The sequence below is a fragment of the Herbiconiux dendrobii genome (genome assembly GCF_052048175.1).
Classification (GTDB): Bacteria; Actinomycetota; Actinomycetes; order Actinomycetales; family Microbacteriaceae; genus Herbiconiux.
Genome location: NZ_JBLZQV010000010.1, coordinates 53,484 through 97,628, shown reverse-complemented (window position 1 = coordinate 97,628; position 44,145 = coordinate 53,484). Strand labels below are relative to the sequence as shown.

The 44,145-nt window shown below is 63.8% G+C and carries 45 protein-coding genes and 1 pseudogene (1 of these 46 cut by a window edge); 17 read left to right on the top strand and 29 right to left on the bottom strand.

The window, feature by feature from the left end:
* The 9 genes and pseudogenes from ACN4JJ_RS20405 to ACN4JJ_RS20365 all read left to right on the top strand — a co-directional run.
* The coding region (locus ACN4JJ_RS20405) for a cell wall-binding repeat-containing protein (protein ID WP_440711718.1) at nt 1-199 on the top strand (199 nt) is incomplete at its 5' end.
* 604 nt (nt 200-803) lie between these two features.
* Nucleotides 804-2,024, top strand: a complete 1,221-nt coding sequence (locus ACN4JJ_RS20400; protein ID WP_440711717.1) for an SURF1 family cytochrome oxidase biogenesis protein — start codon at nt 804-806, stop codon at nt 2,022-2,024.
* A gap of 299 nt (nt 2,025-2,323) precedes the next feature.
* Complete coding sequence (locus ACN4JJ_RS20395) at nt 2,324-2,749, top strand: hypothetical protein (protein WP_440711716.1); 426 nt, start codon at nt 2,324-2,326, stop codon at nt 2,747-2,749.
* 197 nt (nt 2,750-2,946) lie between these two features.
* The gene (locus ACN4JJ_RS20390) at nt 2,947-4,176 is read left to right on the top strand and encodes a DUF1727 domain-containing protein (protein ID WP_440711715.1); all 1,230 of its coding nucleotides are present in this window, start codon (nt 2,947-2,949) and stop codon (nt 4,174-4,176) included.
* Nucleotides 4,158-4,889, top strand: coding sequence for a type 1 glutamine amidotransferase (locus tag ACN4JJ_RS20385; RefSeq protein WP_440711714.1), 732 nt, complete (start codon nt 4,158-4,160; stop codon nt 4,887-4,889). The genes ACN4JJ_RS20390 and ACN4JJ_RS20385 overlap by 19 nt, the downstream gene beginning before the upstream one ends.
* Nucleotides 4,855-7,293, top strand: coding sequence for a penicillin-binding protein (locus ACN4JJ_RS20380; RefSeq protein ID WP_440711713.1), 2,439 nt, complete (start codon nt 4,855-4,857; stop codon nt 7,291-7,293). Before ACN4JJ_RS20385 ends, ACN4JJ_RS20380 begins: the two co-directional genes overlap by 35 nt.
* 83 nt (nt 7,294-7,376) lie before the next feature.
* Nucleotides 7,377-8,933 carry a murein biosynthesis integral membrane protein MurJ gene (gene murJ, locus ACN4JJ_RS20375; RefSeq protein ID WP_440711712.1) on the top strand — a complete coding sequence of 519 codons (1,557 nt, stop codon included), beginning with the start codon at nt 7,377-7,379 and terminating at the stop codon, nt 8,931-8,933.
* A complete protein-coding gene (locus ACN4JJ_RS20370; RefSeq protein WP_440711711.1) occupies nt 8,930-9,400 on the top strand; it encodes a hypothetical protein in 471 nt (156 codons plus the stop codon). Before murJ ends, ACN4JJ_RS20370 begins: the two co-directional genes overlap by 4 nt.
* A 12-nt stretch (nt 9,401-9,412) precedes the next feature.
* Nucleotides 9,413-9,796: pseudogene (locus ACN4JJ_RS20365) on the top strand (M15 family metallopeptidase); the annotation flags it as partial.
* A gap of 243 nt (nt 9,797-10,039) precedes the next feature.
* On the opposite strand, the gene lgt reads toward ACN4JJ_RS20365, so the two are convergent.
* A complete protein-coding gene (gene lgt, locus ACN4JJ_RS20360; protein ID WP_440711710.1) occupies nt 10,040-10,996 on the bottom strand; it encodes a prolipoprotein diacylglyceryl transferase in 957 nt (318 codons plus the stop codon).
* Nucleotides 10,997-11,477: 481 nt separating this feature from the next.
* Here lgt and ACN4JJ_RS20355 point away from each other — a divergent pair, with 481 nt between their 5' ends.
* From ACN4JJ_RS20355 to ACN4JJ_RS20340, 4 genes are all read left to right on the top strand, one after another.
* Complete coding sequence (locus ACN4JJ_RS20355) at nt 11,478-11,882, top strand: hypothetical protein (protein ID WP_440711709.1); 405 nt, start codon at nt 11,478-11,480, stop codon at nt 11,880-11,882.
* A 114-nt stretch (nt 11,883-11,996) separates the two neighbouring features.
* Entirely contained in the window at nt 11,997-13,184 is a 1,188-nt protein-coding gene (locus ACN4JJ_RS20350; protein WP_440711708.1) for an acyltransferase family protein, read from the top strand.
* A gap of 77 nt (nt 13,185-13,261) precedes the next feature.
* Entirely contained in the window at nt 13,262-15,412 is a 2,151-nt protein-coding gene (locus ACN4JJ_RS20345; protein WP_440711707.1) for a heavy metal translocating P-type ATPase, read from the top strand.
* 25 nt (nt 15,413-15,437) lie between these two features.
* Nucleotides 15,438-15,740, top strand: a complete 303-nt coding sequence (locus ACN4JJ_RS20340; protein WP_440711706.1) for a metal-sensitive transcriptional regulator — start codon at nt 15,438-15,440, stop codon at nt 15,738-15,740.
* Between the two features lie 207 nt (nt 15,741-15,947).
* On the opposite strand, the gene ACN4JJ_RS20335 is transcribed toward ACN4JJ_RS20340, so the two are convergent.
* The 14 genes from ACN4JJ_RS20335 to ACN4JJ_RS20270 all read right to left on the bottom strand — a co-directional run bounded on the left by ACN4JJ_RS20335 (nt 15,948) and on the right by ACN4JJ_RS20270 (nt 30,177).
* A complete protein-coding gene (locus ACN4JJ_RS20335) occupies nt 15,948-16,352 on the bottom strand; it encodes a four-helix bundle copper-binding protein (protein WP_440711705.1) in 405 nt (134 codons plus the stop codon).
* Nucleotides 16,353-16,532: 180 nt separating this feature from the next.
* Nucleotides 16,533-17,138, bottom strand: a complete 606-nt coding sequence (locus ACN4JJ_RS20330; RefSeq protein WP_502263999.1) for an SGNH hydrolase domain-containing protein — start codon at nt 17,136-17,138, stop codon at nt 16,533-16,535.
* A gap of 17 nt (nt 17,139-17,155) precedes the next feature.
* Nucleotides 17,156-18,700 (bottom strand): acyltransferase family protein, encoded by a 1,545-nt coding sequence (locus ACN4JJ_RS20325; RefSeq protein WP_440711722.1) that lies wholly within the window; start codon nt 18,698-18,700, stop codon nt 17,156-17,158.
* A gap of 115 nt (nt 18,701-18,815) precedes the next feature.
* Complete coding sequence (locus ACN4JJ_RS20320) at nt 18,816-19,073, bottom strand: hypothetical protein (protein WP_440711704.1); 258 nt, start codon at nt 19,071-19,073, stop codon at nt 18,816-18,818.
* Between the two features lie 27 nt (nt 19,074-19,100).
* Nucleotides 19,101-20,063 (bottom strand): c-type cytochrome biogenesis protein CcsB, encoded by a 963-nt coding sequence (ccsB, locus tag ACN4JJ_RS20315; protein WP_440711703.1) that lies wholly within the window; start codon nt 20,061-20,063, stop codon nt 19,101-19,103.
* Nucleotides 20,064-20,939: 876 nt separating this feature from the next.
* On the bottom strand, nt 20,940-21,722 hold the full coding sequence (locus ACN4JJ_RS20310; protein ID WP_440711702.1) for a cytochrome c biogenesis CcdA family protein: 783 nt from the start codon (nt 21,720-21,722) through the stop codon (nt 20,940-20,942).
* Entirely contained in the window at nt 21,676-22,314 is a 639-nt protein-coding gene (locus ACN4JJ_RS20305) for a TlpA family protein disulfide reductase (RefSeq protein ID WP_440711701.1), read from the bottom strand. Before ACN4JJ_RS20305 ends, ACN4JJ_RS20310 begins: the two co-directional genes overlap by 47 nt.
* Nucleotides 22,311-23,240, bottom strand: coding sequence for a WD40/YVTN/BNR-like repeat-containing protein (locus tag ACN4JJ_RS20300; protein WP_440711700.1), 930 nt, complete (start codon nt 23,238-23,240; stop codon nt 22,311-22,313). Before ACN4JJ_RS20300 ends, ACN4JJ_RS20305 begins: the two co-directional genes overlap by 4 nt.
* A gap of 310 nt (nt 23,241-23,550) precedes the next feature.
* Entirely contained in the window at nt 23,551-24,813 is a 1,263-nt protein-coding gene (locus ACN4JJ_RS20295; protein ID WP_440711699.1) for a M23 family metallopeptidase, read from the bottom strand.
* Nucleotides 24,810-25,484 carry a M23 family metallopeptidase gene (locus ACN4JJ_RS20290; protein ID WP_440711698.1) on the bottom strand — a complete coding sequence of 225 codons (675 nt, stop codon included), beginning with the start codon at nt 25,482-25,484 and terminating at the stop codon, nt 24,810-24,812. Before ACN4JJ_RS20290 ends, ACN4JJ_RS20295 begins: the two co-directional genes overlap by 4 nt.
* Before the next feature lie 1,109 nt (nt 25,485-26,593).
* A complete protein-coding gene (locus ACN4JJ_RS20285; RefSeq protein WP_440711697.1) occupies nt 26,594-27,190 on the bottom strand; it encodes a DUF305 domain-containing protein in 597 nt (198 codons plus the stop codon).
* Between the two features lie 92 nt (nt 27,191-27,282).
* Nucleotides 27,283-27,711 carry a DUF6153 family protein gene (locus ACN4JJ_RS20280; RefSeq protein WP_440711696.1) on the bottom strand — a complete coding sequence of 143 codons (429 nt, stop codon included), beginning with the start codon at nt 27,709-27,711 and terminating at the stop codon, nt 27,283-27,285.
* Between the two features lie 46 nt (nt 27,712-27,757).
* Nucleotides 27,758-29,986: a heavy metal translocating P-type ATPase gene (locus tag ACN4JJ_RS20275; RefSeq protein WP_440711695.1), complete on the bottom strand. Its 2,229-nt coding sequence runs from the start codon at nt 29,984-29,986 to the stop codon at nt 27,758-27,760.
* Nucleotides 29,986-30,177: a heavy-metal-associated domain-containing protein gene (locus ACN4JJ_RS20270; RefSeq protein WP_440711721.1), complete on the bottom strand. Its 192-nt coding sequence runs from the start codon at nt 30,175-30,177 to the stop codon at nt 29,986-29,988. Before ACN4JJ_RS20270 ends, ACN4JJ_RS20275 begins: the two co-directional genes overlap by 1 nt.
* A 313-nt stretch (nt 30,178-30,490) precedes the next feature.
* Between ACN4JJ_RS20270 and cmtR the strand changes: the two genes are divergently transcribed.
* Nucleotides 30,491-30,844 (top strand): Cd(II)/Pb(II)-sensing metalloregulatory transcriptional regulator CmtR, encoded by a 354-nt coding sequence (cmtR, locus tag ACN4JJ_RS20265; protein WP_440711694.1) that lies wholly within the window; start codon nt 30,491-30,493, stop codon nt 30,842-30,844.
* The gene (locus ACN4JJ_RS20260; RefSeq protein ID WP_440711693.1) at nt 30,823-31,533 is read left to right on the top strand and encodes a cation efflux transmembrane domain-containing protein; all 711 of its coding nucleotides are present in this window, start codon (nt 30,823-30,825) and stop codon (nt 31,531-31,533) included. The genes cmtR and ACN4JJ_RS20260 overlap by 22 nt, the downstream gene beginning before the upstream one ends.
* 252 nt (nt 31,534-31,785) lie before the next feature.
* On the opposite strand, the gene ACN4JJ_RS20255 is transcribed toward ACN4JJ_RS20260, so the two are convergent.
* From ACN4JJ_RS20255 to ACN4JJ_RS20230, 6 genes are all read right to left on the bottom strand, one after another.
* Nucleotides 31,786-32,448 carry a C40 family peptidase gene (locus ACN4JJ_RS20255; RefSeq protein WP_440711692.1) on the bottom strand — a complete coding sequence of 221 codons (663 nt, stop codon included), beginning with the start codon at nt 32,446-32,448 and terminating at the stop codon, nt 31,786-31,788.
* Nucleotides 32,449-32,829: 381 nt separating this feature from the next.
* A complete protein-coding gene (locus ACN4JJ_RS20250; protein WP_440711720.1) occupies nt 32,830-32,988 on the bottom strand; it encodes a PLDc N-terminal domain-containing protein in 159 nt (52 codons plus the stop codon).
* 110 nt (nt 32,989-33,098) lie between these two features.
* Nucleotides 33,099-33,524, bottom strand: a complete 426-nt coding sequence (locus ACN4JJ_RS20245) for a hypothetical protein (protein WP_440711691.1) — start codon at nt 33,522-33,524, stop codon at nt 33,099-33,101.
* Nucleotides 33,521-33,811, bottom strand: coding sequence for a TFIIB-type zinc ribbon-containing protein (locus ACN4JJ_RS20240; protein ID WP_440711690.1), 291 nt, complete (start codon nt 33,809-33,811; stop codon nt 33,521-33,523). Before ACN4JJ_RS20240 ends, ACN4JJ_RS20245 begins: the two co-directional genes overlap by 4 nt.
* A complete protein-coding gene (locus ACN4JJ_RS20235; RefSeq protein ID WP_440711689.1) occupies nt 33,808-34,311 on the bottom strand; it encodes a DUF3093 domain-containing protein in 504 nt (167 codons plus the stop codon). The genes ACN4JJ_RS20240 and ACN4JJ_RS20235 overlap by 4 nt, the downstream gene beginning before the upstream one ends.
* Nucleotides 34,308-34,523, bottom strand: coding sequence for a hypothetical protein (locus tag ACN4JJ_RS20230; RefSeq protein WP_440711688.1), 216 nt, complete (start codon nt 34,521-34,523; stop codon nt 34,308-34,310). Before ACN4JJ_RS20230 ends, ACN4JJ_RS20235 begins: the two co-directional genes overlap by 4 nt.
* Before the next feature lie 48 nt (nt 34,524-34,571).
* Here ACN4JJ_RS20230 and lspA point away from each other — a divergent pair, with 48 nt between their 5' ends.
* The gene (gene lspA / locus ACN4JJ_RS20225) at nt 34,572-35,096 is read left to right on the top strand and encodes a signal peptidase II (RefSeq protein ID WP_440711687.1); all 525 of its coding nucleotides are present in this window, start codon (nt 34,572-34,574) and stop codon (nt 35,094-35,096) included.
* Here the strand turns inward: lspA and resB are convergent.
* The 8 genes from resB to ACN4JJ_RS20185 all read right to left on the bottom strand — a co-directional run bounded on the left by resB (nt 35,059) and on the right by ACN4JJ_RS20185 (nt 43,419).
* Nucleotides 35,059-36,573, bottom strand: a complete 1,515-nt coding sequence (gene resB / locus ACN4JJ_RS20220) for a cytochrome c biogenesis protein ResB (RefSeq protein WP_440711686.1) — start codon at nt 36,571-36,573, stop codon at nt 35,059-35,061. The two genes, lspA and resB, sit on opposite strands and share 38 nt — an antisense overlap.
* 128 nt (nt 36,574-36,701) lie before the next feature.
* The gene (locus ACN4JJ_RS20215; RefSeq protein ID WP_440711685.1) at nt 36,702-37,976 is read right to left on the bottom strand and encodes a peptidoglycan DD-metalloendopeptidase family protein; all 1,275 of its coding nucleotides are present in this window, start codon (nt 37,974-37,976) and stop codon (nt 36,702-36,704) included.
* 790 nt (nt 37,977-38,766) lie between these two features.
* Nucleotides 38,767-39,087 carry a DUF6804 family protein gene (locus ACN4JJ_RS20210; protein ID WP_440711684.1) on the bottom strand — a complete coding sequence of 107 codons (321 nt, stop codon included), beginning with the start codon at nt 39,085-39,087 and terminating at the stop codon, nt 38,767-38,769.
* Between the two features lie 35 nt (nt 39,088-39,122).
* Complete coding sequence (locus ACN4JJ_RS20205; RefSeq protein WP_440711683.1) at nt 39,123-39,773, bottom strand: copper resistance CopC family protein; 651 nt, start codon at nt 39,771-39,773, stop codon at nt 39,123-39,125.
* Entirely contained in the window at nt 39,770-40,738 is a 969-nt protein-coding gene (locus tag ACN4JJ_RS20200; RefSeq protein WP_440711682.1) for a cytochrome c oxidase assembly protein, read from the bottom strand. Before ACN4JJ_RS20200 ends, ACN4JJ_RS20205 begins: the two co-directional genes overlap by 4 nt.
* Nucleotides 40,735-42,711 carry a bifunctional copper resistance protein CopD/cytochrome c oxidase assembly protein gene (locus ACN4JJ_RS20195; RefSeq protein WP_440711681.1) on the bottom strand — a complete coding sequence of 659 codons (1,977 nt, stop codon included), beginning with the start codon at nt 42,709-42,711 and terminating at the stop codon, nt 40,735-40,737. Before ACN4JJ_RS20195 ends, ACN4JJ_RS20200 begins: the two co-directional genes overlap by 4 nt.
* Nucleotides 42,708-42,911 (bottom strand): hypothetical protein, encoded by a 204-nt coding sequence (locus tag ACN4JJ_RS20190; protein WP_440711680.1) that lies wholly within the window; start codon nt 42,909-42,911, stop codon nt 42,708-42,710. The genes ACN4JJ_RS20195 and ACN4JJ_RS20190 overlap by 4 nt, the downstream gene beginning before the upstream one ends.
* Before the next feature lie 97 nt (nt 42,912-43,008).
* Nucleotides 43,009-43,419, bottom strand: a complete 411-nt coding sequence (locus ACN4JJ_RS20185; RefSeq protein ID WP_440711679.1) for a hypothetical protein — start codon at nt 43,417-43,419, stop codon at nt 43,009-43,011.
* A gap of 107 nt (nt 43,420-43,526) precedes the next feature.
* Here ACN4JJ_RS20185 and lnt point away from each other — a divergent pair, with 107 nt between their 5' ends.
* Nucleotides 43,527-44,145: the beginning of an apolipoprotein N-acyltransferase gene (lnt, locus tag ACN4JJ_RS20180; RefSeq protein WP_440711678.1), read on the top strand. The gene runs 926 nt beyond the window's last position; only the first 619 of its 1,545 coding nucleotides appear in the window; it begins with the start codon at nt 43,527-43,529; its stop codon lies beyond the right edge, outside the window.

The window sequence follows — 44,145 nt, the reverse complement described above, 5'->3', positions numbered from 1 at the left end:
GAACTTCCCCGACGCTCTCTCCGGATCGGCCGCGGCGGTTAGAGGCGGGGGACCCGTCCTTCTCGTCACTCGTGACAGCATCCCAGCAGCCGTCGCGACGGAACTAGACCGAATGAACCCGAAGAAGATTGTCGTTCTGGGCGGCTCCGCGACAGTTTCCGACAGCGTACTTAGCGCGCTGCAGGCCTACATCGGTTAACCCACGGACACTCACCGGAGGAGATGGTGTCTCTGACGCTCAGCGGAGATTGATCACTTGGTCCGGATCGAACGGGTGGCGGCGTCTTCCATTCACCTCCTCTCATTCGACGTCTATTCATCTCGCAGTGACGGGCTGCACTCGGTGGGCGTTCCCAATACATTCACGACGAGCTCCACAAACGGCAATGACGCGCGCGGATGGAACCTAACGACTGAGCCGCCGCGTTCGCGCTGTATGGTCGGCGTCCGGGTCGCGGTGCGCGTTGTGGTTTGCCACCGAGCCGGGTGGCCACGGCCGTCGTGGCTAAGGTCGGGGCGGTGTGTCAAATAGACCGCTTAATTCAGGAAATCGTGACCCGAGGCCCTTAGGGTACACACACCAGCCGCCGCGTCAGCTGGCCACCCTTAACCGAGAGGAGAAGAGACTTCAAGGTGGAACTCTCGTTCGCTTTCGCACCGGATCTTTACGTTCCTGACCATGTTCTTCCTGTCTTCATCTCAATTCTCGCTGGCAAACTGCCCCCGAACAGCAGGGCAAGGCTCGAATACTCAGCCAAAAAGAGCGCAACGGCGCGAGCCGCGAGCCTGAGGCTTTACGAACAGTGACGGACGAACGCATCTGTCGTCAGCAAGCCGATGAAAAACTAGGGGGCGGAGAAACAATCGGAGGTTCGGCGACGGGTACCCATCGTCGCGCCGACCTCAAGTCTCGGCAAGCCGGTGAGCTCACTACCCAGGTCGCGCGACCAGGAAGCTTCGTCGCCGTGTATGACACAGTCACCCAGGGGATGACTGGGTGGCAATTCCTGCGCACATGGCGGTGGTTCGGATATATCGCCACAGTCATCACCTTCGCTATCGTCTGCGTCCTTCTTTCAAATTGGCAATTTGATCGCGGCCAGCAGACGTCAGTCGACAACGCCATTGTTGCCGCCAACTTCTCGGCTACGCCGATCCCGATCGCAGAGGCGCTCCCCACCCTCGACTCTTACGATGCCAGGCAGAACTGGCAACGGGTCACCATCACGGGCATATATCGTCCTGAAGGCGAGCTTGTCGTCCGTAACCGCCCCAACAGCGGCACCAACGGCTTCGAAGTTCTCACTCCCCTGCAACTGGGTGATGGCTCCACTTTGATGGTCGATCGCGGCTGGGTAGCACCTTCCCCCACCGATGTGCTGGCTCCCGATTCGATACCCCCAGCCGCGGCGGGCACAGTGAAAGTTGTCGTACAGCTGAGGCCAAGCGAAGAGCTGCGCGGAACGGGAACTCGGACGGGAAACCAGATCGGGTCGATTACTCTGCCCGCCATCGAGCAGATGGTCGTCGGAGATTTATATACCGAGGTGTACGGGATTCTCGATAGTCAGTCCCCCTCCGCAGGACAAGAGCTCGCCCCTACCCAAACAACCATGCCCACCAACAATGTCGGTACCCACTACTCGTACGCGCTCCAATGGCTGCTCTTCGCTCTGATCGGTTTCATCGGACTCGGTCTCGGAATGCGCAAGGAGTACCGTCGACTCAACATCGACGAGCCGGAAGAGCAGGCACGAGCCTCCAAGCGGCTGCGCAAGCGCATAAGCAAGCCATTTACCGACGAAGAGTTCGAAGACGAGCTAATCGACGGATACATTCCACTCACTCGTTGGGGCATCACGGGCGGCTCAGTGTTGCGGTCTGCGCCAATGCTGCGTGCCGTCTCACCTGGAACACCGGCCATCACCGCCGACGAGAAGGCGAGTAGTGCCGGAGAGGCATCCGAGCGGCCGACCGTTTATATCATAAACACACCACGCGAAGCGGGCGATGACGACTCCTGATAGGCATTCGGGGCACTGACGTCAATCCCTCTAGACCCGGACGCCTCGAGAGGGATTGACCCTTCCCGGTGCGCGAGGTTCACTGGTCAATTCCTAAACCTGTTTGGATCGGTACAGATGCCGCGTTCGCCACCCCCTTGACGACCTGCAGCACCGAATCGATGGCCTCGCACAGCGCCGGCCGCTCCCAAGTCGGAGCAGCCCTTCTTGATAACCGCTCCGGTACCCCCGGCTCCGGCGGCGGCGAGCTTCTCAGGTTCAAGAGGCATGATGGATGAGACTATGCACCAGGAGGAACGATGCGCGCGATGAATGGGATAGCCGCCCAGCGGTATCGCCTGCCCGTGCACCTCGCTCTCGTCCTCATCAGCGCTGTCGCCATGACCGTCGGCGCGATCATCGCGATGCACGCCATCGCGGCCGCGTCACCTCACACGCCTCAGCCAGCCAACGGCGCTGTTTCGGTGGTGTCGGAGCAGACCACCGCTGAGCTGGTCAGCGATGTCGGACACGACCACCACCACCACCACGCTGACTGCAGCGACCATGACTCCCTTCGCGAGCGGGCCCTCACCACGGTAGTGTTCGCTGATCGGGCGCCCGCCATGCTGGCAACGCACATTTTTTTGACCCCACCCGATTCTCCCCCAGTCCTTCCCAAGCGCGACCAACCACCGTCCTCTGAGGTGGCACTCGTCGCCGAACTCTCTGTGAGTCGCATCTAAAACCGACCGTCGACGGTCTGCGCAGCCCTGCGCTCAGCTGCCCTCGGGCGGCACATACCTCCAGGTGTGACCTGCTTCCCGCCCTCCGCAGCGGGCGAGCATTGGTGTTTTTCGTGTACCCCGTCCCGGGGTACACCGTCGATCGGAGTTTCCTCGTGCCAAGAACACCCGACCCCTTCCTAGTCGCGCTAGGACGCGTGATCAAGAAGGCACTCAAGATGACCGGCAGGAACGGATCTGCACTGCCAGGCCTAGTCGTCGAGCGGCTCGACCCTGGCTTCATGACCCGTATCCTGTCTTCCCTGCCGATGGGCGTTGTGATGGTGACCGGAACGAACGGAAAGACCACCACAACGAAGATGACCACCGAATTGCTGTCCGCTCACGGTCTGAAAGTGTTCTCCAATCCGACCGGGAGCAATTACGGCCGGGGCATCACCTCCGCGATAATCTCCGCCACAGATTGGCGGGGGCGCCTAAACGCGGACATTGCCGTGCTTGAAGTCGATGAGGGTCACGCCGTGCGCATCGTCTCCGAGCTTGCGCCGGAGCATGTCGCAATCCTGAACGTCTCCCGCGACCAGATGGATCGGTACGGCGAGATCGATCGTACCGTTGCCATGCTCCGTCAAGCCGCTGCGGCGGCACGCACGAGCGTGCTGATCAATATCAACGATCCGCGCTTGACGGCAGCTGAATTTACACCGGGCAGCCCGGCCTCGCTTCGCGGATTCGGCGTTGCTCCGAGTATTCTGCATCGTTTCCCCATCGACGATGAGCTCCTCGCAGTCCGCTCCGAAGCTCCTCGGATCGATGACGTCACTGTGCTCGAGCGGGTCGATCCGGCGCCGGTGGTGTCGTTCCAGGGCCGGGAATATCAGTTCAAGCTCTCCTTCGACGGGCTCCACAATCAACTCAACGCGGCGGCGGCGATCGCCTTGTGCCGTGCAGTGCTGGGCTCTCGGGCCCGTACCGAGGTCATGTTCACAGCATTGCCGACCATTCCGCCCGCTTTCGGGCGCGGCGAGGTCGTCGACGCCGATGGCGAGGCAATCGAAATCGTGCTGGTGAAGAATCCAGCGGGGTTTCGCGTCGCCCTCGATTCGTTTGCGGGCGATCGCGCCCACACGATGATGGTGCTCAACGATAACGACGCCGATGGCCGTGACGTCTCCTGGATCTGGGACGTCGACTTCTCAGTCGTTCCGTCGGTGGACACAGTGTCGGGATCCCGCGCCTACGACCTCGCACTGCGTTTGGCTTACGACGACGTTCCCACCGACAACGTCGAACCCGACATCGGAACCGCGGGGCGCCGTTTCGCACGCCGGCATCCCGGAGCTCGGAAGCGAGTGTTCTGCACCTACACTGCGATGCTCGAACTCCGCAGAACACTCGGCGCCGAGACATGGGGGGAAGCCGCATGACCCGGCCGCTTCGCCTACTCACCCTGTACCCGGGGCACATGAACGTCTACGGCGACCGGGGAAATATGGTCGTACTCACGAAACGGCTCGAATGGCGTGGCTACCGCTCCGAAGTGATAGAACACCATCCGGGTGACGCCGTCCCGACCGATGTGGATCTCATCGTGGGCGGGGGTGGCCAGGACAGCGGGCAGCTTCACATCCAGCCCGACCTTCACCACAACGCGGCCACGCTGCGCGGCCTGGCCGGCGATGGGGTGCCGATGCTGATGATCTGCGGCTTGTACCAACTTTTCGGGCATACCCTCACGGCCCATAGCGGGTCAGCTATGGACGGGATCGGTATCCTCGATGTCCACACTGTCTTCGGGCCGGATCGCATTATGGGGAACATCACCGCTGATACCGACGAATGGGGCCCGCTCGTAGGATACGAGAACCACGCCGGCCGCACCTATCTCGGGATCGACGCGGAACTACTGGGGAACACCGCCAAAGGCTCCGGAAACAATGGCGCCGACGGCACCGAAGGCGCTCGGTTCCGAAATGTCATCGGAACATATCTGCATGGCCCGGTGCTTCCGAAGAACCCGGCACTCGCTGACGCTCTGCTCGCGATGGCGCTGTCCCGCCACCAGCCGAGCGTTCTGCTCGATCTACCGCCACTCGGCGAAGCAGATGCCCGCGCTGCCGCGACCGCACGCCGTCGCTGACCAGAAAGACGAAATGCCCTCCTCACATCACGACCAGCGCCGTACGCCCATCAGTATCGCCGCGGCCTGCCTCGGTCTTATCAGTCTCTCGGCCGTGGCCGGCGTGCTCGTCGCCGCGATGATCACCCCGACCTTGGCGGTGGCCGGTGTGGCCGCGAACTCAAGCATCGACATGTTCGAAGGCCTCCCCGAGTACATTCGGCCCGACAAGCTCGCGCAGAAGACCGATATCTACGCTACCGACGCGGCGGGAAATCCTGTACTACTCGCATCTGTGTTCGACCAGAACCGTGAGGAGGTTGGCTGGGACCAGATCTCCCAGTTCGCAAAAGACGCCGTTATCGCAACCGAGGACCCACGATTCTACAACCACGGCGGAGTGGACATAGCATCGTCGCTGCGAGCTGCGATCGGCAACACAGCATCCGGCGAGGTCGAGTCAGGGGCGTCGACAATTTCGATGCAGTACGTGAAGAACATCTTCGTTCAACGCGCTGAAGCCCTCCCCGACGAGGCTGAGCGCAAGCGCGCCTACGAGGAGGCCACCCAGGGCAGCATCGACCGAAAGCTCAAGGAAATGAAGCTCGCTATCGGACTCGAGAAGGAGTTCAGCAAGAGTGACATCCTTCTCGGCTACCTCAACATCGCCTCGTTCGGCGGCACGGTGTACGGCATCCAGGCCGCCGCCCGCTACTACTACGGCGTGAACGCCACCGACCTCACTCTCGCGCAGGCCGCGAGCCTAATCGCGATCGTCAACGAACCTAACGGACTGCGGATCGATTACTCGGAGAATATCCCTGCTAACCAGGCGCGCCGCGACATGGACGTGCTCCCGGCAATGCTGAAAGAGAAACGCATCACCCAGGCTCAGTACGATGAGGCAATCGCGACGCCCGTCACCCCCACCATCACGCAACCCTCAACAGGCTGTCAGACCGCCAACACCATCGGTGCTGGATTCTTCTGCGACTATGTCGGCCGTATCATCGGCATTCAGAACGTGCTCGGCCAAGACGCCAATGGTGAGGCCAACAGCCTCGCTCGTGGCGGCTACGACATCTACACGACGCTCGATGTCGAGCTGCAGGGCGCGGCCGTGAACGCGATGGACGGGAACGTTCCCAAGAGCTCTGAACTCCTCGACCTGGGCGCATCGCTCGTAACCGTCGAACCAGGTACCGGGCGGGTGCTTGCGATGGTGCAGAACAAGTTCTACAACGCCGATCCAGCCGCAGCAGCACCCGACAACACCGCCCTAAACTATGCCACCGACTACGAGTACGGCGGATCGACAGGCTTCCAAGTCGGCTCCACCTATAAGGTGTTCACCCTCGCCGAATGGCTCGAGCAGGGAAGGTCGCTAAACGACCGTGTCAACGGAAACCAGCGACCTTTCAATCTCGCCTCCTTCCAAGACAGCTGCCTGGGTGCCGGGACAGGCACGTATGCGCCACGTAACGACGGAGGATCGAATCCCGGCACCATGACGGTGCTCGCCGCCACCTCGTCGTCGACGAACAACGCGTTCATGCAGATGGCTCAGGCGCTTGACCAGTGCGAGATCCGAAAGACCGCTGAAGCATTTGGCGTACACCGTGCCGACGGCGAAACCCTGACCTCCTACCCATCAGATGTACTCGGTACCAATGAAATCGCCCCACTGTCAATGGCGGCCGCGTTCGCGGCGATCGCCAATCAGGGAGTGTTCTGCAGCCCCATCGCGATCGACCGGATCATTGACTCCGAGGGGACAGAGATCCCGGTGCCGCCATCGTCGTGCACACCTGCGGTATCTCCCCAGGTCGCCAACACGATGGCGTATGCGCTGACCAGCGTCGTCACGAGTGGCACCGCTACCGCATCCAACCCGCAAAACGGGATCCCCCACTTCGGCAAAACGGGCACCACAGATTCCGAGAAGGACACCTGGTTCGTCGGCGCTACCACAGAACTCGCTACCGCGGTCTGGGTCGGCAACATCAATGGAACCGTCTCCCTTCGCAACTCCACCATCGCTGGCCAGAACGGAGGTAGCATCCGGCACAGCATCTGGCGAACATTCATGTCCGACGCCGATGGCAAGTACGGGGGTGGTGCCTTCGCCGCGCCCGAACAGACCCTCGTGCAAGGCGTCCCCGTGAGTGTCCCGAACGTGGTCGGACTCAGTGTCGGGGCGGCGCAAACAGCCATCGAGGCTGCCGGGTTTGAATTTGAGCAAGGAGCGAGCACTGACTCAGCAGAGCCCGCTGGCACAGTCTTGACAACCTCACCGAGTGGGTCGGCAACACGAGGTGCGACCATCACGGTCACGACTAGCAACGGCACACCCCCACCCACGCCCACGCGCACGCCACCACCACAGCCAACCTCCACCGCTATACCGGCCGCTCCGCGCACATGACGAACACAGGAGCGTTTACCCGAGGGAGTGAGATTCCCGTGCCGCCTGCGAGGCGCCGAGAGCACCTATTCCATGCAAGCCGAATGGCCGGCGGAACGTTGGCATCACGGGTCAGCGGCTTCGCTAAGGCGACGTTGCTGATCTACGCCATCGGCGCCACTAGCTCTGCGGTTGGCGGGCAAGCCTTCGATGTCGCGAACTCCGCACCGACATTCCTCTACGGACTGATCGCCGGCGGGATACTCGGAGCAATCCTGGTCCCTCAGATCACCCACTCCATCGCCGACGGCCGTGACGGGCGCAACCGACTCGATCGCCTCCTCACCCTCACCCTCCTAGGAGCTGTCGTCGTCACCGCGGCGCTCACCACGGCTGCACCGCTGATCGTCATGCTTTATGCGGCGGGCTGGACGCCGGCGTGGCTGGCGTTGGCGACATCGATGGCGTACTGGTGCCTGCCTCAGGTCTTCTTCTTCATCCTTTACACCGTGCTTGCTCAAGTCCTCAACGCCCACGATCGGTTCGCTGCCGCCGCGTGGGCACCGGTCGTTTCGAACCTCACAGCCTGCGGCGGAATTGTCGTGTTCCTGATCGTCGTACCGACAGGGCTCGGTAGCGTCGACTCCTGGACCCCGGGCATGGTAGCGCTGATCGCGGGGTCAGCAACCCTCGGAGTAGTCATGCAGTCCCTGGTACTGCTGCCGTCGCTACGTGCCATCGGCTTCCGATTCCGGCCTCGACTTGGCTTCACCGGCCTGGGAGCGGCGACCCGGATCGCCGCGTGGACGTTCCTAGCCGTTCTCGCCGGACAGCTTGCCTACGTCGTTGTATCAAATGTTGCCGCCACAGCAGGTCAAGAACTCAACAAGGCGGGCATTGACGGCGCGAGCCTCAACACCCTCTCCCTCGCCTACATGCTGGTGTTGCTACCGCATGGGATCGCGACGGTGTCGCTTGCGACGGCGATGTTCACCTCGCTCAGCCGCGCCGCGAACGCCCGCGACTACGTCACATTCCAAAGCAACCTGCAGCGCACCGGATCGCTCGTCACACTCACGACCCTTCCGGTGGCCATCGCGCTGGCAGCCCTTGGCCCCTGGATCACCCAAATCGTCTGGGGTTCCCCGATCATCGGCACAGTCCTCCAACCGCTTGCAATCGGACTTATCGGATTCAGTCAGACCTTCGTACTCAACCGAGCCCTTTTCGCCCTCCACCGCGGCTTCCAGCCATTCATCAATCAAGCCATCGCCGCCTTTATCACCGCCACCGGCGCTACCGTCATCGGCGTTTCCGCGCCACCCGAAATGCGCGTGATCGACATTGCGATCGTCGTGATCTTATCGAATACCATGAGTTGGCTGATCGCCCATCTCACCTTCCGCGCTTCACTGCGCCGCTTGGGCGTCGAAGTGCTCCCCCACACGCATGCCCGACTGCAGCTATCCATATGGACCGCCGCGGCCACAGCCGCGCTCGTCGCCTGGGCACTGGTAATCGCGTCCAGTTCGTGGGCGCAACAATCTGTCACCGAGATGATTATCAGCTGCGTCGGGATCGCGATAAGCATCGTCCTGACTTTCGCGGCCGTCACAGTTTCGATTGCGAACCCGTCGCGGCTTCGCGAACTGCTGTCATGAGCGACGAGGCGATGCTCCACGCGCGCCGCCGCAGACCTCGGCGACTGCGTAGAAGTCTCCTCTTCATAACGGCGGTGCTCATTGTCGGTATCGGTCTCGCCATGTTCCTCATGTCACTCACTGACAATCAGCGCACTGCGCCAGCAGCGCTTCCGGAGTCCTCAACGGCCAGCGCCGACCCAGGCATAGAAGCCGTCCCGTCGCCCGTGAGTACCCGCCAGACGATGCCGGACGAGAAATTCGACAGAGGGGCGAATTCGCTGACAGATCCGATCAGTCCGTGGCTCATCGTCAACAAAACCCGCCCCATCGCGGACGCCACCCAATTCGTGCCGCCCGACCTGACAGCGATTTCCGGCGATATCCCTAACCCGAAGGGTCATACGCTCCGAAGCGAAGCGGCCACCGCACTGGTGGGCCTTGTCGCGGCCGCACGCGCCGAAACTGGTGTACGACTGGTCGCGTAGAGCGGATACCGCTCCTACGACACCCAGGTCGCCGCGTACAGCTACTACGTCAACGTATACGGGCAAGCTGGCGCCGATCTCACCAGCGCCCGGCCCGGGTACAGCGAGCACCAGACTGGCATGGCCGTCGACATCCTCGACACCGCCAGCGGATGTGGTCTCGAGAGCGCCTGCTTTGGCAGCACCACAGCAGGGCAGTGGCTAGCTGACAACGCCTATCGCTTTGGCTGGGTTCTGCGCTACCCAGAAGATATGACGAGTATCACCGGCTACGAGTATGAACCATGGCACTACCGCTGGGTCGGCACCGGCCTCGCGACCGACTACAAGCGAACCGGACTAGGCACGCTCGAAGAGTATTTCAGCCTTGATCCCGCAACGGACTACCCCGCTTAAGGCAACTTTCTATTTACAATCCAGCTTCTTTGACAGTTGCGAAATCGTGCTAGCCATCAAGATCTTTTCGATGCTTGCCACCAGCGGTCGGGATGGGCTTTCTGAGAAGCGGCTTGCCAGCACTCATGATTCCGGGCTCGTCCCCTTTTGGCTTGGACGGTGGGCTGCCCGACACTGATCGGCTGGCAGCCGATCAGCCGCGGCACCGCGCAGTAAGATAACCCCGCGTATGGGTCATCGCGCTTATGTTCCTGGCGGAGGCACCGCCGACCTCGAGGAGACCGTGTCCTGCAGCTCCCCCGCTGGCGTCTGCTCGGCATTCTCTGCTTCGGTGTCGATGGCTGGAGGGCGTGGGCCTTTTCCTTCCCGATAGACGGAGGGTTCGGGGGTGGCGCCATGACGTCGAGTTTGGACGACGAACAGCACGATCCCGGCCGCAATGGCACCGAAGGATGCCCACACGTTGGCGGGGATGTCGAGGAATCCGTCGCTGGTGGGGTCGATGCGGATTGCTTCGAGCCAGCTGCGGCCGAGGCCGTACCAGATGAGGTAGAGGGCGAACAGTCGTCCCCATTGCAGGCGGAGTCGGCGCTCGAGGAGCAGCAGGATCGCGGCGCCGGCCAGGTTCCAGATGATCTCGTAGAGAAACAGCGGGTGGAACAACGTGCCGTCGGGCAGATCGGTGGGGAACTTCAGGTTGGTCGCTTCGATTTCCAAACCCCACGGGAGGGTGGTCGGGAGGCCGAAGAGTTCGTGGTTGAAGTAGTTCCCGAGCCGCCCGATGGCCTGCGCGACCAGCATGGCGGGGGCGAGGGCGTCGGCGAAGGACCAGAACAGGATGCCGGTGCGTCGGCAGCCAATGTAGGCACCGACCGCGCCGCCCAATAAGGACCCGTAGAGGGCGTTACCGCCGTCCCAGATCGCGAACACGTCCCAGAGGTTCGCACCCGGATAGAAGTAATCTCCGACGTGCGTGAAGACATGGTAGAACCGGGCACCTACAATCCCCAGCGGCACAGCCCAGATGATGATGTCCAACACCACCCCCGGCTCAGCCCCACGCCGAGCGAGCCGCCTCTGCGTGACGAGGAGCGCCGCGACGATTCCCGCAAGGATGCACAATGCATAGGTGTGGACCGTCAGCGGGCCGACCTGGAATTGCGCCCAAGCGGGGTCCGGACTCGGGATGCTCTGAAACATGTCTGCCTCCGTCGTGCAGGATGAGCCGGCTCGCATGGCGGGAGTCAACGTCCCGCCGTTCATTCTAGTTGCTTCCTACGCATGCCCAGTCCAGCGGCCAGTGCGGTAACCGCCCACTGTTGTTGTGATATCAAAGTGATTCGAGGTAGGTAGCGAGTGCGAAACCCGGTGGATCATTTCGGCGAATCAGACTGGCATGTTCGCCACTGACTAAGTGACTGCGCCTTGCAGCCAGTGACTGGCGCACCGCAGCTGGCAGCGCAGGCAAGGGCGTGCACCCGGGGCCTGCTCGATTATGTGTCGCGCCTGGCCGACGAGCTCAGACCCTCAGGCCCACGATCCATGAGACTCACCTTCGGATTGACCATCGAGAAGGCATATGCCTTGGACCTCGGCGCTCCTGGGAGTTCAGTTGGAGAAGTGTCACGGATTCGTCGGATATTCCCTATCTGGGGGACGATCAGCTCGATTGGAGGTAGTAATGCGAGTTCGCGACGCTCTCCAGCCTGCCCACCAGCTGAGCTTCTTCATCGTGGCAGTCACGATTCTTATCCTGATCATTTCCACAGCTCTCGCCCACCTGGTTCCTCTGCAGTCAGTTGACGGAGCGAGTCATGTCGCCGGAATCACGAATCCAGCAACGGGGTCTGCGGTTGAATTGCTGGCGGCCAGCGAGGACAAGCCGGCCCCGGCTCATCATGAGCATTTTGAGATCGATCGCGACGGCACCGTGCCCCGCGCCATGGACACCGTGGGCAGTGTTGCGGAGGTGCCGCCGCTGCTCTCCTCGCTCGCGAGCCCAGAGCGAACTCTTGTCTCTGCGGAGCTGATTCACCGAGATTTGCCGGGGCCGTCTTTGGTCGTGCTCTCGATCAGCCGGACTTAGAACCAGATCGCCTTCGAGCCCTGCCCGGGCTCTCTTTGGTGTACCCGCCTGCGTGCCGTGCCGTTGACGTTCGTCCGGCAGTGAACCCGCTGGCTCTCGTATCGCTTCTAGCCGATGCGTCTCATTCTAGTTTCTCAATTCAAGGATTCTTTCGTGCTCTTCCTTCGCGGCCCGTTACCGCGCCATCGCAGTTCTCCCACTCCCCCACCGCCCGCGATATCTCGCATTCCCTCTCTAGACGGGCTTCGGGCTCTGGCCGTCCTGGTGGTCTTCGTGGGCCATGGCCGCACCGATCAGGGCCAGTGGCCCGGGTACGTCGGGGTGACCGTGTTCTTCTTCCTCAGCGGGTTTCTCATCACCACACTTCTTCGCACGGAGTTGGAAGAGACCGGGCGAGTCCACCTGGCCCGGTTCTACCTCCGCCGGAGCTTCCGCATCCTGCCCGCCGCCTACTTCACCATCGCCGTCTCGCTGGCTCTCGCCGCGGCCGGTGTTCTGCCCGCTTCGATCAGCGGGTGGGGCGTCCTCTCCGAGTTCCTGAACTACACGAACTATTACATCGTGAGGGCCGGATATGAGAGCCTTCCGCCGGAGACGAGCCAGATGTGGTCCCTGGCTGTCGAGGAGCAGTACTACCTCGTTGTTCCCGTGGCTCTGTTGTTGGCATATCGTTTCGGCGCCCGCCGCAGCTGGGTGGGATGGGGGCTGGTCAGCGTGGCCCTTGTGATCGCCGTGTGGCGCATTTTCCTTGGTCTGCATGGTGCCGATTTTGATCGGCTCTACTTCTCGACCGACACCCGCATAGACAGCATCCTGTGGGGCGCCGCGTTCGCGCTCCTGCTCAATCCCGTCATGGGCGATGCGGCACGTCTGACAGGTCGGCTCCGGAGGTGGCTGTCGCGAAATCTGGGCTGGATCGCAGCTACCGCTGTCTTGGCTTTCGCCGCAACCGCTGCGGTGCCGGCCCTGTCATTCCGGTTGAGTATCGCCACAACGGTCCAGTGCCTGGCTCTCATTCCGATCTTCTGGTTCGTAACCACTCGCCCAGGTGGGATCGTCGGTCGACTGCTGAATAGCCGTCTGCTTGTTCGTTTGGGAGTGCTGTCGTTTTCGTTCTATCTGCTGCACAAGATCGTGCTTGCTCTCATCGGCCCGTTGCTGTACGCCCCGATAGTCACCGACACGATTTCGTTGCTCGTCTCCCTGCTCGTTTCTCAGCTCGTCTTCTGGGTGGTCGAATCTCCTTTCACCAAGCTCCGGGTGCGAATAGAGCGTCGTTTCCTACCCCGGCTAGCGGCATAGCCGGGAATACGAGTGCGGTCGCAGCACTTACACCACGTACCCCTAGGGGGTATAGTCAGGATGGGTAAGGAGACCTCATGGAAAACCACTCAGAACATCAGCACCCCGTAACCGCTGCACCCGAGACCGCCCCTGCGGTCGCGTCTGACCCGCCTACCGGGCACCAGATGGCGGATGAGCACGAAGGTCACGGTGGTCATTCGGGTCACGGTGATCATGTGGGCCAGTTCCGGCGGTTGTTCTGGATCATGCTGGTCATCGCAGTGCCGGTTGTGGTGTTCTCGCCGATGTTCGCCATGATTCTCGGCTACTCCCTCCCGGATGCCGCGTGGGTCGGCTGGATCTCTCCGGTCCTTGGAACGGTGATGTACGTGTGGGGCGGCCGGCCCTTCCTTACGGGTGCGGTGAGTGAGTTGCGGGCTCTCAGACCAGGGATGATGCTGCTGATCGCGTTGGCGATCACGGTGGCGTTTTTCGCTTCCTGGGGCGCGACCCTTGGTTTGGTCGACCACGAGCTGGACTTCTGGTGGGAGCTTGCTCTGCTGATCGTGATCATGCTTCTCGGGCACTGGATCGAGATGCGTTCGCTGGCGCAGACGACGTCTGCGCTTGATTCGCTAGCCGCGCTGTTGCCCGATGAGGCAGAGCGCGTGGAGGGGGACACCACTGTTTCGGTTTCTCCTGCCGATCTGGTACTCGGTGACGTGGTCGTCGTTCGGCCCGGCGGCCGAGTTCCAGCAGACGGCCGCATCATTTCGGGGTCCGCGAGCATGGACGAGTCGATGATCACGGGTGAATCCCGCCCGGTCCGAAAGGGCGAGGGCGAATTGGTGGTCGCTGGGACCGTCGCGACGGATTCCGGGTTGCGGGTCGAGATCACGGCGGTCGGCGCCGACACCGCGCTGGCCGGCATTCAACGGCTGGTCACCGACGCCCAGAACTCGTCGTCTCGGGCGCAGCGGATCGCGGACACCGCAGCCGGCTGGCTGTTCTGGTTTGCTCTGGGCGCTGGAGTCGTCACCGCTGTGGTGTGGACGATGATCGGCCTTCCCGACGAGGCGGTCGTCCGCACTATCACCGTGCTTGTGATCGCCTGCCCCCACGCTCTCGGTCTGGCCATTCCGCTGGTGGTTTCGATCGCTACCGAGCGCGCCGCCCGAGGTGGGGTACTGATCAAGGATCGTCTGGCGTTGGAAAGCATGCGCACCGTCGACACGGTGCTGTTCGACAAGACCGGAACGCTCACCAAGGGCGAACCGACCGTTACCGCGATCGAGGCGACAGACGGTCGTGAGGCCGATGAGGTGCTTGCTCTGGCCGCCGCTGCCGAGGCGGATTCTGAGCACCCACTGGCCCGCGCCATCGTCAATGCTGCCCGGGCACGGAATCTTTCGATTCCGGCGGCCGCCGATTTCGCGTCCTCCCCCGCGGTCGGGGTGACCGCAAGCGTTGATGGTGCCCGCGTTCAGGTCGGCGGACCCAATCTGCTCGAGCAGGAGCACCAGGTGGAGCTCGGTGTCGCAGATTCGTGGCGGGAGGATGGCGGAATCATTCTGCACGTCCTCGTCGACGGTGCGATCATCGGTGCCCTCAAGCTCGCTGACGAGATCCGGGAGGAGTCCCGGCAGGCGATCGACGCCCTCCGCGCGCAAGGCATTGGGGTGGTGATGATCACCGGTGATGCCGAGGCTGTTGCTCACTCGGTGGCTGCGGAGTTGGGCATCGACCGGTACTTCGCCGGGGTCCGCCCGGAAGACAAGTCGAGCAAGGTGAAGGAGCTGCAGGCCGAGCACCGGAAGGTTGCAATGGTCGGGGATGGCGTCAATGACGCTCCCGCGCTGGCGCAAGCGGACGTCGGGATCGCGATCGGTGCCGGAACCGATGTGGCGATCGCTTCCGCGGGCGTGATCCTGGCAAGCGATGACCCTCGCTCGGTGCTCAGCGTCATCGAACTATCGCGGGCCAGTTACCGGAAGATGAAGCAGAACCTGTGGTGGGCTGCCGGATACAACCTGATCTCAGTACCGCTGGCGGCGGGGGTTCTGGCTCCGATCGGTTTCGTTCTTCCGATGTCTGTGGGCGCGATCTTGATGTCGTTGTCTACGATCGTTGTGGCACTGAACGCTCAACTCCTGCGGCGACTGCAGCTGGACCCCGACACGAGCGTCCGTGCAGCTCTGACCCGCTCCACCCCCACCGCCCGCCTATCAGACACCGCGTCCCGATGATCGGGCTATCAGGAAGAAGAACACGATGACCGACGTCGCCTCCGCGCATCACGGCTACATCACCGACAAGGAGAAGTACCTTGCGCGGCTGAAACGCATCGAGGGGCAGGCCCGAGGTATCGCCCGGATGGTTGACGACGAGAAATACTGCATCGATATCCTGACGCAGATCTCAGCCCTCACCTCAGCGTTGGAGAGCGTCGCCCTGGGGCTGCTCGATGACCACCTGAAGCACTGCGTCGTCGACGCGGTGCAGCTGGGCGGCGAAGAGGGCGAAGCGAAAATCAAAGAGGCGTCGGACGCGATCGCTCGGCTGGTGCGCTCGTAGCAGCCTGAGCGATCCGGATGAGTTGGGTGATGATCGCCTCCGCCCGATCGGCAGCGATCACGCCAGCATCAAGGTCCGTGGACAGGTCGGATGCGCAACGCCGTACAGCGTCAGCACGGCTACCCGGAGGGGTATGGGCCAGCACCGCCGAAAGTTGATCGTGCAGCTGCCTACTAGCAGCGCTCCACGTCGGGGTGGCGGGGCTGTTTAGAGGGTCGCGAGGAGCTCGGCGCATGCTTGCTCGCAGCGCCGGCACGCCTCGGCGCAAATCCGGCAATGCTCGTGCATATCGGCGTGCTTCCCACACTCGTCCGCACAACTCGCGCACGCGGCGCGGCATGCTTCGACAACGGCTCGGATGGTGGCTTCGTTGGAGCCGGTATGCCGGGAAAGAACCGTCGTGGTGGTTGCGCAGACATCGGCGCAGTCGAGGTTGGTTCGGATGCAGGAGGTGAGTTCGCTCACCATCTCTTCACTGAGGCACGCGTCAGCGCAGGCCGTGCACGACTGGCCGCACTCCAGACATGCGGCAATACAGGCGGCAAGCCTTTCCTTGTCGACGGCGCCAAGGTCACGGGGGTAGGTGTTCAGCATTTCCTCGATGACGGACATTGCATCTCCTTCAATTGTGGGCTGATCGGGGTTGCTCTTCTGACGGTACGCCCCGCGGGCGGACGACTCTATACACCGGCGTCGAATCCCGGGCTGTGCCTCACGACGTCTCTCACGACGTCTCCTCGCGAGGGACGCGGTCGGCGCTTCCAGACCAAAGCTCCTAGACCGCGTGACTTCCTACCCGGCTGCACGTGTGACCGCCGCCAATAGACCTCGCGTAATGAACGGCTCGAGTGTGAACGAGAAGGTTCGGGTCAGGTGATTAGCATCCCTGTACACGTTCGCGCCCCCGATCACGGCCGGGCACTCGTCGGCGGTGCAGTAGGTGTCGCTGAAGTCGAGCAGCGTCACGTCCTGTCCCTGGGTGATGGCACCGGATGCGGCCAGCGCGATCGGATCGAACTCCGCCAGTCCCTCGTCGCGCGGCTCGGTGCAATCGGCCTCCGATTCGGTGCGGAGGCACTTGTTCGGGTCGTCCTCCCAGGCCGGGTTGTCGACGACGGTCACGATCGGGGTGCCCTGGTCGAGCACCTGCTTCCAGGCCTCGCCGTAGCCGATCGCGGCCGTCTGCTCGTCGTCGGCCGTGCCGGGCACGTTGCGGTCGGTGAGCGCCGCGGTGAACACGGCGTCGAACGGCGGATGCGCCGCGAGTTCGGACGTGAGGGAGGCGCGCCAGGTGTCGCACGACGCCGCGAAGGCGTCCTTGGCCAGCAGCGGTGTGGTCGTCCACGGGCAGCCGCCCTTGAGGTAGGTGGTGAGGTGCCAGCCGTTCTTCTCGGCCATGTCGATGAACGGGTCCATCAGGNGGTCGTCCACGGGCAGCCGCCCTTGAGGTAGGTGGTGAGGTGCCAGCCGTTCTTCTCGGCCATGTCGATGAACGGGTCCATCAGGGCGTAGGCGTGGCTGTCGCCGATCAGCGCGATCTGGGGCGCATCCGCAGCATCGCTGCCGAACTGGCAGTCGCGCACGGTGGGGTCGTTGAGAGTCGACAGGCAGTCGGGGTGCCGGGGGCGATCGGCGTTGCCGAATCCGGGGCTCGGGATGATCTGGCCGGCGAGTGCGGGGTTCACGCAGAGCGGATCGATCGGCGCGAGCCCATCCGTCGGCCCGGATGCCGCGCCGAAGCACTCCGGCGGGTTCGCCAGTGTGTCGGCCAGCTGGGTCGCCTCCGTATCGTACTTCGGCTGCTGGACCGCCCAGGCGGTGCCGGCGAACAGGCTCGACACGGCCATCACGGCCACGACGCCGATCATCGTGACGCGGGGGCGGCGGGTGGTGAAGAACTTCCACTGCCTGGTGGGGTCTTCGATGAAGCGTTTGGTGGCCCAGGCGATCACGAAGCAGAACAGGAACAGGGCGATGCGGTTCCAGATGCTCAAGCCCCAGCCCGGGATGTAGGGGGCGATGATGATGAGCGGCCAGTGCCAGAGGTAGAGCGAGTAGGAGATGTCGCCGATGAAGGCGACAGGTCGGAAGCTCAGCACGCGCCCGGCGTCCCACGGCTTCTCGCGGTGGTGCGCCACGATGATGGCGGCGGTGCCGAGCACCGGGATGGCGGCCATGTAGCCGGGGAACGGCGTGGCCTGGTTGAAGAGGTAGCCGCAGGCGAGCACCACGATGATGCCGCCCCAGCCGAGGATGTTCGACTGCCAGGCGCGCACCGGCCGCCACCGCGGCAGCAGCGCCAAGGCGCCACCCACCGCGAACTCCCACACCCGGGTGTAGGTCACGAAGTAGGCGCTGGCGGGGTCGGCCGCGGTGTTGACGATCGAGAGCACGAACGAGGCGACGCCCACGATGCCGAGCACCGAGATGAGGGCGAGCCAGCGCTTGCCCTTGAGGAATTTCATGGCCACGACGGATGCGCCGAGCAGCAGAACCGGCCAGAACAGGTAGAACTGCTCCTCGAGCGACAGCGACCAGTAGTGCTGCACGAGGCTCGCCTCGTTGGCCGCGGCCAAGTAATCCACAGAGTTGATGGCCAGCGCCCAGTTCTCCACATAAAAGGTGGAGGCCAGGATCTCGCGCACGTTCTCGGTCAGACTCGACAACGGCATGATGAACAGCGTCGCGAGGCTCGCGAAGATGAGCACCGTGATGGCGGCCGGCAGCAGTCGGCGGGCGCGCTTGGCGTAGAAGCTCGGCAGGGCGATGCGGTCCGTGCGCTCGAGCTGGCGGGTGAGCTGCTGGGTGATCAGGAAGCCGGAGATCACGAAGAAGACGTCGACACCGAGGTAACCGCCGGTGAGGCGTCCGGGCCAGAAATGGTAGACCACGACGAGGAGAACGGCGATGGCACGCAGACCTTGGATGTGCGGAAGGAAGTAGTCGTCCGGCTGCCACATCTGCTCCCTGGAAGGTCTCATGGGTCGCCGAGGCTCTCCGATGTCACGTTGCCCCACGAGCATCCTTCCCGGTGCGTAGTAGTGAAAATTGCAGAGCTGCAGCAATTCGTTCTGTCTACTTTCGGCCTGCGACGAGCCCTCCCGCGAGCAAGAGCACAACTCCCATCGGGTATCCCGCGACCAGGTCTAGGAAGAGGGGCGGCTGCGTGGGCCCGAAGGCTTCGATGTGAGTAAGCCAGTGAACGACGACGACGAGTGCACCAGCCCCCACGATTGTGAGGCCGATAATCTTGAAACGCCGTCGGCGCAGGTAGTTGCGCCGCGCCGCTTCTTCACGACTGAGGGGGCTGTTTTCGGAAGCTTTCGGTGTCATGGTGGTGTCCTTTCGTTGGTTGGGTGGTCACAGTCCGGAGTAGGAGTGCAGCCCGGTGAAGAAGACGTTGACGATGCCAAAGTTGAACATCACGGCTATGAAGCCGATGACCGAAAGCCAGGCCGACCGGTGGCCCCGCCAGCCCCGGGTCGCTCGCGCGTGGATGTATCCGGCGTAGACCACCCAAATGATGAACGTCCAGACCTCCTTGGTGTCCCAGCCCCAGTAGCGACCCCATGCACGTTCCGCCCAGATCGCGCCGGCGATCAGCGTGAACGTCCATAGAAGGAATCCAACGATGTTCATCCGGTATGCCAATTGTTCGAGCCGGTCTCGGGATGGCAGTCCTCTCACGAGCTTTTGCCACCGAGATGCCGGGCCGGTCGCAGTGGGGGCGAGCAGCTGTCCGATGGTGAGAAGAAACCCGAGCGCAAAGTATCCTGTTGCCGTCATTGCGACGAGGACGTGGATAACAAGCCAGTAGGACTGGAGCGCTGGGGGAAGGGGTGCGGCCGGAACGTAGTAGTTGACAGTGGCGATGCCCAAGAGAACGAGGATCAGTCCAAGGAGGAAAACGCCAACAAAGCGAATGTCGATGCGAATGAGAGTCAGTAGGTAGACCAGCGCGATGATAAGTGTGCCGGTTAAGGAGAACTCATACATGTTGGCCCAGGGCAGCCGGTTTGCCTCAACTCCTCGCAAGACTGTCGCGACGAGGTGCAGCAGGACAGCCAAGACCGTCAGCGACGTCGCGAGACGTGCGGTCTTCGATGGTCGAGACGGCCGCGTCGGGGAGATTTTGGTTCGAACCGCTGTCGCGACGATCCGGCCACCGTCGGCCGCATGCGCCTTCTCGGGAAGAGAATTTTCGGCTGGGGTTTTCAAGCGAGACCGTCTGGTGAACGCCACGGCATACAGCACGAATGCCAGGGCGTAGACGGCCATCGCCGAGTAGACGTTGACGATTGAGATGAGGTCCAGACTGACCATGACTGTTCTCCATTTGGGCGAATGTTCTGCGCGCCCTGGGTTTTGAGTGTCGAAGTTCCCGATGACCTGCTTCAGCTGACCGTCGCCGACTGGACCCAGACGGGGCGAAGCAGCGCGGGAGAAACTAGCTACAGGCGAATGCAAGGCAAGATGAAGACAACGAGCACCTGCCCTGTTGCCGTGCCTTATAGGCAATGTTTCGTCAGTGTGAGGGCGCGTCCGTGGGTGAACGCGACCTAGTGTCTGTCCCGGCCTAGATACGGAAGACGGAAAGGGCCACCAGAGATGGCGGCTGGGTGTTTCGCGCTAGCGCGGGCAATGTGGACGCAATTTCACGGGAGCTCAACCAATCAGAGAGCTCAATGGGTGCCTGCCGGCCGATTGCTGCCGCGTCGAACGAAACTGAAGCGCATGAGTCGTCTGCAGCGCAGATCGGTGCGCACGATCGTTCGCACCAATCGTGACCGAGGTCGCCGGCAACGTCCGTTATGACTGAGACATCGGTGGTTGCAGTGGCGATGGTCTGATTGGTTCCGGGCTGACTTGGCGTAGCCGCAGCGAAGCCGTGCGGTAAAAGTATCGCGATTATGAGAATCAGAAGACCGAGAGGGACGGCCAGCAAGCAGAGCGTCCTGAGAGGTAGGGCCGAATCGATGCGCCTTGGGGCATGCATCTGGCATTTCCTCCTGAATAGTCTTGTCGTCGAACTGCCTACAGCGTGAGAGCTCGGGGCGGCCCAAGGTTGGTCACAGGATACCCTGGCTGGGTATGAATTTTGCCTATGAGAAGCGGTGTAGTGCTCCCGTGGCGTGCCCGATTGCGTGGCAAGGACTCTGATGGCACCAGGCCGGCTCGAGTCGTTGGGGAGGCCGGCAGTCATATGGGCAAGGTGGTGCTGCTGATTAGCCCCTGGAGTCCGTAGATCAGCGACGTCCAAACGCCAGTGACCATGAGTATCCCGAGGATGATGAGCAGTACGCCCCCAATCATGTTGATGGTGCGGATACGGCTGCGAAGAAACGCCATGGTTCTCGTCATCTTTCCGAACCCGAACGCTACGAGCAGGAACGGAACGCCAAGGCCCAAGCAGTATGCAAATCCGAGCAGGGCGCCCCGCCAAGGCGACGCCGCGTCGAGGCTGAGAAGAGAGATGGCTGCCAGCGTGGGGCCCATGCAGGGAGTCCAGCCGACGCCGAACACGACGCCCATGAGTGGCGCTCCGGCGAGCCCGGTGAGTGGCCGCGTATTGAGCTTGAGGGTCCGCTGCAGGGGGCGGATGCCGCCTAGAAAGGCTATTCCCATGACGACAACGAGCACCCCGAGAATCTGACTGATGGTTCCTTGCCATCGCACCAGCCAGGCTCCGGCCGCCCCGAAAGCGGCGCCGTAGGCGACGAAGACGACCGCGAAACCCAAGACGAAAAGTGCGACTCCGGCAGTGACACGACTTCGAGTTACTGACCCTTCGGCCGATGACATCCCGCCGACATAACCGACGTATGCGGGCACGAGAGGCAGCACGCAGGGCGACACGAATGACACCAATCCCGCGATAAGAGCCACAGGAACTGCGACCAGAAGCTGCCCCGTCAGGACCGTGCTGGCGAACCACTCACCCATTGCTGGAGACGGGGTCTGGTGCAGGTGGGCCTTGCTCATCAAGCGCAGTACTGATTAGTGCATCAAGCACGCTCTGGTCTGGAATCCGTCCCAGGATGCGGCTGGCTACTCGACCTTGCTTATCAATGATGAGTGTCGTGGGGACCGCGTTCGCTGCGACGGTTCCGCTGAATGCGAGTTGCATTTTGCCGTCGTTGGCGTCAATGACGGAGTCATACGTTATCCCGTAGGTTTGTGCGAAAGACAAGGCCGTGCCCGACTGGTCTCGGACATTCACGCCCAGGAACGTCACTGGCTCGGACTGAAACTTTTCCCACGCCGCTTGAAGCTCAGGCGCCTCAGCGCGGCAGGGAGCGCATCCTGCGTACCAGAAGTTCAGCACGAGGATCTTACCAATCATCTCGTCTGAAGAGACTGCTTCTCCATTCTCCGTTTCAGCCTGAAAGTGCACCGGGTCTCCCCGATTTTCCTCAGCGATTTCTGTGATGCTGCCGTCTCCAGCGATGTAGTTCTTTCCGCTTCCCGCCAGATACTGCGCCGCGAGAGGGTCTGCGGCACATCCGGCCAGCGTGATAGAGAGAAGGGCTGTCACCGCTGCTAGAAGAAGGTGGCGGGGCTTTACTTTTATCACTGCTGCCCTTCTTGCTGAATGAGAGGAACCCATGAAGCCCCGTAATCGGGCGTCGCGCGAATACCCCGACCATCGGCTACGAGCAGCCAGGGTTCGGTACCGCCGACGAAGCTGAGGGCTTGTGATTCTCCACTGATGACTGCGCCCTGAACCCAGCCACCATCCTGCCCGGTGTGCCAAATGGAGCCCTTGGTGTCGATACCGACATACCCGTTATCCGCCGCATCAATCAAGTACAGAGCGGGAGCGTCAGCCACCGGCGTGAACGTGCGCGCGGCATCGTCGCTGACTTGCAGCCCGGAGGCAGTGGTGGCGTAGACACGATCAGGGTTGCTTGCATCAGCGGCCAAATCGCGGAGATCCAGAGCGGCGCCGCCGGCCCACGTAGCACCGCTGTCGTCGCTGATGAGGATGGTTCCCTGGGTGGCGTCGTACCCGTAGATGCGTATCGCCCCGTTGGCCGTGGTCGCGGCCGCGAGATCGTGGAAGTCCGTCTCGCCCGACAGCGACACTGGAGTCCAGTCTTGGGCGGCATTGTTGCTTGCAATCAGGCCGAGGTTGGCGGGTGCGGATGCATCGGCCGGATCAGGGTGCCCGGACCCGAGGAGCATGCCGCTGTCGGTTACGAGGAACCCCATGGTGTCTTGCCTGCGGTCGGCGATGAGCACCGGAATATCGCCGGGAGTGCTTTTGAGGCTTCCTGTTCCAAAGGAGGAGGGAAGCTGGTCGGTTGGTAGCTCCCAGACGCCGTTGTGGGTGGCTGCGAACACGATTCCGGTTGCCGAGTCGTGGCCGAGTCCGTGTGTGTGCTCGAATTCGGCGGCCGGGGCAGTGCCTGTCGGGCTTGCCGATGTGCAGGCCGTCAGCAGGCTGGCGGTCAGAGCTGCCGCCATAAATGGGATGAGCGTGCGGGCGTGAAGCTTCAATAGGTCCGTCCTGGTCGTCGGGTGGGCCGCTGGGTGCGAAGGGTTGAGATGAGCACGGCGAGAATGGGCAAGGCGATCACTATGACGGCGAGCCAAGCGACGTCGTCCGCAGGGCCACCGCGATCTTGGGACGCCGATGAGGGGGCGATATTGAGGTCCCGAGGTTCGTCATGCAGTTGCACGACTTGAGTCCACGTTGTGTTAGTGGCCAGCGTCGGCACGTGCGCTTCGGCGAGCTGCACGGGAAGGGTTGTCAGGAAGATCGCGGCAGCGAGAACTGCCCCGGTGACAATTGCCTTGACTCGGTGTCTCATCCGAATGCAACTCCGCGGGCGGCCATGAATGCGCGGGGATCTTGGGGGTCGCCGCTCACGCGGGTTTCGAAATGCAGATGGCAGCCGGTCGAGTTTCCGGTAGTGCCGGCATACGCCACGACTTGCCCGGCAACGACGGCTTCTCCTCGGCCGACGATCACCGTGGTGTTGTGGGCATAGCTGGTGGTCACTCCGCCGCCGTGCCCGATCTGGACATTATTGCCAAGCCCGCCGTTGGGGCCCGCGAACGTGACTTGGCCAGCGGCCGCCGCGTAGACGGGCGCACCGCAGGTTCCGCCGTTGTAGGCGAGGTCCAGTCCTGCGTGAAGGCGGTAGCCGCCGTCGACCGGGTTCACCCGCATTCCATACTCGTCGGTGGAGAATGCCCCGGGGAAGGGGCTGAACCACCCTGATGCGGTTGCCACGGGCTGTCCGGCCGTCGCTGCTGCTGCAGCGGCTTCGGCTGCGGCTGCCGATCGGGCAGCTGAGGCGGCCGCTTCGGCGGCGGCGCGGGCGGCGACACCCGCGTTGTAGTCCACCTCGGTCGCCGCCCTGTTCTCGGTTAGGACCGCTAGCTGCGCCTCGAGGTCAGCTTGGTAGGCCTGTTGCGCGGAGAGAGCGTCTTCCACTGCCTGCTGTGCAGCGATGGCCTCGTCCCGGAGAAGGGTGGCTTCCTGCGCGAGTGACTCCCGTATGGCCGCGGCGACCGTGGCCTGATCGGCGAGCGAAGCAGCGGTGTTCTTGTCCCGGGTAGCCTGCCGGTATACCTGTGACGATGATTCGGTGATTTTGCTCATCGTGCCGAGCTGGTAGAGCAGATTGTCGGCGTCACTGGATTTGCTGAGCAGAAGCGCCATGGAGAGACCGCTGTCTCCGGATCGGGCCAGGAGCGCGGCGAACTGGCCAGCCTGCCGTGACGACGTATTCGCCACGGCTTGCGCGGCATCTGCCTGAGATCGCAGCTGCTCAGCCCGGAACAGCGCGGTATCGAAATTGTCCTGGGCGATCTGGTATTCCGTGCCGAGCTGAATCGAGCGCTCTTGCGCGGCGATGACGTCGGCGGTGAGTCCTGAGATCAACGACTGGATGTTTGCAATCTCGTTTTGCTTAATCGACTCGTTCGCCTGCGCGGCGAGCACATCCTCCCAGCTTGGGTACTCCGCTGCAGCCGCCGCGCTGGCGGCACCACTGACGATGACTGCGATCGCGACCGCAAGAGCGCCCAGGAGGGAATTGACTTTGTGGCGGGCGCGAGTCATGGCAGGACGTGGGCTGTCATCCACGGATACGGGTCGATGGGTGTCCCATCTTGGTGGATCTCGAAGTGCAGGTGAGCTCCGGTGCTGGTTCCGGTGTTGCCGACGTTTCCGACCTGCTGGCCTACGGTGACGACTTGCCCCTCAGTGAGTTGGAGGGAGCCTTCGAGCATGTGCCCGTAGACACTGGTGATGCGTTGCCCATCAATGACATGCTCGATCTCCGCATAGACACCCAGTCCGCCGTTGTCAGTGGCTTGAGCGACGGTGACCACACCGTCGGCGACGACCTGGATCGGGGTCCCTTGACCCGGATTCATGTCTATGCCTTTGTGGTAGCTGGAGCAGCCATCACAGGGTGCCGTACGCGGCCCGAACCCATCGCTGATCGGCACGCCTGTGGTGAAAGGCCACTGGATGGGCGACAGTGGGTTGTTGGTGAAGGTGTTCGCCGTGCGAGCGAACGCGCTGGACGCCGCCGGCACCACCACGGGGGGTGGCGGCGGTGGCGCTTCGGTCACCGAGTACCCGTCACGCTGCACAACTGCTGCGGCGCCCCCGGCAACCAAGGTCTGAGTTGTTTGCCCGGCAGATGCGGGCAGTTGCCCGTCCGCTCCGGGAGCGGCCGCGGCGGGAATCGCGACGGTGAGGGCAAGCAAACCAACGAAGGCCATCGCGATGGTTGCCTGAGCACGGCGCACCGCTACGGCTGCCCGCCGGAGTGGCGGCTGCCGCCTCGTGTGGGGTGGCAGCGTTTCGGCTTGATACGCGGAACGACGGCTGGGAAGCGCAGGTGCCGGTAAGGGCACGGCTATCAGAGGGGCAGTCTGGGCTCGTGCAATCGGTACGGCGACAACCTCCTGGCGGTCGTTTCCAGAATCCTGCTCCGGTCCCGATGGCTTCCGGAGGTCGCGGCGGCGGATCTGCACGTCAGGGTTGGATGATTCGCGTAGGTCTCGTCGGCGAGGGTAAGGTGCTTCGGCTTGCCGCGGGGGCGTGCGCAGAGAGCGGCGGCTCGGGTAAGGCGAGGAGGGGGTCGGGTTAGTCAATGGCACATTTCGTTAGAGAACGTGAAAGAAAGTGGATGCGGCGCGCGAAAATGAATGCGCATGCACGCCAAAGCCCTCACCGAAGCGGTCGAGGGTGCGAGGCCAAGATTGGTGGCCGGAATTCTACGTCCTACTGATACCTAGGACGAGGGGGGGTGGGGTGATGACGCTCCGCGGGAGTCCGGCGGCCGTGAGTACCACCGACCGTCCGCGATCGATGAGGCGAGCAAATATCCCCGGGGTCTGCGCGAGCATGAAAATGGCCGAAAGTAGCAGAAGCAGAGTACCGGTTGTCGCGGTCACGGTTCCTAGTGCACAGCCCTCGCAGCCTGCCAAGAGTCCTGATGCACCGTTCAGCCCGCCGGTGTCAGTGCTGGCGCCCGTCTCGCTCGTCATGGTAGCTGCATGCTGATGGATTCCAGTGGCTCCCTCATGGGAGTGGCTGGCCACCTGAGCGTGGCTGGTCGTCGAATGCAGTGTGACGAGTCCCAGGCATGCCGCTGCGATAGCGAACACGACGATCGTGAGCCGCGCCCAGAACGGTAGGCGGAGCGAAGCTACGCGAGGCAAGTTTCCTGTCATCACGTCGTCCTTCCGGAATCGGCCGGTCTTAGGCATACCGCCCTAGGGTAACGGTTTGGTCACGAAGAACCAACTGCGCTCTCGCCCTGGGGCTGTGGTGCTGGGTCGCCGCGTCGACGCAATGAGTGGCGCGGCGACCCAGAATCTCGTTGTTAGAGCGCGTCGATCATGGACTGCATCTCGGTGATCTCGGCGGTTTGGTCGGTCACGATCTTCTCCGCCAGAGCAACCGCGTCGGCGTTCTCGCCCAAGTCAACTTCGGTCTGCGCCATCTCGATGGCGCCTTGGTGGTGCTGGATCATCTGTTCCAGGAACAGCTTTCCGGCGTCTGCCCCGCTGGCTTGCTCGAGGGCGGTCATGTCGTCCGCGCTCATCATGCCGTCGCTGCCGTGGTCCATCCCCGACATGCTGTCGGTGGATGCTCCCCACGAGGCCAGCCAGTCGGTCATCGTGTCGATCTCCGGCTGCTGGGCGGCCTTGATCTTTTCCGCGAGCTGGGTGATGTTCTCCTCGACGCCCGTCTTGGCCAAGAGCATGTCGGCCATCTCGATCGCCTGCTCGTGGTGGGCAGTCATCATCTGAGCAAACGTGACGTCTTGGTCGTTGAACGTGCCGGCCTCTGCGGACGGGGCGGAGGTGGCGGAGCCGCTTCCACCGTGGTCCATTCCGGGCATCGACCCGGAGCCGGCACATCCGGCGAGCGTGAGTGTGGCGGCGAGGGCGCCGGCGATCATGAGGGTGTTGCGCATGCGTGGCATGAGTGTAAGTCCAATCAGTTCGAAATATGGGGTGATTCAGGGCGCGGAGTACCGTCCGATAACGCCGGCGGCGTCGCGGTGAATCAGGTTCGACTGATGGACAACTTCGATAGGTCGGGCGGATCTCGGAAAGGGAACGAGCCGGTCGCCCGCAGCGCTCGGATCAATGGTTGAAGGCGCACCGCGACACTAGCAAGCCCCCCGGCCCGGAGCAGGGCGATGACCAGGAAGAGTCCTCCGACGAGGAGAGCCAGCACACAGATCATGGCCGTCATGTCGTGCTCGGGTGTGCACTCCTGGACGCAATTGTCGCCAACCGGGGCGGACGACGTGGCGTTGGTGTGCTCGTCGCTGGTCATGGTCATCGCGGCGGTTGCCGGTTCGCTATGGCCAGTCGTGGCCGCCATCGTGTGCATGGCCAGTAGCCCGGCGACCACGGCGATGATCACACTGATCAGCAGCAATGTCTTCTGCAAGGAGGCGGGGCGCAGCAAGGTGGCACGAATGCTCATCAGATTCACTCGTCCCCACCTCCTGTCGCATCCACCGTATCCCCCACTACCGCGATCTCGCTGTGGAGTTCCGGGGCGTAAATCCGCGCAGTCTCAGACTGTTCGACACGACGAAAACGGAGGAGAACGCCATTGCCGCTCCCGCGACCAGAGGGTTCAGAAGGCCCAGCATCGCGACCGGGATCGCCGCGACGTTGTAGGCGAACGCCCAGAAGAGGTTGCCTTTGATGATCCCGAACGTGCGCCGGGCGAGACGCAGAGCATCGGCTGCAGCTCCTAGATCGTCGCGCATCACCGTGATGTCCGCCGCTTCGATCGCCGCGTCCGTCCCCGCTCCCATAGCGATACCGAGGTCCGCCGCCGCGAGGGCGGCGGCGTCGTTGACCCCGTCACCGACCATCGCCACAGTGTGTCCCTGAGCTTGGAGCTCGCGGATGGTTTCGAGTTTCCCTTGCGGGGTGACATCTGACCGGACGTCGCTGATCCCGGCGGCTTCACCGACGAGACGTGCAGCGCCGGCGTTGTCGCCGGTGAGGAGCACGGGGGTCAGACCGAGTTTGCGGAAGTCGCTGATCGCTGCGGCGCTGCCGGGCTTGATGGTGTCACCGACGACCAGGATGCCCCGGGCGGCCCCGTCCCAGCCGATCGCGATCGCGGTCTTTCCCTCCAGCTCGGCCACGTCGTGAGCCTGGGCCAGGGTGGGGTTGAGGTTGATGCCCCATTCGGCTGCCAACCAGCTGGGTTTGCCGGCGACCACCAGGTGGCCGTCGACGACCGCCTGGACGCCGTGCCCACTATGTGATTGGAACGATTCCGCGGCGGGATGCTGGGCTGAGGCGGTGGTGATGGCGTGAGCGATGGGGTGTTCTGACCCGCTCTCGGCCGCTGCCGCGATAGCCCGGATCTCAGCAACGCTCTCCCCCGGTTCGGCGATCACGTCCAGGAGTGCCATGTGCCCGGTGGTGACCGTGCCGGTCTTATCCAGGACGATGGTGTCGATTCGACGGGTCTGCTCGAGCACCTGAGGACCGCGGATGAGGATACCGAGCTGCGATCCGCGCCCGGTGCCGACCAGCAGAGCGGTTGGGGTGGCCAACCCCAATGCGCACGGGCACGCAATGATCAGAGTCGCCACGGCGGCAGTGAAGGCCGCCTCGACAGGCCCGCCGAGAATGAGCCATCCTACAAAGGTGACGACTGCCAGTCCGATAACGATGGGGACGAAGATTCCGGATACTCGGTCGGCTAGGCGCTGGACGTCTGCTTTTCCGGTCTGGGCGTCTTCGACGAGGCGGCCAAGACGTGCCAGTTCCGTGTCGGCACCGGTCCGCGTCACCTCGACGGTCAGCCGGCCACCGACGTTCACGCTGGCACCAACCACCCGGTCACCAACACCCACCTCGACCGGGATCGACTCGCCGGTCAGCATGCTGAGGTCGACGGCCGACGCGCCATCGGTGATCAACCCATCGGTAGCGATCTTCTCCCCCGGCCGAACCACGAAGACATCCCCCGGAGCCAGAGCACCAACCGGAACTCTCGTTTCACGCCCGTCGCGCAGTTGCACTGCTTCTTTCGCACCAAGTTCCAGGAGTGCACGGAGAGCAGCCCCTGAGTCCCGCTTTGCGCGCGCCTCGAAGTAACGCCCGGCCAGGATGAACACGGTGACCGCGGCAGCGACTTCAAGATAGATCTCCTCCCCGTGCGGCGCACCGAACAGAGTGAACGTCATCTGCATCCCCGGCTCACCTGCCGAGCCAAAGAACAGGGCATACAGCGACCAACCAAATGCGGCGAGCACGCCGACACTGATCAGGGTGTCCATCGTGGCAGCGCCGCGCCTGGCGTTGACCCACGCCGCCCGGTGGAAAGGCCACGCCCCCCACACCGCCACGGGCGATGCAAGGGTCAGCGCGAGCCATTGCCAGTTTGTGAACTGGAGTGCCGGGATCATCGAAAGCACGGCAACAGGAAGCGCCAGCGCCGCCGAGATCAGCAGCCGACGCCGAAGGCCGAACGTCTCATCGTCGGTACCGGCGTCGGTGCCCTCCTGGTTCGGCGGCGCGGGGACGGCCGCGGTGTAACCAGCGGATTCAACAACGGCGATCAGCTGGGCCGGAGACAGCTCTACGTTCGTCCGGATTCGAGCCTTCTCGGTTGCGTAGTTCACCGTGGCCTCCACCCCGGGAACACGGTTCAACTTGCGTTCGATCCGATTCGCGCACGACGCGCACGTCATCCCCCCGATATCGAGTTCCACCTCAGTGGCTCCCATCAGCCTGCGCTCACCACGGAGTAGCCCGCCTCCTCGACGGCGGCACGAACGGCAGCGCCATCCACGGCGGCCACGCTAGAGATGCTGACCCGAGACGCGCCACCCAGATTCAGTTCGATGTCGACTCCCTCTACGCCCTCGAGCGCAGAGATCTCCTCCGTCACGCTCGCCACGCAGTGGGAGCAAGTCATGCCGGTCACCAGATACTCAGCGGTAACAGCGCTCGACCCCGCAGTGCTCTGCCCCACGTGAGGGTGAGTTCCACAGCTGCAACCGCTGTTCGCGTCAGACAGTCCGAGGTCGTTCGTTGTAGCGTGCATGTTGCTCTCCTTGATATAGGACTGCGGAAGACATCGACATCACAATGCGAGAGTCCAATGTACCCCCTCGGGGTATCGACGATATACCCTACAGGGGTATATCGCAACTGTGCACGGTGATCCGGCATCCAGGAGTGCCATTAGAGGTCTTGATTAATACAGCGCCAGCTGTATTAATGGGGTCATGCTGACGATCACGACTCGACTGGATGTGATGAACCGGCTCGGCCGCGCGATGGCCGATCCGACCCGTTCACGCATCCTATTGATGCTGCTGGACGCTCCGGCCTATCCGGCTGGGATCGCGGAAGCTCTCGATTTGACGCGTCAGAACGTCTCCAACCATCTGACCTGTCTGCGTGACTGCGGCATCGTCGTGGCGGAACCCGAGGGGCGGCAGAATCGCTACGAGATCGCGGACGCACACCTCGCGAAAGCGCTCAACGACCTGGTGGGCGTCGTCCTGGCCGTCGACACCTCGGCGCCGTGTAACGACGAATCCTGCACCGTGCCCGGATGCTGCGAGGCCACCCCGTGACGGCCACGGTCGAGCGCCCCAGCGACGAGCGCCGGGCGGTTCTGCAGAAGCGCATCCGCCTGATCGTCGCGGTGACGATCGGGTACAACCTCATTGAGGCCGTCGTCGCGATCGCCGCCGGCACGGCCGCCTCCTCGGGCGCCCTCATCGGGTTCGGCCTCGACTCCACTATCGAAGTGCTCTCCGCGGCCGCCGTGGCCTGGCAGTTCACCCGCAAAGAACCGGAGCGGTGGGAGAAGGGCACACTCCGCGTTATCGCCGTGGCGTTCTTCGCTCTCGCCCTCTACGTGGGCGCCAATTCAGTCCTGGCACTCACGGGTGTCGTCGAAGCAGAGCACAGCACCGTCGGCATCGTCCTGACCGCCCTCAGCGTGGTCATCATGCCCTTCCTGTCCCTCGCGGAACGCCGCAACGGCCGTGAGCTGGGCTCGGCCACCGCCGTAGCCGACTCGAAGCAGACCCTAATCTGCGCGTACCTGTCCGCGGCCGTGCTGATCGGCCTGCTGCTCAACAGCCTGTTCGGCTGGTGGTGGGCCGACCCGATCGCCGCCCTCGTCATCGTCGTCTTCGCCGTCCGCGAAGGCATCGAAGCCTGGAAGGGCGACGCGTGCGCCACCTCCGTCGGCATGCTGCTCGACGACGATAACGACGACGAGCACCACAACCATGACCACCACGAGCACCACTGACCAAGGAGACACCATGTCTGACTGCTGCGACGGAACCTGCTGCACCGCCGAATGCGCCGACGGCTGCACCTGCTGCTGAGCGCTACCAGCGCGCCTACTCCGTGGCCGTGCTCGGGTTAATGTCCTCGACTTCGGGAACTGCACGCAACTCGTCACGTTCGGCGGTGCTGGTGAGGGCTTGAATCCAGGCTCGGTTGACAGCAGGAGGCGGCCCCGTAGATCTCGTGCTCGAGGAGCCGTCTGGATGTCGGGTCAGCCGACTATTCGCACGAAGTAGTAGCTGCCCCACAATGGGCGATGCTCGACGTAACGCCCCCAGTCGGGCGAGTCGATGCTTTGACCGTTCCCGTCGTAGATTCCGATGTGGGTTCCGGGCCAGACCACGAGATCCCCGGCGCGGGCATCGGCTGGCGCGATAGGGATTCCCATGGCCGCCTGATTCGAGACCATGCGGGGCAGGTAGATGCCGAAGGCCGCGAACACGTATTGGGTTAGTCCGTCACAGCTGAAGCTGGTGTCGGGAGTGGCACCGGTGCCGTATGGGACGACTCCCACGAACTGTTGGGCATAGGCGACGATCGCGTCGCCACTGTAGGGGCCGGATGGGGGGTTCACGGCGAACGGGGTTGCGGTCGAAGCCGTTGCCTTGGCGGCTGCGGCTGCTTCCGCGGCGGCCGCCGCTTGGGTGGCCGCAACGGCGGCTGCTGCTGCCTGGCGGGACGCCTCGAGTTCCTCGCGGGTGGGGGCGGTGTAGTTGTCTCGGCTTACCGCGAGGGCTGCCGAGGCGTCCGGGACAACGAGCGTTTGATCACCGGCAATGGCAAGGCTCGGCTGTGGGGTTCCGAAATTGCCGCCGCCTCCGAACGCGTACGCGGGCAGCGCCATGGTCGCGACCAGCCCGGCGGTGAACGTCATGACGATGACGGTGCCGGCCCGCCGCCTCGGGGCACCTGCCTTCTTCGGCGCGCGAGACAGGCTCGTCTCACGGTCGACCGGGGTGCGCGTTCGCCGCTGTTCGAGTTCGCGGAGTTCTCGTCGTGTTTGCGGCTGTGGGGCGTTGTGTTCTTGGGGCACGAATGTCCTTGGGTTCCCGCTCGGCGTTGATGCCGGTCGCCTTCCCGTTCCTGGTTCCTGCACCGGCCTAGAAGCGAATGGGATGGCTGGGCCGGGGTCCGCCAGCTTCGGGTGCGAAGCGGATTCTTCGACGGTACGCGACGCCACGCCGCATGTCGAGTACATCCAAACATTTACTAACAGATCGATAACGGACGACGGGTGTCATCGGGGTGTCAAAGGTCAGTGAGTCACCAAGATGATGATCCACGCCAGCAACCCAGCCAGGGGCAACAGTGCGACGCAGATCACCCAGGCGCCCTTCTGGTCATGCGTCAGCGCAGACGTTTGGGCCACGACAACCGCTCCTATCGCCAGAATTGCCAGGCCGATGAATGGCATCACGAACTAGCGCGGCCCTCCGCCTGGCGGCCGCGTTGGCGCGGCGCCCCGCGCGGTGAGTTGCGCCAACGAGACCTGGCCGCCGGCTGTGCGTGTCCGCGCGGAGTCGGTCAGCACACTCCGATCGCAGCCCTAAGAGCTTCGGTGAGCTGGTTGCCGAGTTCGTCGACCTTGTTCTGGTCGAGGCGCTGGCCGAGCTGCACCGCTTGCGCTTCCGTGATGAGGGCGTCGAGTGCGGTTCGGGCCGTGTCGACCGCGTCGGACTGGCCAGGCAACGTGCCAAGCAGCACTCCTGCAGCCTGGAGTGAGTCGATAGCAGCTGCGGGGTCGACGGGGATCTCGGAGACGGCGGTCCGAACGTCAGCGGTGACCTGGTCGATGACCGGTGTAATGGCAGCGCAGGCGGTGTCCGATGCTTCCCGCGCGACGAAATCGCCGACCGTCGAGCAGCTGGTGAGCACCACAACGGTAATGAGGGCGGCACTCGCTCCGAGAATGAGGCGGACGGGTTGGGAGCGTCTGAGTGTGCTGGTCATCCGAAGAGGTCTCCCAGCCAGGATTCGCGGCCGCGCTTCTTCTGGTTGCCGTGCGAGCCGTTGTCGTAGCCGTGTCCGCTCGAGCGGTTCCGGTCGTGGTCGCTGCCGTGACCGTCTCGTTCGTAGCCGCCTCTCGATTGCGGGGCAGCAGCGGGGGCGGATCGTTCGACGATCTTGTCGAGCTCTCCGCGGTCAAGCCAGACTCCTCGGCACTGGGGGCAGTAGTCGATCTCGATTCCTTCGCGGTTCGACATCATCAGCGTTGTGTAGTCGACGGGGCACTTCATTCTTCTTCTCCTTGTCGGATGGGGGCGTTCGGTGTGCGGGGTTGACCTGCCGGCGTGCTGTCGCCGAGGGCGTGGATGATCGTGTCGGGGTGCCGGGTCGAGACCAGCCAATAGGGCACGGGGTCGCTGGGGTCGGTGATGGCGATCTTCACGACGGGCTTGACCCATCCGCGGATGCACAGCCAGGCTCGCGCGTCGAGCGCGGGGCCTCGTTGCCGGGTGGCGGCGTCGCCGTCGTAGCCGCGGATTTCTCCGAGGAAGGCGCGCGGGATCGTTGCGCGGCCGACGCGCAGGGTGTCAGCCGTGATTTCGATGACCGGCGCTGTTGCGATGAAGAGTGCGATGACTCCGGAATAGAGGACTACTCCGACGGCAATGCCGACCAGAAGTCCGGGCACCGCGGTGATCGGCAGGAAGACGAGGATGCTGGCGGGAATGACGAGGCCGATGTATATGAACATCGACGGCGCCGGGTGGAGTCGTTCGCGATACTGCGTCATTTGTGACTCCCCCGCCGTTCGAGGTGGTCGCTCAGACCGATCAGCAGCCGTTCTGCTTGTTCGGGAGAGAGCGCGCCCTGACCGACCTGATCTGCGATCGTGACCAGGCGGAGTTTGGTTGACGCAACGGTGCTGTCGGTGGGGGCGGCGTTGAGCACGCGGAGCAGCCGAAGGCGCGCGGCCAGTGCCGGCGCGTTCCACTTGGTGGTCATGAGCACAGAGTAGGACAGATAGTTCAGGATTTTCTGTATAGTCGTCGGGTGACTGACGTACGTGCCGACCTTGCCCGCCGTCGCCTTGTCGGCGCCGTTTCCGTAGTGGTAGTGCTGACTGTTGTGGTGATCATCGATCAGCTGGTGAAGCAGTGGGCGCTCACCGATCTGGCGCATGGTCGCGTTATTGAAGTGCTCCCGACGTTTGATCTGAGGTTGGTGTTCAACCCGGGAGTCGCATTCGGTATGGGTGCTGGGCTCGGTCCGATTGTGGCTGTTGTGCTCATTGGAATGCTCGCGGTGCTGACCGGATGGGTAATCGTCAAGGTGTGGCGCGGTGAGGTGACGGATGCTGTTCTCCTGTCGGTGGTGCTCGCGGGGGGTCTGGGGAACGTGATCGACCGGGTGTTCCGGGCGCCGTCCGATGCTCCTCTCACGGGCGAGGTCGTCGATTATTTGTCGGTGTCCTGGTTCGCGATCTTCAACCTCGCCGACGTGTTTGCTGTGGGGGGCGTCATCGTGTGGCTTCTCGTGGTCACGATGCGCTCTCGCCGTCGTCTCCCGGAAGCGTGAGCGACGCGCGGTGCTTGTCTCGGAATGCCGCAACCGCGTCCTTTAGCCGCGGGTCGTCTCCGCGGGCTAGACCGGCGTATTCGATGGCGACGCTGCCGTCGCGCTGAGGTGCCACCTTGACCCACAACCGGCGACGCGCAACGAACAGTGACGTGAGCAGGCCTGCCGTGGCCAGGATCGAGAACACCAACACAACATCTTGCGCCGGGTCGTAGCTGAGATCGAAGGAAGCGAATCGGCTGATCTCATCCAGCGTGATGCTGCCGAGGCCGTTGGGAAGCTGCGCTGTGTCACCGGGCCGGAGCTGGAGGGAATCCGTCCCGGTGTCACCGCCGGTGAGTTGGGTGAGCGTGCTGGTGTCGAGCGAATACACGGAGGTCGGTACGCCGCCGTCTAGTCCGAGATCTCCTTGGAAGACGTTGAGGGTCATCGTGGGATAGATGAGGTCGGGGTAGGACGAGAATTTGGCTCCTGAAGCGGCGGTCTCCTCGGTCGGGTAGAAGAACGACAGCATGCCGATCTGCTCGCTGAGCCCGTCGGGCACTTTGATGACGCCGAGGGAGGTCAGGTTGGAATCTTGCGGGAGGAACGGGACCGCGCCGGAGAACACGGCGTCTCCGGCCGGGTTCCGGATGGTGATGCGTGGTGCATACCCGTTTCCGAGGAGGAAGATGTCGGCGCCGGCAAGCTCCAGGGGTCGATTGACCTTGATGACGTCGGAGCGCACCGAGTCGTTGCCGGGCTCCGTGATCGACACTGAGGCGGTGTAGTCCAGGGGTTGCCCCAGCGCACCCTGATCGCTCTCCTCGTAGACGACGTCGAAATTGTCGAGGGTGATCCGGTAGGGGCTGAGCACTTCTGGTGTGAACAAGCGCCCGGGGTTGAAGGTGTCGTAAGAGCTCTGTACGTTGGCGAATCCCTCCCCCTCTACAACCACCCGTTGTCCCGCATAGCCGAAGAGTCCGCCGATGGCGACCGCGACGAGCAGACCCACGAGCGAGAGGTGGAAGACGAGGTTGCCGGTTTCTCGGAGATAGCCGCGCTCGGCCGACAGTGAGGTGGTGGTTCCGGTGGTGTAGCGGGTCACCCGGTACCGTGCAGCTTTGAGGATCCGTTCGGCCTTCAGAAGAACAGCCTCGTTATCGACGGGCTGCCGGTAGGTGTCGATCTGGTGGACCGGCAGTCTGCTCAGCCGCGCCGGCGTTCGGGGCGGCTGAGCGCGCAACGCATCCCAGTGGTGCTTGGCTCGGGGGACGACGCATCCGATCAGTGAGATGAACAGCAGGATGTAGATGCTCGAGTACCAGAACGAACCATAGGAGTCGAACGCTTGCACCGCTTCCAGCAGTGGGGCGATGCCGGGGTTTCTGTCGATGTACTGGACGACCCCGTTGGGGTCGGAGCTGCGCTGAGGCAGCAACGATCCGGGGATTGAGGCGAGTGCTAGCAGGAGGAGCAGAAACAGCGCGGTGCGCATGCTCGTGAGTTGACGCCATGCCCATCGGACCCAGGTGACGCTCGAGGAAGTGCGGGGCAGCTCCGCGTCGACATGGTCGGCTGGGCGGCGCGGGTCGGTGTCGGAAGCGTCCGATCGCGTTGACGATGTCATCCGAGCGCGGCCCCGCGCGCGGCCATGAATGATTCGGGATCGATGCGAGTGCCGTCGACGGTGACCTCATAGTGCAAATGGCAGCCGGTCGAAACACCCGTTGTCCCGGCGAGTGATATCAGCTGCCCTGCGGCCACCGTCTCCCCGGGGCTGACGACTAGCTGGCTGTTGTGGGCATAGCTGGTTTGCACCCCTGCTCCGTGGCTGATCTGAACCCAGTTGCCGAGCCCACCGAACCATCCCGCGTAATTCACGGTGCCCGCGGATGCGGCGTAAACGGGGGTGCCGCAGCCGGCACCGAGATCGACGCCTCGGTGGAAGGTGCTTGCTCCCGCTGTGGGAGCGACTCGGGGGCCGAACCCATCAGAAATGCTGCCACCGACCGGACGCGCCCAGCCCTGATCGGAGAGCTGTCCCGCATCCAACTGTGAGGAGCCCCCTTCCCCAGCTGCGGCGGCGGCAGCGGCGGCAGCAGCCGCGGCCGCTGCTCGTCGGACTTCCTCACCGCGGGCGTAGTCAGCCTCGGTCGCTTGACGGTTTTCGGAGAGCACGGCGAGTTGCGCCCTGAGCGTTTCGGAGTTCGCCAATTGAAGCCCGAGCTGCTCCTCGACAGCCTGAGACGCAGCGATGGCTGCCTGCATCGCCGTCTCGGCTTCCACCGCCAGACGTTCGCGTTCGATTTTCGCCACCATCGCCTGGTCGGTCAGTGACCGCGCCGTGTTGCTGGAATTCTCGGCCTGTCGGTAGAGCTGATCGATGTTCTCGGAGAGCCGTGATGCGGTCGCCAACAGGTTGAGGAAGTTGGCACTGTCCGACCCTGATAGCAGCAGCTGCGCGCTGAGCTGGTCGCTTCCACCAGTCCGCGCCATGGAGCTGACAAGTCGTCCGACGGTCAGTCGTGCGGCGTCGGCGGCCTGCTGCGCATCCGTCGCTTGGGTCTCGAGATCACGGGCGCGTTCGCCCGCGCGATCCCGCGCATCCTGTGCGACGTCCCACTCGTCGGTGAGAGTCGTCGCCTGCTGCTGAGCGGCAGCGAGATCCGATTCGATCTGGCTGATGAGTGCGGTGAGCTCCCCGATCTGGGCCTGTTTGGTGCTTTCGTCAGCGCGAGCCGCCTCCACCTCTGCCCAGGTGGGATACTCCTCTGCGGCCGCCGCGTAGGGCGTTGAGACCAGCCCCAGGGTGACGAGTGCCGTCAGGACGATCGAGATCGGTGTGCGGGCTGGGCGCCGGGGTGCGCGGCGACTGGCCCTCGAGGGGGAGGGATTCATGGTTCTGCTTTCCGATGCGGGGTGGGGGGCGCGATAACGCGTCCGGGGCATGGAAGGCGGAATTTAAATGCGGAGGAGGCCCGCTGACTGCAGAACGGAGAGCGGAGGGAGACGCAGTACGGTTCGCGCCGGCGGAGCGTTCGCCAGCGAGGGTTGGCCGAGGGCACCGGATGCGCGACGTGCTTGATGGGTGACGAGCACGATCGAGCCAATGGCGGCGATGCAGATCATGGCGGCACCGATGCATTCGGCCAAGCCGCCGCCGTCAGCGTCCGGTGCGTGCGCGGAGGCGGTCGAGTCAAGAACGAAAACCGCAGCGGCAGCGTCAGCGTCGTGATTCGATGACGCGGCGTGCAGCACGGTCGTCGTGGCAGCAGCCACGCAGATCAACAGAGCCAGGAATGCGACACGGAGCAGTCGGGGCTGTGCGCGTGGCGTCAACCGCATGCGTATGCTCCCCTCCGGGCGTTCTGGGACTCTGTCTCGTCGATTGTAAACGAGATCATGTACTCTCGAAGGCGCCTGACCGCCGCAGCACTGAACGGAACGTCGTGTCTTCTTCTGGTTCTCCGTCCCCGGATCGTCGACGTTGGACGTCGGCTCAGTACGCGTATCTCGCTTTGACCTTGAACGGGTTGTGCCTGGTCGTGTTGTTCGCGAATCTGCTGACCGGGAACACATGGTGGGGGGTGGCTGTGCCGATCGCGATCGGATTCCTGGTGCTCGGCGGGCTCAGCGGCCTGCAGACCAGACGGCTGCGTTCGAAGGAACGCAACCGGGACCGGTAGTTTCACGGTCGTGGCCGGTTGGCGGGCGGCACACTGGTGTCGATCACGCGGAATGCGACTCCGGCTGCGATGAACACGGCCGACCCGACGAGCACGAGGATTTGCCAGAGCTCTTCCGTGAAATTGAAGGGCCAGGCTGGGTTCCAGACCACCGCGAGAGGAAGCATCGGGAGTCCCCACCACCACCGGCGGTGCTGGATCGCGATGACAACGACGATAAGCGCCAGGATGCTCACGGCATAGCGCACGTAGAGGTAGAAGTCGGTGCCGGTCAGCCCGATGCTGGCCAGAAGCACGATTGCGCCAAGGACGGCGGGGAGCATCCCGGGTCGGATGTGTCGGGTGCGAGTCCGTGCAGTCACGAAGTCTTGTCCTCGGGGTCCGCGCGCCGCTTGGCGCGGGTCGCTACAACGACCGCGATCACGGCAATGAGGACCACGATGATGATCCCGCCGACCAGCGCGATGGGGAACAACGCGTCATAGGCGTCGCCACTGGGTACCCCGGTGGGGGTGGGGGTGGGGGTGGGAGTGGGAGTTGCGGTGGTCGCGGTCGGCGGAGCGGTCGCCGTTGCGGTGGGGGTCTGTGTGGGGGTGGGGGTTGCGGTGGGTGCGGGTTCGACGGTGTAGCTGAACGCGTACTGGCCGGAGATGGGGTGTCCGTCGGCCGATACGGTTTGCCAGAGCACCTGGTAGCTGCCTGCCGTGGTGGGCGAAACTGCTTTGATGAGCGTGGTGGCGTCGATGGCGACGTCGCCGGTTGAGACGTCCGTTCCGGCCGGATCGATGACCGCGATGGCGATGCCCGTGTCGAAGCCGGCGAGCGGTTCTTCGTTGAAGGTGAGTTGCACCTGGGTCAGCGGGGTGGCGACCACCTCGTCGGCGGCGGGGGTGGATGATGCGAGAGCGTCGTGGGCGCTGGCCGCGGGCGCTGCGCCGAAGAGCGCAGCTGCTGCTGCGAGGGTGGCGATGGTGCCGACGAGTGCGCGGCGACGGATGGTGTTCCTCATGGTGCTTCTTTCGTATCTCGGGTGTTGAGGCGGTGGAGGTAATCGTTGTAGGCATCCAGATCGGCGTCGCCATGGGTGTCGTGGCGACGGTCGGCGGCGCGGGCCCGGCGGGTATCGTCGCGGTGCCATCTCGATAGCAGGACGAGCACGATGATCAGCGTGGGCAGCTCCCCGTACGACCAGGCGAGGGCGCCGGCTACGAGTTGGTCCTGCAGCGGGTCGATTCCCCAACTGGCAGGCGGGGAAGCGAAGTAGGTGATGAGCGGCACGGTGGCGAGCATGATGATGACGCCGAAGAAGGCGTGCAGAGGCATTTCGGCGAAGACATCCAGAAGCCGTCCGAGATGGGATTGGCGGGCAGGGAGCGGGTCGGCGGAGATCAGGGGAATGGTGAACAGGATTCCGCTGGCCAGGAACAGCAGCTCGAGCCCGATATGTCCGGACCAACTTCCGAGAAGGGAGTCGGCGATGCCGCTGAGGTACAGGCCGTAGAAGGTGAATAGGAACAGGGGAATCATGACGGCCGGGTGCAGCGATAGCCGCGCCGCACGGGAACGCAGGCCTGTCAGGGCGGCACGTTGAACGAGCAGGCCGAGCCCACGGTGGGGCACCGCCTTCAGCAGCAGGGTTCCTGGTGAGCCGAGCACGAGCAGTGGCGGCACGGCCATCATCAGGGTGAGCTGCTGGAACATGAACACCGAGAACATCCGATAGCCGTAGCCTTCGACGCCGGCGCCCATGGTGACCATGAGGATGAGGCAGCCGGAAAGGAAGCAAATGGTGCGAGTAACCGACCAGCGCTGGCCGGTGAACCAGAGCCGTGCCGCGCCGACGCTGTATGCAACGAGGAGGACAAGACCTATGGCGGGTATCAGCGGGATTGGTTGCAAGTTGGGCGCGAGGAACTGGGTGAGGTCTGGTGGTGCAGCCGGCACCCAAACCGGGCCCGTGGGGTCGCCGGTCATTCCGGCGATCTCCGTTCGCCCATCGCGCGGAGCATCGCGTTGTACTCGTTGAGGTCACGGTCACCGGTGCGGTCGGCGTCTCGGTCGATTCTCTTGGTCTCCCGGGCATCGGAACGCGACCACAGAGTGACCATCGTGATGGCCAGCACGAGAGTGGGGATTTCGCCGATACTCCATGCCACTCCCCCGGCGGCCTGCTGGTCGATGAGCGGATCGACCGCCCAGCCTTGGGTGATGACCCCGTACCAGTCCGGGAGGAACAGCACGGTGGAGGTGATGATACTCAACCCGAAGAAAGCATGCGATGCCATAACGACGAGCAGCGTCACCAGTCGCATCGGGTACGGCAGACGGTAGGGCACCGGGTCGGTGCCGATCATGGACAGCGCGAACAGGTAGCCGACGATCAGGAAGTGCGCGATCATCCACTGGTGACCGACGGGGTCGGCCAATGACCAGCCGAACAGCGGCGAGTAGTAGAACACCAGGGTCGAGCCGACGAACAGCACGGAGACCACGAGCGGGTGGGTGATCACCGCGGAGACCCGCGATCGGGTGATGGCCATGATCCATTCCCGAGGGCCCCGGCTGCCGTCTTTCCGCGGGTGGATCGTTCGGAGCGCCAGGGTGACGGGTGCACCCAGGACAAGGAAGATCGGCACCATCATGCTGAGGGTCATGTGCTCGAGCATGTGTTGGCTGAACAGGTAGGTCCCATACACGGCCGGAGCGCCGTTGGTGACGTAGACGAGCACGGCGAGGCCGACGATCCAGCTCACGGTTCGCAGAATCGGCCAGGGGTCGCCGCGGCGGCGCAGTCGGCGCACGCCGGCGAGGTAGAGGACGAACGCGAACCCTGCGCCGATTGCCCAGATCGGATCGATCGTCCAGCTATCGAAGAAGCGTCCGAGGGACAGCGGTGCAGGCAGCGTTTGACCGGTGAGGATTTCTGAGGGTGTCACGGCCAGGTCTTCGCCGACCGGAGGTGCGGTGCGGGCGAGGACGACGGCTGCGCCCGAGGCGATGCCCATCAGGATCGTTTCCGAAACGATCAGCCAGGCGATGACCCGGCGTGCGCCGGCCGAATCCTCGAAACGGCCGATCAGGATACGGCGGTGCGCTACTCCGGCTATGCCGAGGCCGGCCAGGACGGCGATCTTGATCAGGAGGATCTGCCCGTATCCCGTGCTCCATAGTTGTGAGGGCTGGTCGAATCGCAGTGCCGCCGAGACCGCGCCCGATGCGGCGACCACGATGAAGCAGATCAGGGCAATGGAGGAGTAGCGGCGAAGGAGAGTGGCTGCGGGGGCCTGGTCGGTGCGACTCATCAGCACCGCTGCGACAATGAGTCCACCGATCCAGGTGGCGGCAGCGCCGGCGTGAAGCCAGAGCGCCGTGGATGCTGCCGAGTGGCTGCCGGCGCCGGCGGCGTGCCCTTGCAGCGCGATCGGGATGAGGGTGGCGAATGCGGCCACCAGGGCCGTCGCGACGAGGGCTGGTGCTCGCACCGCGAAGCAGAAGACGGCGAGGAACGCGGCGGCGATGGTGGTGGCCAGCCAGCCCTGGCCCAGGCTGACCTCGGTGAGGAACTGGCCGAAGCTGGCGGGAAAGATGTCGAACGGGACGGGGCCGGCGAGGGAGAAGTACGCCAGTATCGCCGTGCCGAACGAGAGCACGGCCCAGGCGCAGGCACCTCCGGCGACGATGTCCATCGCGGTGTCGTAGCCGGCTTTCCGGGCAGGGAGCGCGAATACGGCAAGCACCAGTGCTCCGATGGTCAGCGCGGAGGCGATGTTGACCAGGCTTTTCGCGATGGGCAGACCGATGTCGACGACAGGGCCGGCATCGATCAAGAGGGCGGGCTGCTGCAGCCACGCGAGCACGGCCAAGCTCACTCCGACGACCAGGGTGGCCACGAGAAGGGCCGCGGGGGCGAATACGGCGAGTACACGCCGGATGGCGTTGCTGGTCATGAGGGTCGCTTCTCGGGGTTCTCAGCGGCGAGGCGGACCGCGAGCTTTTTCCGTTCTTCGGCCTCGATCTTCGCCCGCGCCTTTCGTTCGTGCGTGTCGGCCTTGATGATCGACCGGATGATGATGACGAAGATGCCGCCCACGAGGATCGTGGGGGTGACGGAGAAGATGGCGTTGAACCAGTAGTTGTCCATGCCCATAGGGCGCTCCTGATACGGACGGACGTCCCGGGCAGGCGCGCGGGAGGCAATGACGGACGGATGGGAGGTGACGAGGTCGCGGAAGAGTCCGTCGGTATCAGATGCGGGAGATGCCCAGCAGGGTGAGAGTCGGCACGAGAGGGGTCGCCGTCGAATGCGAATTGCTTTCAGGGCGTGGAGGTGCCGGGCTAGGGAGCAGCCGGATACCTCCGGCGCGCAGCAGCGCCAGGACGGCGAGGAGGCATCCGATGCCCAGCGCGAGGCATAGCGCAGCGCAGCCGCTGATCAGCAGCGCTGATGAGTTATCGGATGTGGAGCTCGGGCCATCGGGGACGACGATGGTCTCGTGATCCTGATCAACACTCACGACGGTGCCCGACGACGCTGGCTCGGTCGTGGCGGAGTCCGTCAGATGACCGAACAGCAAAGCGAGCATCGCGGTGAGGACCGAGAGTCCGGCGATCATGGCCCAGCGCGCCCGGCGAGGTGCGGTGCGGGTGCGGATCACGGCGTGTGCTCTCGATGCTGGGGCGGGCGTTGTCGGTCCAGGGTAGCAACTCCGCTTGTGAGCTCGGCGCGGGAGTTTCACGGACTGTGCCCCTAGGGTCGCATTTTGTGACCCCTGCCCATCGCCCGCTGCCGCTGTGGTTGGCACTGGTCGTCGTCGTCCTCTCGGGGCCGATGCTCGATGCCGGCTTCCCAGGCCAGAATCTCTGGCCGTTAACGCTGGCGGGTGTGGCAATGGTTCTGGTCGCCCTGCGCGGGCAGTCGCTGCCGCGCGGTCTGCTGCTCGGGTTCGTCGCCGGAGTCGCGTTCTACCTCCTGCAGATCTCGTGGGCGGCCGAGTACCTCGGGCCGGTGCCGTGGTTGGCGCTGACCGTGACGGAGTCGCTGTTCTGGAGCGGGTTCGGGCTGCTGACGGCCCTGGCCTACCGCGTCGCTCCGGCAGCATGGCCTGTGCGGTGGGGGCGGCTTCTGGTGGCCCCAGTCGTTGTCGCCGGCCTATGGGTTGCCCGCGAAGAGCTGTCGGGGGCGTGGCCATATGGGGGCTTCTCGTGGGGGCGGGTGGCGATGTCCCAGTCGATGAGCCCGTTCGCGCCGATCGTGTCATGGGGTGGGATGGCGGCGCTGACCTTCGCACTCGTCGCTGTCGTCGCGGTCATCGTCTCCCTCACAGCCGAGCGTTCACGGCTGCTGCCTCTGACCGGGGCCGTTGTGGCCACGACGACTGTGC

What these genes read in the sequence shown, in the direction of transcription:
- murJ (WP_440711712.1), top strand. Translation starts at nt 7,377, where the DNA reads ATGGCCGGCGGAACGTTGGCATCACGGGTCAGCGGCTTCGCTAAGGCG.
- ACN4JJ_RS20230 (WP_440711688.1), bottom strand. Translation starts at nt 34,523, where the DNA reads ATGACCACCAAGTGGAACGCGCCGGCACTGGCCGCGCGCCTTCGGCTG.
- ACN4JJ_RS20250 (WP_440711720.1), bottom strand. Translation starts at nt 32,988, where the DNA reads ATGCCATTCATCGGCCTGGCAATTCTGGCGATAGGAGCGGTTGTCGTG.
- lgt (WP_440711710.1), bottom strand. Translation starts at nt 10,996, where the DNA reads ATGTTTCAGAGCATCCCGAGTCCGGACCCCGCTTGGGCGCAATTCCAG.
- ACN4JJ_RS20320 (WP_440711704.1), bottom strand. Translation starts at nt 19,073, where the DNA reads ATGACACCGAAAGCTTCCGAAAACAGCCCCCTCAGTCGTGAAGAAGCG.
- ACN4JJ_RS20295 (WP_440711699.1), bottom strand. Translation starts at nt 24,813, where the DNA reads ATGACTCGCGCCCGCCACAAAGTCAATTCCCTCCTGGGCGCTCTTGCG.
- ACN4JJ_RS20195 (WP_440711681.1), bottom strand. Translation starts at nt 42,711, where the DNA reads ATGACCAGCAACGCCATCCGGCGTGTACTCGCCGTATTCGCCCCCGCG.
- ACN4JJ_RS20215 (WP_440711685.1), bottom strand. Translation starts at nt 37,976, where the DNA reads ATGAATCCCTCCCCCTCGAGGGCCAGTCGCCGCGCACCCCGGCGCCCA.
- ACN4JJ_RS20255 (WP_440711692.1), bottom strand. Translation starts at nt 32,448, where the DNA reads ATGACGTTCACCGCCGGGCTGGTCGCGACCATGGCGCTGCCCGCGTAC.
- ACN4JJ_RS20245 (WP_440711691.1), bottom strand. Translation starts at nt 33,524, where the DNA reads ATGACCAGCACACTCAGACGCTCCCAACCCGTCCGCCTCATTCTCGGA.
- resB (WP_440711686.1), bottom strand. Translation starts at nt 36,573, where the DNA reads ATGCGCACCGCGCTGTTTCTGCTCCTCCTGCTAGCACTCGCCTCAATC.
- ACN4JJ_RS20260 (WP_440711693.1), top strand. Translation starts at nt 30,823, where the DNA reads ATGCTGCGAGGCCACCCCGTGACGGCCACGGTCGAGCGCCCCAGCGAC.
- ACN4JJ_RS20395 (WP_440711716.1), top strand. Translation starts at nt 2,324, where the DNA reads ATGCGCGCGATGAATGGGATAGCCGCCCAGCGGTATCGCCTGCCCGTG.
- ACN4JJ_RS20345 (WP_440711707.1), top strand. Translation starts at nt 13,262, where the DNA reads ATGGAAAACCACTCAGAACATCAGCACCCCGTAACCGCTGCACCCGAG.
- ACN4JJ_RS20275 (WP_440711695.1), bottom strand. Translation starts at nt 29,986, where the DNA reads ATGGGAGCCACTGAGGTGGAACTCGATATCGGGGGGATGACGTGCGCG.
- ACN4JJ_RS20280 (WP_440711696.1), bottom strand. Translation starts at nt 27,711, where the DNA reads ATGAGCATTCGTGCCACCTTGCTGCGCCCCGCCTCCTTGCAGAAGACA.
- ACN4JJ_RS20385 (WP_440711714.1), top strand. Translation starts at nt 4,158, where the DNA reads ATGGGGGGAAGCCGCATGACCCGGCCGCTTCGCCTACTCACCCTGTAC.
- ACN4JJ_RS20370 (WP_440711711.1), top strand. Translation starts at nt 8,930, where the DNA reads ATGAGCGACGAGGCGATGCTCCACGCGCGCCGCCGCAGACCTCGGCGA.
- ACN4JJ_RS20285 (WP_440711697.1), bottom strand. Translation starts at nt 27,190, where the DNA reads ATGCGCAACACCCTCATGATCGCCGGCGCCCTCGCCGCCACACTCACG.
- ccsB (WP_440711703.1), bottom strand. Translation starts at nt 20,063, where the DNA reads ATGGTCAGTCTGGACCTCATCTCAATCGTCAACGTCTACTCGGCGATG.
- ACN4JJ_RS20235 (WP_440711689.1), bottom strand. Translation starts at nt 34,311, where the DNA reads ATGACGCAGTATCGCGAACGACTCCACCCGGCGCCGTCGATGTTCATA.
- ACN4JJ_RS20355 (WP_440711709.1), top strand. Translation starts at nt 11,478, where the DNA reads ATGCGAGTTCGCGACGCTCTCCAGCCTGCCCACCAGCTGAGCTTCTTC.
- ACN4JJ_RS20310 (WP_440711702.1), bottom strand. Translation starts at nt 21,722, where the DNA reads ATGAGCAAGGCCCACCTGCACCAGACCCCGTCTCCAGCAATGGGTGAG.
- ACN4JJ_RS20190 (WP_440711680.1), bottom strand. Translation starts at nt 42,911, where the DNA reads ATGGGCATGGACAACTACTGGTTCAACGCCATCTTCTCCGTCACCCCC.
- ACN4JJ_RS20240 (WP_440711690.1), bottom strand. Translation starts at nt 33,811, where the DNA reads ATGAAGTGCCCCGTCGACTACACAACGCTGATGATGTCGAACCGCGAA.
- ACN4JJ_RS20290 (WP_440711698.1), bottom strand. Translation starts at nt 25,484, where the DNA reads ATGGCCTTCGTTGGTTTGCTTGCCCTCACCGTCGCGATTCCCGCCGCG.
- ACN4JJ_RS20205 (WP_440711683.1), bottom strand. Translation starts at nt 39,773, where the DNA reads ATGAGGAACACCATCCGTCGCCGCGCACTCGTCGGCACCATCGCCACC.
- ACN4JJ_RS20330 (WP_502263999.1), bottom strand. Translation starts at nt 17,138, where the DNA reads ATGGCCGAGAAGAACGGCTGGCACCTCACCACCTACCTCAAGGGCGGC.
- ACN4JJ_RS20270 (WP_440711721.1), bottom strand. Translation starts at nt 30,177, where the DNA reads ATGACTTGCTCCCACTGCGTGGCGAGCGTGACGGAGGAGATCTCTGCG.
- ACN4JJ_RS20200 (WP_440711682.1), bottom strand. Translation starts at nt 40,738, where the DNA reads ATGACCGGCGACCCCACGGGCCCGGTTTGGGTGCCGGCTGCACCACCA.
- ACN4JJ_RS20335 (WP_440711705.1), bottom strand. Translation starts at nt 16,352, where the DNA reads ATGTCCGTCATCGAGGAAATGCTGAACACCTACCCCCGTGACCTTGGC.
- cmtR (WP_440711694.1), top strand. Translation starts at nt 30,491, where the DNA reads ATGCTGACGATCACGACTCGACTGGATGTGATGAACCGGCTCGGCCGC.
- ACN4JJ_RS20340 (WP_440711706.1), top strand. Translation starts at nt 15,438, where the DNA reads ATGACCGACGTCGCCTCCGCGCATCACGGCTACATCACCGACAAGGAG.
- ACN4JJ_RS20350 (WP_440711708.1), top strand. Translation starts at nt 11,997, where the DNA reads ATGCGTCTCATTCTAGTTTCTCAATTCAAGGATTCTTTCGTGCTCTTC.
- ACN4JJ_RS20380 (WP_440711713.1), top strand. Translation starts at nt 4,855, where the DNA reads ATGCCCGCGCTGCCGCGACCGCACGCCGTCGCTGACCAGAAAGACGAA.
- ACN4JJ_RS20210 (WP_440711684.1), bottom strand. Translation starts at nt 39,087, where the DNA reads ATGCTCCCCGCCGTCCTTGGCGCAATCGTGCTTCTGGCCAGCATCGGG.